Source organism: Microcoleus sp. Z1_B2 (genome assembly GCF_036700325.1).
Lineage (GTDB): Bacteria > Cyanobacteriota > Cyanobacteriia > Cyanobacteriales > Microcoleaceae > Microcoleus.
In genome coordinates, this window is the sequence record NZ_JAUBOQ010000036.1 from 1 (window position 1) to 57,671 (window position 57,671).

The following is a 57,671-nucleotide window of genomic DNA, read 5'->3' on the forward strand; positions in this document are numbered from 1 at the left end:
AAAATTGGGACGTATTCTCCGCTTATAAAGCCAGTTTAGGCTTTGTTTGGGCTTAAAATTTGTTTAAGTCCCGTTAAGTTGGTAATAACCAGGGATTTTTCCTATAAACCTATTTTATTAGATTCGTCAACTTATTGGTATAAATTAACAAGTGTTTGCAAAACACCTAAAATCATAGGAACATTATCTAGACAATAAACATCAACATCAATAATTAAATTCTTTCCTTCTAATTTAAGAAACCGCCAGACAACGCCAGTAGTTACGCAGCCATATATTGCAGGTATGGAATTGTGTTCGCGTTCGTTAAATAGCTGAGCAGCTACCATTTGTGCTGCACACTGTGGCAGACAAGATTCTATTTCTCCGCCTTTGGTTTCTCTCAATACAAAAACCGGAACTTTTATTTCAAAATCAAACGGCACGGAAGACAATATAAAGTCGCATTCCCCATTCAATCCCAGCTCAGGATCTACATCAAATGACCAACCAGAAAAAAGAGAAAATTGTCTGTTGTTCCTTTCTCTAAATTCTAACAGAATAGGAGAAATAATCCGTTCCGAACGTTCTTTTACAGTTGTAACAGCAGTGTTAGAACTAATTTCGATTGCTCTCCAAAGCCATTCGGAGGGTTCTATTGGAACCACCTTGGCACTCAAAAGAGGACTGAGTGATAGCTCCAATCCAAAGCGCTCTTCTAATTGTTGGAAAGTAAAGGATTTGTAAGACATATTTCTCTAATCAGTCGGTGAAAATAAAGATTACTTCGAGATAGAAAGCGAGTCGATAAATTCTAAACTCGCTTGTATAGCAACCCTTGCAGGATTTTGTCAACCTCTCTTTTCTTCCTTCCTCTCTATTACCTCGAACTTCGACATCGATCCGTTAGTTAAATCCGTCGAGCGAATCCGTTGCCGAACTTCCCTCTTCCTGCTAAACATTTAACCACTCAAGGAGTACCCTGGGCGCCGGCAACAAAATCATTAACAAAAGCCCGATCGCCATTAGCCCCAAAAAATCCCGCCGATCGTCCAATTCACTGACATCATTCAACGCCGGTTCGTCGTTTAGCGGCGTGAAAAACAAAATAATCGCCCACAGCAGCAAACCCTGTTCCAAAAAAGAAAGCAGCAGCATACAAAGTCTAGCAACTTGCCCGATCGCCATACTCGCTCGCTGGCCGAACATCGCGTGTACAATGTGCCCGCCGTCGAGTTGTCCCACCGGCATCAAATTAAACGCCGTCACGATCAAACCCAAATAACCCGCCACCGCTACCGGATGCAAATCGATCGCAGTTTCCGCATTGAAAGCACCACCCAAGGTTAACTTGCTCAACAAAGTCATCAGCAGCGAAAAACTGGGTTTGAAAGAGTCAAAATTTAACATTCCCGACTTGTCTGACAGCGGTACAATAGTCGAATGATTCAAACCCCAAATTAATAATGGCACTGTCGCCACTAAACCCGCCAGGGGGCCGGCAATGCTAACATCAAATAAAGCTCGGCGGTTGGGAATGGGACTCCGTATTTGAATGAAGGCGCCAAAAGTTCCCAAGAAAAAAGGAATCGGAATAAAATAAGGCAAAGTCGTGCGAATTTTGTAAAATCGGGCCGCTAAATAGTGGCCGGATTCGTGAATTCCCAAAAATGTAATTAGAGCCAGCGAGTAAGCCAAACCCTGCAGCAACATTGATGGGTTAGACTGCAAAGCTTGTTCACTAACTCCGGCAAGTCGCGTCCCGACAAGTGTAGTCGTAAACACCGTGATCAGCAGCAAAGCTAATGCAAAAAATGGCCTGGTTACAGATTCGGTTTTGACAGGAGTTTCGCCTGATTGGTGGCTGGGATTGGGAACTATAGCAAAAAAAGGTTGACCGCTCAAGCTGTTTTGAAATACTACTAAAAAGCGATCGCCAAACAGCCTCTCCACATTCTCCCGAATTGCCTCATAAGCCGCCTCCGGGTTCGTCCGCAACTGTCCGCGACAAATTACAGCCTGGGGCCGAAATTCCAAATCTCGCAAAAAGTAAATTGACCAAGGAAAACAATCGCGCAAACTCGCTTCTTCTGCTGCATCGATCGGCCGCACGGGCGGTTTTGGCTTTGCAGGTTCAGTCTCCGAGTCTGCTACCTGCTGTGCAGTTTCGGCGGTAATTTTCTTGCGCCCCAACTGTACCAAAAACCAATACAAAAAAGGGCAAACCAGAAAAGGTATAATTACCAACTCCGGCGGTACAGTTTTGCTCGTGCCGTAAACTAACATCCAACCACCCCAAATCAGCGCGGGCGCCATCATTACCAGCCACAGCAGCCATATCGGAGTCTTGGTGATGCGGCTGGTGCCGTTTTGCAACAAGTAGTAGGATATCAGCCCCAATACGAACAACCATAGTAAAAAGAACATAATATTTATCCCATTCCCTTCTGAAATACTTCCTTGAAACAACAGAGTTCAGTCTCCAAACAACCCAGGCCCGTGCTCGACAATATCCTGGCTTTCCCCCCTAACCGGGATACCCTGGGTGCAACAGCCTATTTCATTGTAGAAAACCAAACTAACATCCTGGTGGATTGTCCCGCTTGGGATGAGATTAACCAAACATTTTTGCGGGAACACGGCGGCGTGCGACTGCTGTTTCTCACCCACCGTGGCGCTATCGCCAAGGCGCGGGAGATTCAGGAAGCCACGGGGTGCGAGATCCTGATTCAAGAGCAGGAAGCTTATTTACTGCCGGGTTTGAAGGTGACGGTTTTTGAGCGAGAATTTGTTGTGAGCGATCGAATCAAAGCATTTTGGACTCCTGGCCATTCTCCTGGTTCCTCTTGCCTTTATCATAGTGGCAGCGGTGGAGTGCTGTTTTCGGGTAGGCACTTGCTCCCCAACCGAGAAGCCGCCCCAGTACCGCTGTTGACGGCAAAAACTTTTCACTGGCCTAGGCAAATTAACAGCGTGAAGTCAATTATCGATCGATTTTCGCCGGAAACTTTACAATATATTTGCCCCGGTGCAAATACTGGTTTTTTGCGGGGAAAAGGATCGATCGATCGAGCTTTTGAGAAATTAGCCAATCTGGATTTAGCTGTTTGTTTGCAGTCAAAACCTGAACCCTAAATGTATGCTACAACATCAAAAAATGATCTGACGCGCTAATTAAGCTGTCGCGCATTTAAATTGTATATTCAGGGCGGGCGGGACGCCCACCCACAAGATTTTTTTTTGACAGACAATTTAAATGCCGCAACAGCTTATAGCGGTAAGGTGCGCCCTTCGCACCCTACATTATTTTTCAGTCTCTTAGAGATGAAGTTCGTTGGTGAAGTAGCGGTTGAAACCGCCGATTCTTACCGTGGAAAAAACTGTGGAAAAAACCGAAAAACAAAAAATGCTCGCCGGTGAATTGTATTTAGCTGCTGATGAGCAATTAATTTTAGAGCGCCAGCGAGCCCGCCGCCTCGCCAGAACTTACAATTCTACCGGCGAAGACGAACCAGACAAACGGTTAGAAATTCTCGCAGAATGGTTCGGTGCAGTTGGCCCAAAAGTTGAAATCGAGCCACCTTTCTACTGCGACTACGGCAGTAATATTTATGCGGGAAACGGATTGTACATGAATTTTGGTTGCGTGATTCTCGACTGCAATCGAGTTAACATTGGCGAGAATTTGCTGTGCGGGCCAAATGTACAAATTTACACCGCTTTTCACCCCACAGACCCGGAAATTAGACTTTCTGGCCGGGAAATCGCCGCTGAAATTAATATTGGCAATAATGTTTGGATTGGCGGCGGCAGTATTATTTGTCCAGGAGTCACTATTGGCGACAATAGCACGATCGGCGCAGGCAGTGTTGTTGTCAAAAATATTCCCGCAAACGTCGTGGCGGCGGGGAATCCTTGCCGAATCATCCGGCATCTACCTTGATGTGGTACGATCGACACAATCGTGCGATCGGCTCCTTGGAGCTTAACCAAAAATTTTAGCTATTAGAACCGCCGGTTTGAGATTTTTAACGTAAAATCCCCGAAAAAAATCGTGGAATAAATCTCAAATCTCAAATCTAAAATCGCTTAATTTCTCGTTCCCGGTTTCCACACTACCAAGCTTTTCTTATGACGACTGCAACAGTTTATCCCAACGCTCCCGATCTCTGCACCGACGACTACATAGCAGTCGGTGTAGCTACCTGCTTCATCAAAGAAGAAGGCGAAGTTTTTGAAGTGCAAGTAATAGAAGCTATTCCCTCAGCAGCTTTAGAAGCAATTTTGAAGGGAATTCCCACATCCTATTTAATGATTTGCGGGACGACTTTGGGAGCAGTGCTCGACGGCGAAACACCCAAAATGTTGCCAGAATTCCCGACATCATCTCAGTTTAGTGAAGAATTTGGCTTTCGGGCGATCGCTGCTGCCCGCACTTACAAAATCCGCCCCCAAGCTCAACTTCACATTCCCTTGGGAACAGTTCGCAACGACTTTACTTATTCCTTAGAACGCAAAAGGGTGCTCAACTCCGAGCGCGTCATTCGCACTGAAGATAATGTGAAACAGCACGAACACACTCACAAGGTTCTTTAAACAAATCCCGCAACTGGGGCAATTTAACAGTGCCTCAGCCAGCGGATGCACCGCAAAAAGTTTTGATTTTTGAGATGTAAATAAAATATTTAACAAGTTTTTCCTTCATTAATAATGAACGAAAAATTTTCAATATTTCGTTATCAAGCAATAGTGCTGACAGTTTTTGATGACAACCGTAGAATAAGGGTTTTAAGGCGATTCAGCAATCGAACTATCAACTGAAAATCTAGGGTTTCAGACTACGAAGTAAAAACAGTCAGGACTTTTGATTAAGACACACACCAAGCATCTCAACCTAAAAAGTCTACTTCTCACATCACCTAAATAACATCAATTATTAACGCCTGTCAAAAAGAATTAAGTAGTTGATGATTTTTTTTATTTTGTCAAAGAAGTGGTATAATATTATTCCTGTTTAACAAAGTGATATCAAATCGAGTAGCATCAGAATTAATATTACCCACCGCTTTCGACACGGCAGTGCCGTGTCCTTACAATTAATCTGGGTAGGGAAACGGCACGGCCGTGTCCTTTATATCATAAGGAGTGTAACCGCAAACGATAGGAGCCGCTCGGCGGGAAAAAATTAAAAAATCCCCGCAATTATTGAATGCTAGTAGTTTAAGACTACTGGCAGGCGGGCGAGTAGATCGTAGGTGAGCTAAAGATTTCAATCTCACAAATTGGTCAAACCATGCGAAGCTTTGCGAGAGTAAAGTGGTGGAAATTAACTAGACTATTGCCAGCGGGATTAAAGGGCGAATACCTTCTTGGGTACCAAACTGCGCTCTTAATTTTGGGCGTAACAATTCTGGCAGCTAGCATCACTGGTTGTATGAGCTATCAAAGCGTTAGTCGCTTGATTATCACAAATTTAGAGCGAAATGCTTTGTTAGAAGTTAGGGAGCGGGCCAACAAGATCGATCGCTGGCTCGGCACTAGAAAGGCTGAGATCGAAGTCCTCGCCAATACTGCTCCCGTTCGTTCGATGAATTGGTCAGTGGCAGAGCCTTATTTAAAATCGGAAGTAAATCGACTACAAAAATTCCAATACTTCACATTAATTGATCCTGACGGTTCTTATTTCACCACAAAAGTCGGCAGAGCGTTGATTAATGTCAGCGACCGCGCACACTTCAAAAAGGCAATGGCTGGGGAAGTCTATGTTTCCGATCCTACCATTTCTCGCACGCTCAAAGGACAAAGTATTGTTCCCATTTCGGCTCCTGTGTGGTCAAATTCAGCAAATTCTATTGATAAAACAACCGAAAAGCCGATCGGCGTAATGAACGGCGTCATTAGCATGGCTCGAATTGCCCAAGTAGTAAGAAAGCTGGAATATGGCCCCGGAACTTACGCTTTTGTTCTCAATTCTCAAGGAGTGCCGATTGTGCATCCCGACGCTCGATTAATCGGAAATATCGACAATTCGGCTCCCAGTCTTTTAGAGTCTGCAGATGCTAATTTGGCAAATGTAGCGCGGGAGATGGTTTATCAAAAAACTGGCATTGTGCTGACTCAAATTAACGACGCCAGAGTTTATGTTGCCTATCTTCCTTTAGAACAAGCTGAATGGTCGATCGCCCTCGTAATTCCCCGCGACAATCTCGAAAAAGAACTCCTTCCTTTCAAGATACTAGCAGTAGCCGCCGGCGTACTTGCAGCAGCAGCTATTTTCTGTGCAATTGTGGCGCTCAAGCTGTTTGCCCTAAATGGCATTCGCAGTCGCACAGAAGCCCTTCTCCACCGCTTGACTGGCCGCATTCGCGCTTGCTTGGGCCTCGATCGCATCCTCCAAACTACAGTAGACGAACTCGGTACTTTACTGAAGCTCGATCGAGCAATTTTCGCCTGGTACGATCCCCGACAAGATACTTTAGAATTTAGCTGGGAATATTGCCGGGAAGGTTTGCCGGGGCGCTTGGGAATCTTTGGTGTTCCAGGAGGGCCCTCTGGAGATTTAGCTGCACGGCTTCACCGCTGCGAAACGATACTGCTACATAAAACCGCCGCCCCTGATGCCACAGCGTCTGAGGAACACGCCCATATCGAACTTACAAATAGTCACTACGCAGCAGTACCCGTACTAACCGAGAATCATCGGCTTGGATATCTGTTCGCCTGTGCAAACCGCCGATTTGCGAGTCCCGACGAGGTGCAAGTTTTGGAAGCAATTGCCGACTCGCTGGCGATCGCAATTTCCCAATCCCAACTCCACGGGCAAATTCAAGAAGAACTCAAACTTTTGGAAGAAGTATTAGCCAAACTCAGAATCACCGAAGAGCATTTAGTACAAAGCGAAAAAATTACAATGGTGGGTCAACTAGCCGCCGAAGTTGCCCAGGAAATCAATAACCCGATTAACTTTATTTACGGTCGCCTGATACACCTCAACGATTATATCAAAGATTTGCTTAGTATAATTCGCCTCTATCGCGAACAATATCCCGAACCTGTGCCGCGAATTGCCAAAAAAATAGAGCGTTGCGACCTAGATTTTATCAGCAAAGAGTTGCCACAAATCCTCAATTTTTTGAAAATAGGAGCCGATGGCATTCGCCAGATAGTCCTAGCTTTGCGAAAATTTTCACTTCCTGACGAAGCCAACAAAGAACACGCCAACGTTAATGAGAGCATCGACAATATTTTGCTGTTGCTGGCTCACAGACTGGAGCAAAAAATATTAGTAGTCAAGGAATACCACAACCTGCCGCCAATTTTGTGTTATCCCGCTCAACTGAGCCAGGTATTCGCGAGTCTGATCTGCCATGCTATAGATGCAGTTAAAAGTATTGAAAACTCGGCTCAAATTATTACTATCAAAACCGATATTTTCGAGGATGATACAGGTAGGTTTATTGTTGTATCGATCGCCCACAATGGTTCAACAATTCCGCCGGAAATTCAACAAATAATATTTGAGGAGTTTGGCCCTACTAAATCCTTTAAAAAATTTACAGGATTGGATCTGTCGGTGTGCTATAAAATTATTGTAGAATTGCACGGTGGCAGGCTGAAAGTTGAATCTCCGGTGCAACCTCAAATTAAATCTCAAACTGGGGGCGGTGCTGAGTTTATGGTAAAATTGCCGATCGTTTGATATCGCATTTTGCCGCCAGGAAAACCCGTCGCAAATCTTGCTAGTAAGCGGCGCGAAAAGCTTAATTTGGCTTCATAGGATCGTCAATTAAATAATTTCCCTTTTTTCTTGTAGGATGGGCGTCCCGCCCGCCCAGAAAGGACGGGCGGGACGCCCATCCCACAACAGTCATGAAAAGTGGATTTTATTTAATTCTCATCCCATAGTCAAGACTTTAGTCGTCATAAAACGGAGGGCTGAAGTCCTCAGTATAGAGCTAACTATCATTTGTTAAGAAAAATTGATAGCCTAGGATTAGGGAAATAATAAAGGTGCAACCACAGCAAACAACCAGCCTCCCATTACCAAGACTTCCGCAACAATTAATAAATTATTTCTGTTCATTTTCACATTAAGCATTTTCACATTAAGAGCGATCGACAAAAGAGCGAATTTTCTTCCACCAAGCAGCCGGCGAATCTTCCGGGCGATATGCGGCATCAAACATGGACAAAATTAGCGGCAAACCCCCCACCTTCGCACTCATCAACAAGTGCATTGCCAGACAAAATACCAATACCACCCAACCAGAAGCGTGTAAATAATACCAAACCTGCGTCAATTCCCCAGCCGGCAGCCATTCTTCCTTAACCATACTGCCAGAAGCGATCGCCCAAGTCAGTGCTAGCAACATCAATGTATTCACAATCCGGTGCAAACTGTACCACCAAATCGGTTTTCCCAACTGCGTTAGTTTCCCAAAAGAATCCGGCTGCACCAAGCGTTTTTGGCCTGCGTGGAAACTGTACAATGCAAAAGCCGGCATTATTCCTAACAGCAACATCTTGCCAAAAGTGCCGTGAATCCCGATAATATCTGCAATCTGAGGCACGGGGACTTTGCCAAACCGCCCATCGTAGGTGTTGTAAACCAGAAATGCGCTCAAAATTGCTAAAAGGGCGATCGCAGCGTTAACCCCGTGCAGTAACCTGAGCAGCAATGGCTGGTAGGGTCTAGATTGCGGCATAGTCAATTCTGCTACTTGATAAATAATCTTTTACAGAATATAGCTAAGCGCTGATTTTTTCAACCCTCGCCAATTGTGAAATAAATGTGAGTCAAAAATGAATAGATTATGATAAAAACGCAATTATATCAAAACTTAGTGTAAAATAAAACAGTCAAGAGGAAGACTTTATTTATAACACCTAACATTTTACAAAAATGGATGCAGCCACTACCATTTTACTTTCCTTTGGACTAGCAGCAGATGCTTTTGCTGTCGCTGTTTCGAGCGGTTTAGCAATCAAGCACATGAAGGTAAATAAAGCTTTAAAAATTGCCTTATTCTTCGGATTTTTTCAAGCTTTAATGCCCGTAATAGGATGGTTAATCGGTCTTAGTTTTAGTTTTTTGATAAGACCGATCGACCATTGGATAGCTTTTGGGCTTTTGAGTTTCATTGGCGGGAGAATGATTTACGAATCGCTGCAAGGCGAAGAATGCGAGAAAAAGTTCAATCCCTTAGATACGGGGACTTTGATAACACTGTCGGTGGCGACGAGTATCGATGCCCTCGCAGTTGGCCTCGGATTTGCTGTGCTAAAAACTTCGATCGGCCCTGTCGTTAGTGCGATCGGATTTATTACTTTCTTTGTCGTATTTGCTGGCGTGTTTATCGGACACAAGTGCGGCAACTTGTTTGCTAATAAAATTGAGATATTGGGCGGAGCAATTTTGATTTTCATTGGCAGCAGAATCTTGTTTATGCACTTGACAGAAGTGCCATTAGTTATCGGCAATTAGTCATTAGTCAGTAGTTATTAGTCGAAGAGTGACATCAAAGTCTCTGTGGGCTGCAATTTCCAATTCCCAATTCCCAAAAAATGCTATAACAGCAATATTGTGTTAAAGGATAAAAATTTCGTGCTGAAACTTTACGGCCCAGGTCGCAGCAGGGCCTCAATTGTCAAGTGGTATCTAGAAGAAATAGCGGTTCCCTACGAATTTGTCACCCTGGATATGCAAGCAGGGGAACACTTGCAGCCAGAGTATCTCGAAATTAACCCGATCGGCAAAGTACCCGCGATCGCCGACGGAGATTTTAAACTTTGGGAATCCGGCGCAATTCTGCTGTATTTAGCTCAAAAACATGGTAAAATGCCAGACACTTTGGAGCAGCAAGCTCAAATCGTGCAGTGGGTAACGTTTGCTAACGCTACGTTGGGGCCGGGAATATTTACAGAAGCAACTCGCGATCGCGAAACTCCCAAGTTGTTAAAACCGTTAAATGAAATCTTCGAGAAACAGCCGTTTTTAATGGGTGATGAATTCGGCGTCGCCGACGCAGCAGTCGGGTCAATGTTGGCCTACATTCCGATGATGCTAAAACTCGACCTCAGTGCTTATCCGGCCGTTGTAGATTACATCAAGCGGATCACAGAAAGACCGGCATTCAAAAGTGCGATCGGCGGTAGCTGAAGGAAGGCACTACACGGATTAATTATTCATCTCTCTCTTCTCTTCCTCTGCGGTCTCTGCGGTCTCTGCGGTTAAATCATTCCGAAACAACCGTAAACGAGATCAGCCCAAAAACTCAACACGTAAAATCAGGGGCAATTCCAGAATTGCCCCTGCTTTTATTAAAATCAAACTTATCTAAATCCGACAGCCGCCTGCCAAACAAAAGCCAGCAGCAAGAAAAATACGGGAATGACTGGCAAAACATTAACCAAAGGCTCAAAAATCGAATAAGCTTCGGGCAGTTTTGCTAAGAGTAATGCAGCTTCCATGAATCAACCTACCTATCCAACAGAATTTTCTTGACACTCCTCAGCCTAAAGGCGTGAGGATTTTTAAGACTTTTGAGTCGTGAACAAACCTGACGGTCAACTGAGTACAGTTAGACCGGAGGCTTCTTTTTCCTTTTTTTCAAAGGCTTTTTATAGTGAGGTAGTTCCACCCCCACTTGCTAATATAGTATCAGAGTATTTCCAGATCATCTTGGGGTGTACAAGAATAATTGTCGGTTTCCGTACCTACACCCAACACGCCTTTCATCACGCGGGCGTAATTTATTCGGGGTACTTCGCGCAGCGCTCTGATTAATCCCCTCTAAATATACCGAGGGACTTCCCGGCTGGTAGTTAATATCCCTATTGCTAGGGTTCCCAGGCTGACCACGTATGCACGTTACGTGCGTAGTCATGTCTCCTCAAGAATGTTTTGGGCGTAGACTTTCCCCCAGTCCGGGGGTAGGTTTTTAAATCTTGTCTGATCTCGATAGCATACCACACAAAGCGCGTGGATATGTTTACCCAAATACCTAGGATTTCTGACTTCGCACGGTGTGGAAAAAGCCGTCCTACAACGACTGGGTTTTAAACCCAATTTTCAGATAATTGTCGCATATCTTCACCCAAGGCAATCACGATCGATCGACTGTCGGTGCAAGCCAGTAGGCAAACTCTTCAGTAAATCGATCTGCCAAAATCGCCTCCCGCATCCTCCCAGTAAAGCGAATCAACTCCGTCACATTGTGAATCGCCAGCAAAGTATAGCCCAGCACTTCGTTAGCCCGCGCCAAATGAGCCAAATAAGCCCGACTGAATTTTTGGCAGGTATAACAAGGACAAGACTCATCCAGCGGAGCAAAATCCTCCCGGAACCGAGCATTTTTCAAATTCCAGCGTTCCCCACGAACAAAAGCCGTCCCGTGGCGGGCCAGCCGAGTCGGAATCACGCAGTCAAACATATCTACGCCACTCGCCACCGCCAGCGCCATTTCCCGATAAGTCCCAATCCCCATCAAATAACGCGGTTTATTTGCCGGCAACAGAGGCGCAGTCACCTTCACAATCTCTGCGATCAAATCCCCCGATTCCCCCACACTAACCCCGCCGATGGCATAGCCTGGTAAATCCAAATCTACCAACTGGTTCGCCGCGCGCGATCGCAAATCGGGGAAAACGCCCCCCTGGACGATGCCAAACAAAGCTTGATCCGGGCGCGAGTGAGCTTGAATGCAGCGTTGCAGCCAGCGGTAAGTACGATTTGTGGCAGCCTCCACCTCGTCCCGCGTAGCGGGGTAAGGGGGACACTCGTCAAATGCCATAATCACATCGGCGCCCAACTCATTCTGAATTTCGATCGATCGTTCCGGCGTCAAATTAATCATGCGGCCATCGCGGGGAGAGCGAAAAGTCACCCCATTCTCAGAAATAGTCCGCATTTGGCTCAAGCTAAACACCTGAAAGCCGCCCGAATCCGTCAGCATCGGGCCCGGCCAAGCCATAAATTTATGCAATCCACCTGCGCCTGCGACAATTGCTTCCCCCGGCTGCAAATGCAAGTGATAAGTATTTGCCAAAACCATTTGAGAACCCGCCGCCTCAAGATGTGCCGGCGTCAAAGTTTTGACATTAGCTAGCGTCCCCACTGGCATAAATTTAGGTGTTTCCACCACACCGTGGGGAGTGGCAAAAACCCCTGCACGCGCTTGGGTATGGCTGCAATTAGCCTGACATTTAAAAGAAAATTTCGCCTTGTCCTCAGTCATTAGTCCTCGATGCTCGTTAACCGCTACTCGGCCGTCCGTGTTATTTGAGATGTTGCACCATTCTCAATTACTTGTTTAGGAACAGGCTTTTCGGCCTGTTCCACAAGAAAATTCACTCTTTGTGGAACAGGCCGAAAAGCCTGTTAACCGAGAATGGTGCAAGATGTGAGTGTTATCTAATCTATTGTTGATGACATCGCGACAAAAAACTCATGACCGAGAATTTCTAGATGGTACCCGCCACGTGATTTATCTCGCGCAAATCAATCCAAAACCGACAATCGAAAATCCTTGCGTCCCCCGAATTTATCTCGCGCAAGTCAATCCAAAATCGACAATCGAAAATCTAAAATCGAATGACCCCGCCCAAAAACGGAGACAACTTTCCGACAATCGTCGTGGAGGGCAAAAAATTTTAGACCTTAGTTCTATCTCCCAGATTCACGGCGCTGCGAGTAAATCTAAAATCTAAAATCTAAAATCTAAAATCTAAAATCGACTGACTGACCATTAAAAGGGGGAATCATCTTCGTCCAATTGCAGATCCCAGTTGCCTGAGAGTACCTGATCGACAACCGCATCCAAAGCCGCAGCATTTAAATTCCGGGCGAATTGCTCTTGCAAAGGATTGGAGAGGGGAATTAACCGCAACAGCCGTCCGTCTTGAACCAGGTCAAAATAAGCACCATCTTCAGGAGACTGTTTCAGTTCCAGGTAATCAAAACTATACACGTTCAAATAAAGCGCATGGTTGGCAATCAGGGTAGAACGCTGGGGGTTGGCGAAGACTTCGAGTACATAACCTTCCCCTTCGCTATAAATCTGGCCATCTTGTATGTGAAGGTAGCGGACACGTCCTAAATCAAACAGCAATCTTTTGATATCGCGTTTGTTGACGACGATCCCTGTATCGATGATGCAAGGAGCAACTACCCTGTTATTCAATTGATCGTGACTCATGGAGTAAAAGCCTCTGTTGTAGTATTTTCCCGTCTTGAAAATCAGGGAGTTAGCTAGAATTCTTGGTACGGGAAACGCGGATCTTGAGTTTAGTCTTTTTAGATAGGGAGCTTGGGGATCGCTGCCGACAGAGGTTTTCCTGGGAAAAGAGCCGGCGACAGGAGGAATGCTCGATCCAAAAAACTAGGGTGTTACAGTCCAATTCTGGCACACGCTAATCGATTGACAACTGCATACCTGATGAAAAATTTTCTATCTTATGGTGCATGATAAATGGGTTCGCTCTACGATCGACTTTTTCCGGAATCAAGGCGCTGCCATCGCAGCCGCAGTCGCTTTTTATACTTGTTTGCCGGTACCGGTGTCCTGGACTTTGGAGTTTCGGGGCATTGCCCGCTTGGCACCGGCGATCGGGCTTTTGATTGGGGGGATGCTGGGACTGGGGGATGTTGGGTTGCAGTTGTTGGGAATGCCTGCTCTGACTCGATCGGCCTTGGTGGTAGTTTTGGGCATCGCCGTGACTGGCGGGCTGCACCTAGACGGGGCAATGGACGCGGCGGACGGACTGGCTGTACCCGACCCCGTGCGTCGGCTGGAAGTCATGCGGGACAGCGTTACAGGAGCCTTTGGGGCGATGGCTGCGATCGCGATCGTGCTGCTGAAAACTGCCGCTCTCTCGGACTTGAATAGCTATCGGTGGCTGGCTTTGATGGGTGTCGCGGGTTGGGGGAGGTGGGGCCAACTGGTGGCGATCGCCCGCTATCCCTATCTCCGGGCCGAGGGTAAGGGAGCTTTTCACAAGGAATCGATTTATTCTCCTTTTGATTTTATACCGGGAGTGCTGTTGCTGCTGAGTTTGAGCGTGGTGCAAGTTGTCTTGGATGGCGATCGGTGGCTGTTGGCGGTGGGGATGGCTTTGGGGGGAAGTGCGATCGGAATTTTTGCCGGAGCCTGGTTTAACTACCGTTTGGGCGGCCACACGGGCGATACTTACGGTGCTGTAGTCGAGTGGACGGAGGCTTTGTTGCTGTGTCTGTTGGCAGCATTGGAAGGGTGAAGATAATTCGGCGATTGAAATCGCTACTACAAAAACGAAGTCTACCTCCGCAGACAAGCGAGGTGGAAATCGGAACTCGACTTTGATATTTTCTATCCTGTCTGCCTTCAAATGCCACACTAGATTAGATACAGCAAACCTCAAACTTTAAAGAAAGCTATGGGATACTTTATTGCTGCGATCGTCCTGGGAATGTTAATTTGGGCCGGTATCGATATCGTGCATACCATCAGCAACTGGGAACTCAATCGCTCCGAAATCAACCAAAAAATTCAAGCTGAAATGGTCAAAGAGACATATTCCTGTCTATTTTGGGATTCTGAATAAGCACAGAAAGTATAAATAATCGTTCTGACGCACCATTTATTGGCTGGTGCGTCAGCTTGGAAATTGTTAGTTTTTGGCAAAAATAATGCGAACTGACGCACCCTACAAAATGAATGGAAAATCCCATGCAAATTTTCCATTCATTCTCAATTTTTACGCTTTCGGCTCGACCCAAACAGTCATCCCCTCAACCCTCAAACCTTTGCCGCGAGTGCCGCAATATTGACCGTTAGCAGTAACAGGAGTATCGCCCACATTCTGAATGTGAGCCGTATAAAATACGTCATACTTATCAGCTTGCGGCCCTGTCAGGCGGGCGGCAAATCCCTCAATGCGCTTCGCTTTGCCCCGGAATCCAGCTAACTCTCCTTCCGAGAACCAAGCAGTATCGCCAACTCCTTCAACGTGAGCCATGTACTGCAAATTTAAATCGGCAACGGGAGGCTCTATTTTAATTTGAAATCCTTCGACGCGGCGGCCTTGAGCTTTAGTACCCGCATATTCTCGATCGCTAAAAGTTCGATCGCCAATTCCTTGAATATGCGCCAACACTTTTAAACCCACAGGTGCAGCTTTTTGGGCACTGGCAGACGGCGCAATCCAAACTTTGATACCCTCTATTCTCAAAGCTTTACCGCGAGTACCGCAATATTCGCCATTGGAGGACACGTCGGTGTCGCCGATATTCTGAATGTGAGCGCTATAAAATACGTCGTATTTATCAGCTTGCGGCCCGCTCAACCGCACCGCAAATCCCTCAATTCGTTTCGCTTGACCCCGAAAACCCGCCAATTCTCCCTGGCTGAGCCAAGGAGTATCCCCCACACCTTCGACGTGAGCCATGTACTCGACATTTAAGCCGGGAATTGGCGGATCGATATTAATTTGAAATCCTTCGACGCGCCGCCCTTGACCCTTAGAACCCGCGTATTCTTGAGAACCGAAAGTTCGATCGCCAATTCCCTGAATGTGCACCAAAACTTTGATTCCCAAACCGCCCTCTACTGCCACCGGTTGTTGAATGTCCCGAGGTGCCCCAAAAACAATGTTCCCGGAACCGGTTGTCTGAAGAGACTTAGGTACTTCCACGCTGGGAACAATAATTACCTCGTGCATGGGGACAGAAGGCGCGGGGGATTCCAAAATCTGGATCTGTGGCGCAACTGTAACTTGTTTCGGTGCCACATTTCCTGACGGGATGACAATCACTTCTGGCAAAGGTTCGGCGCTGATTTTTTGTTCTGGCGCTGGTTTAAATGCGGGTTCGACTTTTGCAGGTGCTGCTTTTACCATCTCAGCAATGGTTAATTTGCCTCTGGAAATGGCTACGGCTATTTGTTTGCCAAAAGCGGCGCTGACTGTTTCTTCGAGAATTACCCACTGTTCGTCGTCTAATTTGTCTTGCTGTTCCACCAGGGCGAGGACTGCTGAAACTGGGTGTTTGCCGCTGACTAAGGATTCTGCGTCGGAATGCAGTTGAGTTGGGGTGGATTCGGAAATCGCGCGCTGCAGTTCGCGGGCTCTGGCATGAACTGATTGTAAGGGCGCGAAGTCGCTTTGTTCGCGGTGGGCGATCGCCAATACTCGATCGATCACTTTCAATGCTGCATCGCGAATTTCTGCTTTACCTTCAGAAGCGGAGGCAGTCTCGACTAAGTTTTGAATGTCTTTGAGGGAAGTAATTTCCCCCGGTGCGATACCGGATTTGTTGAGATCGAGAGCTTGTTTTTGGACTGCGGCAAAGTTGCGACTGTAGGCGGCAACTTCTTGCAGCAAGCTGTCGGAGGGAGGAAGGCCGGAGTCTTGCAGTTGTTTTGCTGCCATTGATAGGCGATCGGCCAAATTAGCATAAGTTTCCGATAGTCGGGCTATTTGTTGTAGCAAATCTTTATGTGGTGCTTCCATATGTCTTGCAGTAAATATTTAACTTGCTGATTATAGACGTTGAGCGTCTTCTGAAGGTAGAAGGCAGTAGTCAATGGATTTTAGATTTTAGATTTGAGATTTTAGATTGAAGCCTTGACCGCACGGATAAATTCGGGGGTTCCTTTATCGGATACAGGTTTTTTATTTCTGGACGGATGAACCCGGGGGCTTGTATCCTAGACGCTTTCGGTCATTAGGATCGTCAATTAAATAATTTCCCTTTTTTCTTGTGGGACGGGCTCTTAGGCCCATCCCACAACAGTCATGAAAAGTGGATTTTATTTAATTCTCACCCTTAGTCATTAGTCCCAGGGAAGAAGAAAAATGCTCCCCCTCTCCGACTCCTCCACTCGGATACTCTCCGACTCCCCCATCCAGACACCCGGACACTCTCCGACTCCCCACTCTCCGACTCCTCCTCTGGTATCCCCCGCGTGATCTCCGTCACAACAGTGCAAATACTTAGTCACACTCTGCGACTCCGGCTGTCACGAGTGGCCCGTCACAATGTCACACCTATTGAGCAATAGCCGTCACTGCTGATTCTGTGAAAACATTCGATACTTAGGCTTGAACCAATAAAATCCCGAAGTGTTATGGTACTAATTCGCGACCTCGCCCAGCAAGCTCTGGCTCTGGGCTATCTAACCCTTGAAGCCGAAAATCAACTGCGGCGGATGTTAACTACCACCCATTATGACTTGGAAGACTTAAATGCTTTTATGGCTTTGCAACTAGCAGCTATGTCTGGAGGAGTGAAACAAGAGTCTCGCGAGCTAAAAAAGTTTGAAATCTTTGGCGAGACGGCTTCCGAAACTTCCTGTTAGTAATTAGTTGGCTTTTGATTAGTTAAAATTTAGTAAGGGACATTTTTACCGTGCAGGTTCGTGAAGTTGTAAAACAAGCTATTGCCGCTGGATATCTGAGTTTGGAAGCAGAAAATGAAATGCAGAAGATTTTTTCCTCAGCCAAGTGTGATTTGGAAGATTTGAATGCTTTTATGAGCTTGCAGTTAGCTGCGATGGCGGGTCGGGTGAGGCAAGAGTCTTTGGAAGTGATTAAAATGCCAAATTTCCATGATAGGAATTAATTTGTTATTCAATCATCTGGGGATATAAATATTAAGCTTTATTTAAAATAAAGGGTGAAAGCATATAATTATTGGCTGATTTATATACTAATTAATTTAAAAAATATTGGTATTTTGCTTCAAGGGGTGTTAAGCAAATTCACTAAAATTGAAATAAATATTAAAATGAAGATTTAAGTGGATAGTGAGGACTTCACTCATCAAAGGTCAGGCTGGATGACCGGATGACCAGACCTGTCAAGGCGTAGTCACAGTGTTTGGTTCGTAAAATTTGAGCATTATTATTGAGATGTTGTTTAAGCTGTTCTACCTTGAAATTGTCTGTTAAAAAACAATCAAAGTTTTGTGGGGAGTAGGGGTTGGGCGTCCTGGCTGCCCTGAATATACAATTTAAATGCGCGACAGCTTATGGTTAATTATCTATCAAATCGAGAATATTTCTCGCTCGCCCCAAGCAGAGATTTCCAGCGTTTTAGCCACTTTTTAGCCGTTGCATAATTGCGGGATGATTTTGATTGTTTTTTTGTGGAATGGGCTCTCGTAAGCTGTTGCGGCATTTAAATTGTATGTCAAAAAAAATCAAAGTCTTGTGAGGTGGGCGTCCCGCCCGCCCTGAATATACAATTTAAATGCGCGACAGCTTAGCCCGAAAGCGTGTATTTTCACCGCAGGCGGAACCCCCCACAATATATTAGTGTCAACTTAAGCTTTTAGTCCGCCAGTCCTCCCGCTTACCCGTCAGTCCGCCAGGGAATGAATTCCCTGTCGAGAGAGCAAAAGTCCTCTCAAAGAGGACTGAAGAACTCATTAGTCCTCATAGCGAGGACTTTCGCTTTGATGGAGACTCTTGTTGAAACCCGTGCTGGAATAAGGGTTTAACGTTAAGTTAACACCAATGCCCACAATAATCATCCTCAAATTGTGTAACGCTCCTTTTTCACCTTATTGACAGATATGGCTGGGATAATGGCAAACAATTTACGATCAATGATTAACTGGGGTTGGTATGAAACAGCTAATATTATTTTCCCTCCATCGACCGTAATAAAGTTAGTTCGTAGTGAGTAATTTAACCGTCATAAAACTAGCTCGTACTTCCGTCGTCACTCCAAACGTTATAACGGTTATAATACCCGATTTTCTATCATCACTGAGACTATTTCCTACGACTTCGACGCTCTAACTCTTTAATTCCTCTCAGAACAAAGAGCGACATTAAAGCGCCAATTAAGGCCAGTTGCCACAACCCGCATCCTGCAGCCGTTCCTAAAGCTGCTGACACCCAAATAGCGGCGGCAGATGTGAGCCCGTGAACTTCAACTTTGCCTATTTCATGTCGATTTTGCCGCAGGATTTCTCCGCCTCCCAAAAACCCAATCCCGGCAGCAACGCCTTGAATTACGCGCGCTACAGCATCTCCTCCGTTTTCATTTTTCCCCATTGCCAGCGGCATTAAAACAAACAGCGCACAACCCATACTAACTAGCATATGAGTTCTCAATCCCGCTGGTTTATTTCTGAGTTGGCGCTCCCATCCAATAATTCCGCCAACAAACATGGCTAGGCACAACCTTAAAAGTATGCCTAGCCAATTATCGGGAGACCACAAGTTAGCGATCGACAATGTTTTACTGCAAATAATTGATTCGGAAGATACCAATATTAGCGGAGCACGATGTCCGATCGCAATCTCACTGCCAAATCTTGTTCCGGGCGAATCACCAGCACGTCAACGCTGCGCCGCCCCAACAATACTCCAGCTAAAGCGCCGATCCCAACGCCTCCCAATACTTCTTCAGTCGCGATCGCTTTGTCGCCGGTAATGCCTGCGAGTGCAGCCGCAGCAGCAGCACCCAAGGCTGCACCTTGCGCTACTGAACCTGTGCCAGCACCTTTTTGGACTCTTTCGGTTCGGGTAATAATTCCCGAATAGCCATCAATCCGATAGCGTTGGCGGCGGCTGATAATTAACTCTCTGGCAACAAATTGAGTACCGATTTGATTGCCTCTTCTGACAGGTTGCAGTGCCCCGACTATCTGGCTGCCTCCGGGGATTAACACTCTGCCTTGAGGTGTGCGGATGTCTTGCGCTACTGTTAAAGTTAAAGGTGAAGTTTCTTCGCGGGTGACAACTATTTTGTCTTTTTCATACCTAACTGGAATTACACTGCCCGACGGAATTCGGATGCTATCAAATTGGGAAATTCTTTGTTGGGCTTCTGCGGGAGTAGCTACCACCAGCGGCGCGCTGGTTCCCACTGTAATGCCCAGTGCGAGGATTGCTGCTGTTGCTGAACGCCATTTTTGAGAAGTAATCATATAAATTGTCTCCTTGCTTCGGTTTTTGTTTACTTAGGAACGCACTACTGCTAAATTTGTTTCTGGTTTCGCATTCATCTGATGTTTTGATTATGGCAGGCTGGAATTCTACCAGTTGGGAAGATAAGGTTGATAATCAAGAAGTTGAAAATTTGGAAAAATCGAGAAAATCCCCAATACAGGGGCGATCGGGAAGATAAGGAAGATAGTCAACAGCCAGTCGATTTTAGATTTTAGATTTTAGATTTTAGATTTTAGACTTGACTCCACAGATGAATCTGGAAGCTGGAAAGTAGGTGTAAAATATTTCGCTTGTCAACAGTCAACAGTCAACAATTAATTGTTGAGAGCGTTTAAGGCTAGCAATCCAGCACCGAAAGCTGGTTCGTATCGGGGCGAAATTACCTTAGCTTTTGGGGCGATCGCACTTATGGCTGCTTCAAACCGACCTCGGCAATTTGCCTCTCCACCCCACACACCTCCTACGATCACAATTTCAAATTCTTCTGTTTGGTTAAATAGCGCTGAAATGGCTATTTTGGTTGAATAGGTTAATTCTGCTACAGCATTATTGATAATGCAGTCAGCGACGCGATCGCCCTCTGCTGCGGCTTGTTGGACAATCGGCGCTAAAGCAGCAATTTCTTTGACTCCCCAACCGCGCCCGTAAACGACTTCTACCAATTCTTCTAGGTTATTGAGGCCTAAATGCGTTTGAAATTTTTCCGCAAGCACGGTAAAATCTTCGCGTCCGTCATAGAACTTCAAAGCAGCTTGCAAACCCTGAAGGGCAATGTTATATCCGCTGCCTTCATCGCCTAAAATATATCCCCAACCGCCGACTCGTTTAGTTTTTCCTTGACGGTTTTGCCCGAAAACAATCGAACCTGTTCCTGAAATAACGGCGATACCTACTGGATAACCTGTACCGCCAGCAAGTGCGATCGCGCAGTCGCTGCTAATTACTATATTCCTGGGCAGGAACGATCGGGTTACTGGTAAAGTATTCGTCAACTGCAAGTTCTGCACTACAAATTGCACTATTTCACGATCTTTTGGACGCCCGACGCCTGCTAGTCCCAGACCAATTGCTTCTATGTTGAGATTGCTATTCGTCTCGATTTTAGCGGACAGAACTGCTCGTTCGATCGCCAATTGGATGGATTCTTTGGCTGTCTCAATTCCCAGGGTTTGATAATTGGACGGCCCTGCTTCACCCCGTCCTAAAACAAGGTGGTTGTCATCCATTAAAAGGCAGATTGTTTTAGTGCCGCCGCCGTCGATGCCGAATACGTAGCTCATGAATAATTTAGAGAATAATAGAGCAACCCAGATTAACAGATATCTCTCTATTCTACGCTTTGTACAATCAGATTAAACTGAGATGTTGTACCATTGTCAATAAGCCTTTTATGAACAGGCTTTCCGGCCTGTTCCACAAGAAAATTAATCTCCTGTGGAACAGACCGGAAAGCCTGTTCTTCAGAATGGTGCAAGATGTGAGATTAAATCGACAGAGCAATGCTAATAATAATTAAACCTAATAATGCTAACCAAACCAGATGGCGCTGACACCAATTTTTGATTGATTGCAGCCCGTCGCCGCTGCTGTAAGGAATCGTCTGTGGCACAAGTGGCTCAGCTCGATCGTGATAAAGCGTGCATTCTTTGGCAAAAGGACGCTGCGGGTAGTTGCAAGTATCGTCTTCGTGATAAATACAGGTAGCGCACAGAAATTCTTCGGGTTTCGATCGATAAAGAGGGATACCCGGATGACCGAAAGCTTTGAGGGGGATTTTGCAGTGTGGACAGGCGAGCGCTTGGGCGTCTACAGGTTGGTGACAGCGGGGGCAATCAGGCATAGACAGCAGGGTGATGGGGTAATGTGGTGGGTAGGCTCATTAGCGGGTTTTCCGAACGCCGAGAATGGGCGATCGGCTCGCCATCAGGCGGCTGGATGCTCCAAAATAGAAAGGTAGGTGTGCGCTGATGTAACTTTAAGTTTACAGATGGTTTCGCAGCGACTGCAGGCGACCTGAGCCGATCGGGTATCAAAGGGCAAACATTAGGAAAAATCTATGGATAACAATAGCAACTTACTCAAACAACTGGTAATGCTGGGCATTGGTACTACCTCTCTGGTGGCAGAGAAATTGCAGGAAGTCAGCGAGCAATGGGTCAAAGATGGCAAAATCAATCCTGAGCAAGCCAAAACCTTTGTCGATGACATGACGGAGCACATCAAGTCTGAACAGGGGAATTGGGAGACGCAGTTGCAGCGGCAACTACGGAATATGCTGCAAGATATGGGAGTCCCCCGACAGTCCGAAATGGATGAGTTGCGGGGAAGGCTCGATCGTTTGGAACGTCAGATGCGGGATTTAGAAAACCGTAACTGGCGCTGAGTTCGCTCCTCTTCTGCAAGCTTCGCTAACGCCCGCGAGAAGTTGGCTGCTATCTTGTGATAAGATTGTCACCCGAAGGCAGAAGGCTAAAAAAGGCACTTATGTAGAAGCCATTTATGTAGAATAACAAACATTTTGACTTCATACTTTTGCCTTTAAAATTATCTGATACCTGCCGTTTTTTGGTGGAAAAGTTCAGATAAAATTTGGTAGTTCTTGTTGTACTAGATGTCTTAGATATCTGAGATATCGCGGTTAAAAGTATTAGGAGGATTAATTTTGCGAGGAGTTCTAGTCAGCTTGGGAGTAATGCTGGTTTGCTTTTTGTTTTTGATAGTCGCTCAAATGGGCGGTTCTGGGTCCCAAGCAGTTGCAGCCGAATTGAACAATCTTTTACCCGAGACTGCTATTGAGAAGTTGTCAGCGCAGTCTTTGAATGAAAATAGCTTGCTAGTAGCTGATGCTACTTTACCGAAGGTACCAGCTACTATCGCTGGCAATAACATGACTGATAATACTGAGAAAACTGTTAATACTGAGAAAACTGTCACCACAGATTCAGGTCTGAAATATGTTGAATTGACAGAGGGTAAGGGGGCGACTCCAAAAACCGGGCAGACGGTTGTCGTACACTACACTGGAACTTTGGAGGATGGCACGAAGTTTGACAGTTCGCGCGATCGCAATTCACCTTTTCAGTTCAAAATTGGCGTGGGTCAAGTAATTAAGGGTTGGGATGAAGGTGTCGGTACGATGAAAGTTGGAGACCGGCGCAAGTTGATTATTCCCCCTGAACTCGGTTACGGCGCTCGCGGTGCGGGCGGGGTGATTCCTCCTAATGCTACGCTGATTTTTGATGTGGAATTGTTGAGAATCGGTGGCTAGGTAGCTCAATCTAATTCAACGTAAAACTTTTACGGTGTTTAGAAACCCGGTTTTTTTTGAGAAACCGGGTTTCTGTGTATGTTCTGGTTGATTTACGATCGCTTCGGAGATGCCAGATTGCGAAAGCAGGTATATTGGGCGTCAAATAATAGTTTGATGATTCCTGTGGGCCCGTTTCTGTGTTTGGTAATAATTACTTCTGCTATTCCGCGATCGGGCGAGTCAGGGTTATAGTATTCATCGCGGTAGAGCATAATTACTAAATCCGCGTCTTGCTCGATCGATCCGCTTTCGCGTAAATCAGACATCATAGGCCGCTTGTTTGTCCTCGCTTCCACACCCCGACTCAACTGAGATAAGGCAATAATCGGCACGTTGAGTTCGCGGGCTAAACCTTTAAGACTTCTGGTAATTCGAGATAGTTCTTGCACACGGTTGTCGCTAGTACCTTCCATTAATTGCAGGTAATCTAGCAAGACTAATCCTAGGCTTCCGCCTTGTTCTGCTTGGAGGCGGCGGACTTTCGATCGTATTTCTGTGACGGTAATATTGGGAGTATCGTCAATAAATAGTGGTAGTTCTGATAAATTGCCAATGGCTGTACTGATTGGTTCCCATTCGTTTTGACTGATTCTACCCGATCGCAACCTGTTGCTTTCTATTTTGGCTTCACTCGACAGGATACGCTGCACTAGCTGTTCTTTCGACATTTCTAAGCTGAAAACGGCAACCGGCAATTTTTGCTGTCCGGCGGCGATGTGATGGGCGATGTTGGTACAGAAAGCTGTATTGTGAACGCAGATATCGTTAGCCACAAAATTGTGTGTCTCCGGGATAGTTAAGTCGTAAACTTGCTTGTTTCCCATCGGTTCGATAGAAACTATTTCATCCCAGTAAACCTCGCTATCTGCCAGTTTTTTCAGCCATAAATTATCTAAAGCCGTTGCTAAAACTAAAAATCTTTCTCTGGACAGCGCACGTTTACCAACGTGGATATTTGAGTGACCTTTGATGTCTGCGCGTTTTGCTAAGGATGCCCAAGATTCGTTGCCTTTTGCTAATGCTAGGTATTCCCACGCCTCTACAGGAATCAAATCGCGGTTATTGTGAGATTCTTTATTTTCTAATGCTTCTTTTACTTTGAATAAGGCTACCTCTTTGCCAAAAATGCCAATTTCTGATATGAATGTTTTGATTGATTTTGCATCAGTAATATCGATTTGCCAAGCTGGTCTACGAGTATTTTTGTATTTGACAGAACGCTTTTTGAGGGCTGCAATGATGCCAAATCTCAGCAGTAGATGCTGTACGTGTCTGGCTAGTCCTTCGCTGACAGAACAGTAGCCTAGTTGAGATTGACCGCTGGTAAGTAGGGTTGCCCAGCCGTCAGTTGAAAAGAGGCGGTTGAGGAAAAGGGCAACTTGCGATCGCCGCAATCTAAACACTATGTCCGGTACGGTTTTCTCATGAGCATTTTTTCCCATCAGACCTAACTTTTCTAACCAATTTCTCAGGGGATTTTTATGACTTGTATTAATAACATCCATTCCCTCATCGGCAAGGTGTTCTGGATCTACTCTTAAAACTCTGCAAATGCCACTAAATAATTCTTGATTGGGAAATGCTATTCCTTCCACCCAAGACCGGACTAATCGCGGTGGAACTTTCAATTCTAGCGCTAATTTTTTAGAGTCAAAATTTCGTTTTAAAAGGATTAGTTCTAAATTATAACCAAAGTTTTTTATACTATCTGTGTAACTTTCTCGATCGCCCATGACATAATATTCTGGTGCGCGTCTCCCTTTATCGTTAAATCGCAGCTTAAGACCTCCGAAGCTAGTAGCAGCTTCAGCAAAATCTTGTAGTATAGCAGTATTTCCATTGGTGAAGTGTGGCGCGCTGCGTGTCAAACACCCATCGCCAATTAGATAAGCCAATAATTTAACTTCACAGTCTCGGATGGTTTCTTTACCAAAAACATTCATCCTGCGGGGAACAGCAATCTTATCGCCTACTTGTATTTCCCTCAACTGCCGCCAGCCCTTAATTGTTAAAAATGGGTGTGTAATTGTAGTTTCTATAAATCGTCCCAGTCTTGTTGTAACCCGAAATACAGGCTTAATTCCATCATCTATAAAAGCTGATGGTCTAGTTAGGTGAAATTGCCAATCTTCTCCTAATGTTAGTAATTCAGCTTGACGTTTTTGATAGATTTGTTCTATACTAGAAACAGTTCCATCACTTTCTACTATTACGGTAGAGGCTGCTTGGCACTTGCCCATCGCCGGCCTGGCTGCAACGATGATTAAATCCGATCGCTGAAAGCCTCCTGTCATAGCATCTAAGTCATAAAAACCGCACGGAATACCGGGAAGTGTGAGGCCTTCATTGCGATTTTCTAGGTCTTGAAATGTTTGGTTTAGTGTTTCGCCGATCGACACTAAATCCTGTTGCGGGCGTTCTTGAGTTATGCTGAAAATTTCTTGTTCGGCGCGGTCTAAGACTGTTTCTAGCGGTACTGCTGTCTCGTAACCTAATTGTACTATGTTGTTGCCAGCTTCGATTAATTTGCGGCGCTGATATTTGTCTTCAACTAAAACTGCATATTGGTCGATGTTGACTGCGGAAACTGTGCGATCGACTAATTGTGCTAATTTAGTTAGTCCTCCTACTTGCTCTAACTGGTTGCGGTCGGTTAGCGCAGTTGTTACCGTCATTAAATCGGTAGGTTGGCCCTGTAAAAATAGCCCTAATGCCGATCGATAAATGACTTGATGAGCGGTGATGGCAAAAAACTCCGGGCGCAGCAGTTCGGCAATTCGGGAAATAGCTTCGGGGTCAATTAAAATCCCGCCCAAAATTGCTTCTTCTGCCTCTATATTTGTCGGCATCAAATCGCTCATTAGTCAATAGTCCTCAGTCAGTCGATTTTAGATTTTAGATTTTAGATTTTAGATTTTCTGTTTTAGGTTTTAGGTTTTAGATTTTCGGCTTTAGGTTTTAGGTTGTAGATTTTCGATTTTAGGTTTTAGGTTGTAGATTTTCGATTTTCGATTTTCGATTTTAGATTTACTCTACAGATGAATCTGGGAGCTTGAACAATATCCTAAAATTGTAGGTTCGACCATCAGGAGCGTCGGGGCTTGTGTCCGTTTTTCCGGCGGGGTCATTAGTTATTATCAGTGTAAGGTTTTGTAGGAGTGCGATCTGTCGCGAGCTCGCGTTTATACCAGACTCACGCTCTCTCGATCTCGCACTCCTGAAAAAATGCTTCTTACTCTCTGCAGAGATGCTCCGGTTCTCAATCTGCAAGTTAGCGTTACTGAGTCCTTACTTAGCAGTGCTTAGTTGTTAGCTAATGACTAATGACTAACAACTAATGACTGATAACTCTTAATTACATCGGAACAACTTGAATATCAACTTCGGCAGTAACTTCTGCATGTAGTTTGATTTCAGCTTTGTATGTACCAGTTTGGCGAATTTCGGGCAGAGTGATGCCGCGCCGATCGACTTCTTGACTGGTAGAGTTGAAAATCAGTTCTGCTACTTCTTGGTTGGTAACAGTACCAAAAATCGCGTCAGCTTCGCCAACTTGCTTGGAAATGATGAAAGGCCCAGCCGATTCGAGGGCGGTTTTGCGGACTTCAGCTTGCTGCTTGAGCTCTAGCTGGCGCAGTCTTTCTTCTTCACGGCGGCGCTCTGCTTGCTTGAGAATGCCTGGAGTGGCTTTAAATCCCATGCCTTGGGGTACTAGGTAGTTGCGGGCGTAGCCTGGGGCTACTTCTACTACGTCGCCAGCTTTGCCGAGTTTGCTGACATCTTTATTTAAAACTAATTGAACGCGCTTGGCCATGATCGTGGGTTGTGGGGTTTTAACTGCAACTTTTTATAATAGCGAAGTTTTAGGGGCGATCGCAAGGGAGTTCGGCAACGGATTATGTAGCGGATGTAAGGGATTTAACGGATTTAATGGATGGATGTTGAGATTCGAGGTTCGAGATTCGACGTTCGAGGGAAGAAACAGGGATAATATTTTTAAGGGGCAAATTCAGTTTGAAATTACGCAAAACGCGGGTGCTGTAATGAGCTAAATCAACTACAGTGCCATGTCTTACCGATCGCTCAGGCTTTATTTTCAAGGCGCTCACGGGCGATCGATCGCGCTACAGTAGCAACTAACTGGGTCGAATTGATCGGCTTGGCTAAGTGTTTGTCAAATCCGGCTTGCAAAATTTGGCGCTCGTTGGCTTCTCCAGCATAGGCCGTTAAGGCGATCGCCAACAACTGCCGATACTCAGGCGCAAGCTGAGTGCGGATGCGATGGATCAACATATATCCGTCCATCTGGGGCATTCCGATGTCGCTGACGAGCAAATCCGGTGCAGTTTGTTCGATCGACTCTAGCGCCTCAGCAGCAGATGACAGGGAAATCACCTCTGCACCCGCTTCCTCAAGCACGAAAGCCACAAAATCTCGCGAGTCGAGTTCATCATCTACCACCAAAATTCTCAATCCAGCTAGGGGCAAGGATGAGAGAGCGGGACAAGCAGACCAATTGAGGGCTTCATCCTCCTGCCTTCTAGAATCATCATTTAATAGCGGTAATCTCACCGTAAACGTCGCTCCTTGACCTTCTCCTGCGCTTTCTGCAAACACCGTTCCGCCGTGAAGTTCGATCAGTTGGCGAACGATCGCCAATCCCAGTCCCAAGCCGCCAAATTTGCGAGTTGTTGCGCCATCTTCTTGTCGGAAATGGTCAAAAACATAAGGCAAGAAATCGGGAAGAATACCTTTACCCGTGTCCGTAACTTTAATTTGAGCTTGGTGTTCGATTTGCCCTAATCGAACTTCTACTCGACCGCCTTCTGGCGTGAATTTCACAGCATTTGATAACAAATTCCACACAATTTGTTGCAAGCGACTTGTATCACCGAGAACTTGCCCGACATCGGGATTTAAGATTGTTTGGATTTGAATTTTTTTAGCTTCCGCTGCTAATTGCACGGTTTCCACAGCAGATGGAATAATGGTTGCCAGATTCATTGGAGCAACATTCAATCTGAGTTTTCCTTGCAGAATCCGAGATACGTCAAGCAAGTCTTCGATTAATTGAGATTGCAGTCTGGCGTTGCGCTCAATAGTCTCAAAAGCTTTGGCACTTTGACTGGCGTTCAGCTTGCCGCCGACGAGCAGTTGCGACCAGCCTAAAATCGGATTCAGGGGCGATCGCAACTCGTGAGAAAGCACAGCCAGAAACTCATCTTTAATGCGGTTAGCTCGCTCGGCTTCCGTGCGGGCAGTTTGTTCTAATTGGAGAACTATATCACGGTCGGTTTCCACTTGTTTGCGTTCTGTAATGTCGATTACAGAGCCGATATAACCCTCAAATTGTCCGCTTTCGGAAAATCTGGGAGCCGCCGCATCGATCGCCCAAGAATATCCGCCATCCTTGCGCCCGACGCGATATTCAACGCTGTACCGTTCCTGGCGTTCCTTGGCGGTAAAAAATGCGTTCTTGACCTGTTCGCGGTCTTCTGGATGCAGCGCGTTTATCCAACCCAATCCTAAACCTGTTTCCTCAGTTTGACCTGTGAATTCATACCAGGTTTCGCTCAAGAAAGTGCAATAGCCTGTGGAGTCTGTTACCCATACCATAAAAGGAGCATTGTTAGCCATAGTGCGGAATCGTTCTTCGCTTTCTTGCAGCGCTGCTTCTGCTTGTTTGCGTTCTGTGATATCCCGACAGACAATCACTCCGCCTTTGATTTCGTTGCTAATATCAACTACCGGATAACCGCTGATACTGATCCAGCGACCTTCGGTATCTTGGCGACGGACAAATACCTCTACATCATTGACATATTCACCTTTTATTGCTCTGGCTAGAGGTAGTTCAGCGGCGGGGAAAAGGGTTTTTTGGTCTGCCAAAAATAGTCCGTAGGTGTTCGACCATTCCTCACAAGATTTTTCATTCGATAGCTGACCGAATACCCCCACTGCGGCTTGGTTAAACAACACAAACTCCCCTTGTTGGTTTGCCAAAATTAAACCATCGCCAATGCTGTCAATGATGACTTGCAGTAACTTAGTTTGTTCTTCCCGGGCGACTTCGGCTCGTTTGCGATTTGTGATTTCGCTGGAGATGCCAATCAGGCCGATGACTTCTCCCGCCTGATTGCGGTAGGGAGCTTTCATTACCAGAAATGTGCGAATGCCATCGTGAGATTCTTCGAGGACTTCTGTTTGTCCCGACTCCATAATCCGCCGATCGTTTTCCGTGACTGCGACTGCAAGTTCTGTTACTGGGTATAAATCGATATCGCGACCACCAATTACTTCAGAAGCAGATTTGCCCATTATTTCCAGCGTGGCTGGATTGGCATAAATAATCCGTCCTTCTCGATCTTTGACAAAAATGGGCGTGGGTGCTGACTCGTTAATTACGTTCAAAATCGCATTTTTTTGTCGCAGTTCTTCTTCCGTGCGTTTGCGATCGCTAATATCGCTCCAATAAGCCGTAAGTCCTTCGGCCGCAGGATAGGCGCTCACTTCTATATACATTTGGAGCGAGGGCGAGAACTCTTCAAACTTGACAGAAACTTGTTCGGAAACAACTCGATGAAATTCTTGATATGCCCTTGAATTGGATTCTTTCTCGGCGGGGAATACCTCCCAGATCGATCGACCTAGCAAGTCGTTTCTCGATCGAGAAAGCAGTTTTTCTGCTGTGGCATTAACGTAGGTAAAGCGCCATTGTGAATCGATCGCGATAAAGGCATCGGTAATACTTTCTATAATATTGCTGACTTGTTGGTTGGCCCCAGAGAGCGCGAGTTCAGCGTTTTTGCGTTCGGTGATGATTTCGCAAAAAATCATGATGCCGCCAATCTCATTAGTGTTGGTTCGCCAAGGGTGAATTTCCCAGCGCACCCAGTCGATCGAGCCATCAGGGCGGGGAAACTGCTCTTCAGGGCAGGTTTCGACTGCTCCCGCCAGACAGCGCTGGTGGATTTGTTTGAAATGATCGGGCAAATTGGGAAAGATGTCGTAGTGCGATCGGCCCACAATGTTTTGAGTGCCGAGCCCGTAACTTGCCAGCCAGCGGTCGCTCACCAGCATATACCGCATCTGGCAGTCAAACATCGCCACCCCCGCAGGCGAATGTTTGACGAACAGTCGCAGTTGCTCGGACTGTTGCTGCAGCAGATTCTCCGATTGTTTGCGATCGCTGATGTCTTTGAAAAGTATGGCAACTTTGCGGCTGTCCGGCTCAGGAGTGCGGAACGCCGAAACCTCAAACCAGCGGTTCATGGCTTCCGAGCCGTGTTCAAAGCGCAATGGTTCCCCCGTGAGCGCGACTTTGCCGTACATCTCAAACCAATAATTTTCGTGATTTGGAAGGAGCTGTCGCACCGTTTTACCTGTAGCTTGTTCGAGTCCGGTTTGTTTCACAAAAGCAGGATTGACTTCCAAAAAGCGGTAATCGATCGGCTTTTCGTTGGCGTCAAACAGCATTTCGATGACGCAAAAACCTTCGTCTAGGGACTCAAACAAAGTGCGATAGCGTTCCTCGGAACGACCCAAAGCAGCAAGAGCTTGTTTGCGATCGCTAATATCCATAAACGCCGCCACACAGCCGCGAACTGCGCCCTCTTCGTCAAATAACGGCACCGCATTCACCAACCAATCAAAGGCTACCCCGTCCTCGCGCACCATTTGAATTTCCACATCTCGCACTTGGACGCCGGAAGCCGCAGCTAGTTGCATTGGGAGTTGTTCTCCTGGAATTTCTTCTCCGTTGCGGAATCGTCTAAAGGGAAGGGTTGCGGCTTGCTCTCCGGTTCCAGAAACATTGGTATCCGGCGGCACTTTCAACATCGACTGGGCAAATCGGTTAGCGCGAATTACTTTACACTGTGGGTCGCGGGCGATCGTAATGCCAACGGGTACAGCATCAAGTATCGATTCCAGTTCATTGACTCGTCGCTCTAGTTCTTGGTTGAGCCGTTCAATTTCTTTTTTGGTAGCTTTGCGATCGGTAATTTCTAGCACCGTCACATTCACTCCCAGGACGCGATCGTCCTCGGCCCTGAGTGGATAGACACTCAACAGCCAATCGCGATCGACTCCCGGCTGTGCTGAGTTCGTCCTGCTAAGTTCGAGCTGTTGAAGTGGAACTTTAGTTTCAATAACTTGTCGGTAAAGTGGCTCTAAATCATCTGCCATTTCTGGCAAGATTTCGCGCAATGTTTTGCCGATGTGGGCGGCGGCTGGAACTCCGTTTATTTCTGCTAGCCGATCGTTGATGCGGACAAACCGCAACTCGGTATCGAGGAAGCAAAGTCCGATCGGCGCACTAGCATAAATCGCCTCGATTTCTGTTAGTTGTTGCTGCGAAGTTTGTGCTTGTTTAATTGAATCAGCCCGATCCGCTTTCTGCTCGGTGACATCTTGAAAATAAACGGCAAGTCCCGATGGGATGAGATAAGCTCGTACCGCATACCAAGCATTGAGTGGCGGATCAAAAAATTCAAAACTCACCGTAATTTGTTCCCGAACAGGCAAGATGCCTGTTCCACAAGAAGAAAATTCATCTTTTGTGAAACGGGCATCTTGCCCGTTCTTGAGAATGGTGCAAGATGCGATCTCAAACAAACTGCCCACTGATTCGGGAAACTCTTCCCAAATGCTGTTGCCAATCAAATCTTTCGAGGGTCGATTCAGCCACCGCGCCGCTTGCGAATTGAGGTAGGTAAATCGCCAGTCTCGATCCAAAGCAAAGAACCCGTCGGAAATACTTTCGAGGGTGTCTGACAGTTGGGCCGCGGGCGCGTTACAGACTGGTTCATGCTGAGGTTGAGCGATAGGAGTGAAGGTTGTTACTACCGCATAGGGAGTCGATCGATCTCCCTGAAATAAAGGTTGAGAATTGAGCGTCAACCAAATCAATTCTCCCTGTGGCCGATAAAAGCCCATGATGACATTTAAACATGGTTGCCCGGTTTGCAGCGCCACCATCGCCGGATGCGTCTCGCCGGGAAAATCCGAGCCATCTTCACGCAGAGTCTGCCAGCGACTGTTGATTGAAGTGCATAAGAGCATCTGTTCTGCTGTCATCCCCAACAGCTCCTGGGCGTGACAATTGCACCCCTGAATGCTACCATCTGCCAATTGCAGAACCATCCCTACATCAGTTGGCAAAGGCGCGGCTGGGTAGAACGCTTTGTTAGAATCCGTTGAAACAGAGGGGTCGATTTTTGCTTGGGGTTCAGTATTGCGTGGGTTTTGCATCGGTTTCTAACAACGATCATTTTACTTTTGGAAAAGCAAATCGCGCTCAATAATAGGGAAATAACCAGAGGAACTTTTGACTTGAGCAGGGTGACACTTCAAACCTAAGATGGATGTCGATCGTTCTGCGGTAATAATATCGATATCTAGACAATTTATTTTATCGTAGAGTCCCACGTCTGAACCATTTGCGGGATTCGGCAGAGGCGACGGGGAATTTTCTGGCTGTTTCAAATGCCAGGTTAGTCCGTCTCATCAGTTTTCCGTGTTGCTGCATATTACCCATTGCTGTTGCTGGTTTTCGCGCGAACAGATGGCACTTGCACACAGATAAATAAGTAGATTAAGCTGGAAAATAAATAAGCCCTCTCTTGCAGCGAGTGAAACGAAGCAATCGCTCTGGTTACGCCCGCGTTACCTTCTGTTACATTGTGGTAAACTTTATTTGCGCCTACCTACTTAAAAACCCGGTTTCTTTGCGTAAACCAGATGGTAAATTTAGGCAAGGTTCTGTTCGTCTCAACGGTAAACGGGCGATCGTATTTACCCAATACAGGGCAGCCTGCTTCCTCCCGTGCCGACGTTTGTGTCAAGTTTGACCGCGCGCCTTTTACCTTTGTTAATTTCACAAACTTAATCCTATGCACATATTCACCGCCGGCGATCGCAACTATATTCTGGGGTTGGCAGCACTTCTTAAGTCTATAGATTTGAATGTTAGTAAATCGGGACAGGAGCAGGTAAAAATTACCATTGTATCTACCGGCATAGCTCCACAGCAAAAGGAACAGTTACAGAATTGCTGCAAATACCAGATTGAATGGCAAGAATTGCAATCTAGTTACGACCAACTTCTTTCTCTGTCAGGTTCTAAACTTGCTTACGTTAAATTGCAGCCTGAAAAATATACCAAGGAAACAGAAAGGCTGATTTGGCTCGACAGCGACACGATCGTTCTGGGAAGTTTAGATCCACTGTGGAACCTCGATCTTCAAACAATGCCGATAGCAGCCGCACCCAATGTCTGGGGAAATACGAACAATTCTCAAGATCGAAACCCTTATTTCAATACGGGTGTTTTAGTTTACAACATGAAGCTTTGGGAGGAAGAGCAACTGTCCGAAAAGTTGATGGAAAACGCTCGATTAAACCTTTGGGGGGATCACGATCAGGGTGCATTAAATTCTGTTTTAGCGGGAAGGTGGAAGCAATTAGACCAAATCTGGAACAACCACAAGACTGATGATATGTCAAGTAAAGTGATGCACTTTATGTCAAGACCGAAACCGTGGGAAAGCTCAACCCCCAATCAATTATGGCTCGATATGTTGTCTCAGACACCGTTTAAGGACGAAGTGGAAAAAATTCCCAAGAATTTTAATTGGTTGTCGAGATTTAAGATAAAATACAGAGCATTTGGCCAGTGGTTGAGGGAACCGACAACCAAGTTTAAGAGTTACCTGAAGAAACAAAAACGTTAAGGTCAATCAATTTTAGATTTTAGATTTTAGATTTTAGAATTGAAGCATTGACTTGCGCGAGATGAATCACGTGGCGGGTATCCTGGATGCGAGGGGGTCAAAATTGGTCTTTCATGCCGCGCAATCGAGCGAAGGTTTGCACTGGATCGGAGGTGTTGGTGGCTGATTGGAGGTTGGGAAAATCCCAGCGCAAAAATGGGTTTGTGCTTTTTTCGATGCCGATCGATGATGGTATTGTAGGTTGCGATCGACTGCGCGCTTCCTTGACTTCGGCGAAGCGCTGCTGTAAATCGGGATTGTCGCCATCCACACTCAAGGCAAATTGCAGGTTGTTCAGCGTGTATTCGTGGGCGCACCAGACTCTCGTACTATCGGGCAAGTTTCGCAGTTGCGCCAGAGAGGCTAACATTTGGGCGGGAGTGCCTTCTTTGAGCCTGCCGCAGCCGCCGGCAAATAAGGTGTCGCCGCAAAACAATTCGCCGGTTTCGCTGGGGTTGCTGGGGGGGAAATAGTAGGCGATGTGAGCTTTTGTGTGGCCGGGTAGGAAGAAGACTTCGGCGGTTCTGTTGGCGAAAGAAACTCGATCGCCCGCTTGTAAAAACACTTGCTGTCCGGGTATTCTGCCTCTATCTTCTGCGCCACCATAAACTTTAATTTGGGGAAAGCGATCGATCAGTTCCTGATTGCCGCCTACGTGGTCGCTGTGGTGGTGGGTAATGAAAATTGCGGTTAATTCGGCTCCGAGCGATCGCAGTTGCTCTAATACTGGCTGCGATCGTGCTGGATCGACGACTGCTGCGGTGTGGCGATCGGGGTCGTGCAGTAAAAAAATGTAATTGTCGGACAGTACCGGAAGCCGATAAACCTGCATAGAAAAGTGCCTCTCTCGGAAAAATATTATATAATTAAGTTACTCTGAACGCTATCCGAAGGCTGATTGCAGATTTATTAAGTCCGCATATCTATCTTGGGATGTAAAACTTGGGATGTAAAACTTGGGATGTAAAACTCGGATACGTTATTTCTGCTGTGCCAGCAAATTGATTTGCGGTCGAGTACGCACCATTTTTGAGTCAATAACTACAATCGGCTTTAACTATTTTGGCATAAAAGCGATCGAATAAATGCGAACATCTCACAACAAATCAAACTTAACAATTTCTCAAAAAGTCGATCGGATTGTAGCGTCTGGTAAGATAACTCGCAGGGAACACTTAGTTTTGACTTCGGCTATCCTGTCAGATGATAAAATTTCAGAAGAGGATCGACATCAAATCAATCGGATATTTGATTATATCCAAATTGGTCGCCTCAAGTTTATCGATTGAAAACAAAGACTTGCACAGTCAGCATCTATCTGGAGTATAAAAAGCGTTTTTTAGGAGTGCGATCGTCCCGTCGGGCACAGCAAAGCCTATATATTTCGCTTGAATTCTCCGGCTCACGCGGAGTGTGAAGGCGTCAGTTGTGGCAGTCTCAAATTAACAAGGCTCTTAGCAATCCCAGCTACAAAAACAGGCAGAATAAAATGAGTGCAGACAAACCAACTATTTTGGTGACGGGCGGAGCTGGATATATTGGCTCTCACGCAGTATTAGCGCTGAAAAACGCCGGTTATGGTGTGGTGATTTTGGATAATTTAGTTTACGGTCACAGAGATTTAGTAGATCGGGCTTTGCAGGTGGAGTTGGTAGTTGGCGACACGAACGATCGCACTCTTCTCGATAACTTGTTTGCTACGCACAAGATTGATGCGGTAATGCACTTTTCGGCTTACGCTTACGTGGGCGAATCTGTTACCGACCCAGCTAAATATTATCGCAACAATGTCATCGGCACTATTACGCTTTTGGAAGCAATGATCGCTGCTGACGTGAAGAAATTTGTGTTTTCTTCTACTTGCGCGACTTACGGTGTACCGCAGAAAATCCCGCTCACAGAAGACCACCCGCAAAACCCGATCAATCCCTACGGTGCTACTAAGTTAATGGTAGAACGGATTTTGTCGGATTTTGACGCTGCGTATGATTTCAAGTCTGTTTGTTTCCGCTATTTTAACGCGGCTGGGGCTGACCCGAACGGGTTGTTAGGAGAGGATCACAATCCAGAAACTCACCTGATCCCGCTGGTGTTGTTCGCGGCTTTGGGTAAACGAGATTCGATCGCGATTTTTGGCACGGATTACGATACTCCTGACGGTACTTGCATTCGGGATTACATTCACGTTAACGATTTGGCATCTGCTCACATTTTGGGATTAGAATATTTGCTAAATGGTGGCAAATCAGATTTTTTTAATTTGGGCAATGGGGGCGGGTTTTCGGTGAAAGAGGTGATAGAAACGGCTCGCCAAGTGACTGGAAAAGAGATTAAGGCTGTTGAGTGCGATCGGCGTCCAGGAGACCCGCCTGCTTTAGTTGGCAGCAGCAAAAAGGCGATCGAAATCTTGGGTTGGTCTCCAGAATATCCCGACATTAAGGATATTATCTCCCATGCTTGGCAGTGGCATCAAAAGCGTCACACTTAGCATAAAGTCAAATAAAAAAAGTGCAAAAATTGAGTCTAAAATAATGTTAAACAGTCACAAAGATTTTTGTTTTTGCACCTTAGCTTTTGGGAAAAAGTATTGCGAATTAGCCAAACAACTAGCAGCAGACTTAGAAACTCATTCTCTAGGGACGATGCTAGTTGTTTGTACTGACTACCCAAATGACTTTCAGAATTTGACGAATGTTTTCGCTTTTAAAAAAAGTCGCGAAGGTGTAGATTATTGTTATAATGATAAACGATTTGCACTAAAAAAAGCCTTAGAATTATTCCGAGTGGCAATCTTTGTGGATGCAGATACAAGAATCATAGGAAAAGTGCCGGAGAGAGAATGGATGTCAGGAATTACTTGTAAAGGGTTTATTCCCATTCTAGAACATCCACCTAATCAATCTTTGCCAGGTAGAAAAGAGGCAATTGATAAATTAGCAAAAAAGCTAGAAATACCATTGGAACCTGTAAGTTTTGTTCAAGAAAATTTGTTCGTAATTGCGAGAGACAATGGGAAAGAAATTCAGTTTATTCAAGAATGGGGAAAGATTGGAAGATTTTTTGAAGTGCAAAAAGTCAAAACAAAAGACGGTAATCCCATTGGGTTAGCAACTGCTAAAGTTGGGTGGAATATTCGTAATGACGGGTGGCAGGAACTCGCTCAAAGTATGGAGCATTCTTTTGCTCATTGGGACTGGCAAAAAAATCAAGTAAGAACCTTTTGGGATAAAGTTTGGGATAAATTGCAGTTTGAGCATTGGCAATATCTCTATAGGTTATTAAAAACACAGTTAATTGCCTTATTAAATTTCAATTTTTACTATCGCTAGAGAAAAGAGATGTATAGAGGATTTATCACCATTTTAATTGGATTGTACTCATTTCAAGACTGCATACATTTTCTAGCTTCAGTCAGGAAGTTTCACCGCGAACCAATTATTATTTTAATAGATAGAGTCCCTCTAATTTTATATCCTTTACTTCAGGTGTTTGGAAATGTCATATTGAAACCTGCACCGTCTCACGAAAATCCTGTTTTAGCGTCGCGGCTAGCTAAGCTGGCTTTGTATCAACAATCTCCTTTTGAGAAAACTATTTATCTGGACTGCGATATTTGTTTGCTATCGCCAATATATGAAGTTTTTGACTATCTTGATGAAGTAGATTTGCTGATAACAGAAGATGTGCAGCCTGCGATTGCTAAAGCTGCAAATTTATTAAGAGTCAAGCAGGATATTCTGTCAACTTTGCAGTCTGTCGGGTTGCCGCTAAATGAAAATAGCGTTCAATACAATGGCGGATTTATCGGTTTTACGAAAAGCAGTAAAACTCAGGAATTGTTTATAAACTTTAAGAAATATTTCGAGATGGTAGTGGCGCATCAAAATGTGCTACTGTTGAAAGACCAGGGAGCTTTTGCGGCGGCTGTTGAATCAGTGAAACCGAAAATGACAACTTTGTCCCCGGTTTACAACTACTTGGATAAGTGGAAAGATGTTTATACGATCGACAAACCGATTAAAGTAATGCACTGCACTTATCCTTACCGCCCTCAGTACGCGAAGAACGTGACGCGATCGCTCTTTACTAGAATAGTCGATCGCACGGCTAAAATATTTTTACCAAATCAACTTAACAATCCCTGGCGTTTAAAATAATTAAAGTTTGTTGGCAAACTGCATCAAAAGCAACAAAGTTTTGCCCAAACACAAAAAAATTAGCCTCAACATATCCGAAAATTTACCTAGAAGAATTATTGCTGGCTTGAATAACAGTCTTGGGTTCATTATTGTGTTTTTTTACCAAAAGACGCGTTGCTGCCCTTTCCCGTGGTTAAAAACCTGGTTGCTTTGGTCGGGAGTGCGTGAGTCCCCATCGCCTTGACAAAAGCTCGGTTAAGCAGGAAAATTAAACAAATGTTTTAAACAAAATACTCAGTGAAAGTTTCATTAGTAGTGAGCGATTTGTCAGGAGGAGGTGCAATTCGTGCTTTTTTATTAGCTCAAGTCTTGATAGAGCTTAAATGTGATGTAGAAGTTGTTGGATTTCAGTTTGGCAAGGAATTGTACGCTACTCCTCCCAGAGACATCCCGGTATGTGCGATACCGGGGAAAAATTATCCGGGGTTTTTAATGGATGCTCAAAAACTTTGGAAAAAAATAGATGGGGATATTATTTATGCAGTTAAACCTAAACCTACAAGCTTTGGATTATCACTGCTAAAAAAACTGGCGACTCGCCACTCTATAATTTTAGATATAGACGACTGGGAACTGAGCTGGTACGGGGGAGATGAATGGCAATACCGTCCCTCTTTCAAACAACTTTATCGAGATATTTTTAAACATAACGGTCAATTGAGAGAACCAGATCATCCCCTCTATCTCAAGTGGATGGAAGGTCTCATTCACCGTGCGGATGCAGTCACCGTTGATACTGAGTTTTTACAACAGCGTTTTGGTGGTGTATATTTGCCTAATGGTAAGGATACTGCAATGTTCGACCCTGCTAAATACAATCCTGAATTGAGCAGACAGCGTTACGGCTTGTCCGGGTATAGAATCTTAATGTTTCCCGGTGCGCCGCGACCTCACAAAGGTGTTGAGGATGTTTTGATGGCCCTCGAACAGTTAAATGAACCCGATTTAAAATTAGCGATCGTCGGCGGGAGTCCTTATGATGATTATGATGATAAACTTGTGAAACAATGGGGACGTTGGATTATTAAACTGCCAAGGTTTCCAGTGGAGACGATGCCGTCGGTTGTAGCGGCGGCTCATGTTGTCGTTGTTCCTCAGCGAGAAACTCTCACAGCCGTGGCTCAGTTTCCGCTCAAGCTGACAGATGGTATGGCAATGGCTAAGCCTGTTTTATCTACGCGAGTGGGGGATATTCCATCAATTTTAGGAGGAACGGGTTATTTAGTCGATCCGAGTTCTCTCGCTCAAATTTCACAAAAAATTCAATGGATATTTCAAAATTTGACAGCGGCTAATTTACAAGGAATGAAAGCTAGGGAAAGATGTGTGAAAAAATATAGTATTCAAGCAATGAAACCGATACTTTCAGAGATAATCGCAGGTATGTAAATGTTATTTTAAAACGACTCAATGGAGGAAGAAAAGCTGGCTGTTATTAAAGAATATTTTAAGATGCCGTACTGTTTAGCTGGGAATGCTTCATGTCTGCCAATAAGCTACTCCTAAAATTTGCCAGACGATATCCCGGCAGGATTCTCTTAACTGTGATGCTGGGCTTTTCTGGCGCTTTATTCAACGGTATCAGCACTACTCTGATTGTACCAGTGCTTTTAAGTTTTTTAGAGGAAACTATCGAGCTGCGGGGTGCTCCACCTCTAATTAAAACTTTGATGTATCCCTTTGAGGGAATGCCCGGAAATCAGCGTTTAATGTTGATGACCGGGGCGGTTGTGCTGGCAATTTTTTTAAAAAATGTTGCGAGTTATATCAATACTTTAGTAGCTACTTCTCTGACGCGCTCTCTGACTTTTGATTTGCGAGAAGCAGGTTTGCGGTTGTTGTTAGAAGTAGATTTAGATTTTTACTCTAAAACAAAAGTCGGGGATTTAATTAATAGATTGGGCGGAGAGATTGGTCGGACTGCTAGTGCAGTTGGTACGGCCATCGGAATGTTTACTACGTCAATCACGGTTTTGGTGTTTCTGGGCCTGCTACTTTCTATCTCGTGGAAACTGACGGTGACAGCTACAGTTTTGCTGGCGTTAGTTGCTTGGGCAAATCAATATATTATTAACCGTTCCAAGCATTTTGGCCACCTGCTTTCTGAAATGTCGAAAGATTATTCGGTTAGGGTGCTGGAAACCATTACGGGGATTCGGCTCGTCAAGTCAACTGGGAACGAGGAAAGGGAGTATCAGCGGATCAAGTATTTAATTCAAAGGCGAGAACAAGCGGATTTTCAGGCTCAGGTAAATTATGCGGCGATCGCCCCAATTAACGAAGTTGTTAATTTGATAGTTATAATTCTGATTGTATTTATAGGCCGCACCATATTTGCGAATGAGATAGAGTCTATTGCTACAATTTTATTAACCTACTTATTGGTACTTTTTAGGTTAATTCCTTTAATTTCACAGTTGAATAGCGGGCGCAGTCAATTTGCTAATACGTCGGCTAGTGTAGAGGTGGTTAATGATTTTTTGAGCTGCGAGGACAAGCCATTTATGCTGAACGGTTCTGTGCCTTACACTCATTTGCGATCGGGAATTCATTTTAATAAAATATCTTTTAGTTATCCCAATCACAAGAATTTAGTTCTGCAAGGAATTGATTTATTTCTACCTCACGGCACTACTTTAGCTTTGGTAGGAACTTCGGGTTCTGGCAAATCAACTTTGGCAGATTTACTGCCGAGATTTTACGATCCAACTGAAGGTCATATCTCGATCGATGGTAGAGATTTGCGCGAATTTGAGCTGAAAAGTCTCAGACAAGCGATGGGTATTGTTAGCCAAGATACGTTTTTGTTTAATGCTTCAGTGCGCGAAAATATTGCTTACGCTAGGCCTCAAGCGACTGAGGAAGAAATTGTGGAAGCGGCGAAGGGAGCTAATGCTTACGAGTTTATCCAACTGTTGCCGGAGGGGTTGGATACTCAAATTGGCGATCGGGGCGTGATTTTATCGGGAGGGCAGCGTCAGAGAATTTCAATTGCTAGAGCCCTGCTGCAAAACCCGGAAATCTTAATTTTAGATGAGGCAACGAGTTCGCTGGATACGGTTTCGGAAAGGTACGTACAAGCGGCGATCGAGAAATTGAGTTGCGATCGCACCACCTTAGTCATCGCCCACCGCCTCTCCACAGTCCAAAAAGCCAACAAAATCGCCGTGATCGATCGCGGGCAAGTAGTAGAAATGGGTTCCCACGAAGAATTGCTAGCAAAAGGAGGATACTACACTCGCTTGTATTCAGTGCAATTTGCCGAAGAAACCGCTCGCGATGAAGCTCTAATTAGAGGTTCTTACGAAATTCGCACCCGCCTGACTCCCATGATAGCTTACCTCAAATTGCTAGTAGATGAAATGGTAGACTCTCCCGAAGAAAGAGACGAATTAATCAGAGAATCATTTCATTCTGCTGCTAATATTTTCACTACTTTAGAATTTATAGAAAATACTATTAAGCGTCAGGCAGTTAAAAAGTAGTCATTAGTCAACAGTCTGCACAGTCAACAATTACCAATTACCAATTACCAATTACCAATTATATCATGTCCGGTCAATTAACCATGATTCCTGTAGGGGCGGGTTCACCAAGATATTGAATAAAAACGGGAAAATCTGTAAACCCGCCCCGGCCTTTAATCGCGGTCAATCGATCGGACATGATATTACCATTTACTAACTACCAATTACCATGTCTAAATATTATGTATTTTTTACCAGAAATATCTTGCCGCAACCCAATGTAGCAAGCTTAGTTCAAGTTGCACACTCTGCCAATGCCGCAGCAAATCTCGGTTTACCAGCAGTTTTGGTATATCTCCGCAAAGGCTGGAGTGCTTTGAATCCAGTTGATTGGCTTTTTCCTTTTCAACCCAGGAAACCCGATGACAAACTTGCCAAAATTTACAATATTCAAGATAAATTAAAAGTAGCAGATTTACCGATGCCGTGGCCGATCGACCTTTGCGACAGCAAGTGGACGAGTTCCAGTACAATAGTATCAAAATACTACTTACCGATTCACCTGCTTAAATCCACTAAAATTGTCCACACCCGCGACTGGAACTTTGTCAAAGCAGCAATTAAAAACGGAATTCCCGCTATCTATGAACAGCATCACCATGAAAACAAGCAATTTGAATCAGAAATTATCCGCAATCCTCTGTTTCAGATTTCCGTAACTGTTGCCCATACTGTCCGAGACAGCATGATTAAGAATGGAATGCCGCCGGAAAAAGTAATTACACTGCACAATGGTTTTAACCATTTGTTTCTCGCGAGACAAACAGAAGCAGCCCAGAATTGGCGACAGCAATTATTAGAAGATGACAGACGGCATTTAGCAGTTTATGCAGGGGGACTTTACCCGTTTAAAGGTGTCGATATGTTGGTGGATGTGGCTAAGGAATTGCCGCTGGTTCAATTTGCGATCGCCGGCGGTGATTCATCCCAAGTAACAGCCTACCAGCAATTAGCCAAATCCAAGCAAGTTAACAACATTAAATTTCTCGGCTACCTCCCTCAAAATCAACTAGCTAGCTTGCTGCAAGCAGCCGATGTTTTGACTCACCCGCACTGTTTGACAGAAGCCGCGACATTCACATCTCCTTTAAAATTCTTTGATTACATGGCATCGGGAACCCCGATTGTAGCGACGGAGATTGCGTCTTTAATGGAATTTAAATCGGGAAATATAGCAGCAACTTGGTGCGAACCGGATAACCCGCACCATTTCGCGCAAAGCATTCGAGATTGTTTAACAAAATATCCGAGGAAAAGCGAAGGTTATGCAGAAACATTGAATTTTGTCAAGCAATTTTCCTGGGAAAATAGGATACAGAAAATTATGGGTTATGTGGATGAGTCATTGGTAGGGTGCGTCAGTCCGCAGGCGACAGACAATTGATAAAATTATCAAAACTGACGCACCATTAACTGTGCGGTGCGTCAGCTTTTAAATTATCAATTATTGCGAAAATCACCCAAGCTGACGCACCCTACATACTACTAATTATGAACCCAAAAATTATCGGCACAATCACCACCTACCCAGGGATGAGTCAAAGCGACTGGCTGTGGCAACAAACCCCCCACAACTTCGGCAAATGGGGAAATATTCAAATGCTCGCCCACCACCCAGAACCAGACTTTTTACTCATGTATCAATTCGACTTTCCCCGATCGCCAAAACAGCAATCCTGGCTCGACAAAATCCGCCGTCCAAGCCCCAAAAATCCCGAAAACGACATTCGAGAAAAATTGCGCGGTGTCCCCAAGGAACGCATAATTTACCTAATCCGCGAGCCACCATTACCAGAAGTTATTGAAATTACCAAAGCCAACTACGAACAAGCCAAACTTTATTGCGGTTACGTTTCCGGGCCAGACGATTTCGCACCAAAACCCGATTATATGCCCGCGATTTGGTATCACTCTAACTCGTTTCGAGAACTAGATGAAATGCCGGCGCCGCCGAAAACTAAATCCTGTTCTTGGATTACTTCAGGTGTTAGCCGCACCGCCAATCACCGCCACAGATTAGACTTTATCAAATTGCTGCAAGCACAAGAATTAGACTTTGACCTTTACGGGCGAAACTTGCCAACTTGGGCGCGCGGAAACGGCACTATGAACAATAAATGGCACGCCGTCGCACCATACTATTACAACTTAGCTATTGAAAATTATGCCGAAAACGATTGGTATGTCAGCGAGAAGCTTTGGGATGCTTTGTTAGCTTGGTGTTTGCCAATTTATTACGGCGGTTCGGCGGCCGATAAGTTGTTGCCGGCGGGGAGTTTTCTGCGGCTGCCGAGTTTGGATGAGAAAGGAGTAGAATTTATTAAAGAGGTTGTAGCTACGCCGGATTATTGGCATGAAGCGAGGGAAAAAATTGCTGAAGCCAGACAAATCATTCTCCACGAATTAAACTTGCTCAATTGGCTGTCTAACTTTGCATCTTAGGAAATAGCGCCATGACAGAAAACCAAAATCAACCCAGAGAATACGATGCCGTACTCGGCGGTCAAAATCCTCCCCCCATAGGTGCTGCTGTTTTAGGTGGGATTCCCGGCGTTAAGAGTCGTTTGGCTTCACCGATTCTTGAGGTAAAAATTGCTGCACTATCTGAAGCGCTCAAATATGGAGATGCAGGTTTAGATTTAATAATTGGGGCACTGCAAGATGGATCAATGGCGGTGAAGTTTGCCGCCTATTCGCTGCTGAGAAATAGAGATGAGGAGAAGATTCAACAACATTTACGTAGCTCTTTTGAATTTGATGTTATCGCAGTCGATGCTACAGGAAAGGAAAACAGCCGTAGTCAGTTCTTTGCTCGCTTCTTCCCTGAAGACTTAGGGAACTCAGTTGTGCTCGAAATGGTATCGATTCCCGACGGGGTATTTATGATGGGTTCGCCAGAAACAGAAGAAGGTAGAAAAGAGAGGGAAAGTCCGCAGCATCAAGTAAAAGTACCCGCTTTTTTTGCTGGTAAGTATCCCATCACCGAAGCACAGTGGCGAGCAGTGATGGAAAAAAATCCATCGGTTGTCAAAGGTGAAAAACGTCCTGTAATAGGTGTGTCGTGGCAAGATGCCGTCAAATTCTGCGACAAACTCTCAGAAAAAACCGGGAAAAAATATCGCCTCCTGAGTGAAGCAGAATGGGAATACGCCTGTCGTGGGGGTACAACAGGGCCATTTCATTTTGGGGAAACCATTACCATAGAATTAGTCAACCATGACAAATACCCTGCCTACGCAAACGCTCCCCCCACAGACTCTTATCATCGCAGCCGAGAAACAACGGATGTCGGGAGTTTTACCCCCAATGCCTTTGGACTGTACGATATGCACGGCAATGTTTGGGAGTGGTGCAGCGATACCTGGCACGAAAACTATAACGGTGCACCAACTGACGGAAGTTCTTGGGAAACTGGCGCAAATGATAAACGTATGCAGCGTGGCGGTTCCTGGGAATATTCTGCGGTATATTGCCGCAGTGCCACTCGTCTTAGATATTCGGCTAGCTTCCGGGCTATAGACGTTGGTTTTCGCGTGGCTTGTGTTTTAGCGTAGTCTCTCGTTTTCGGTTTGTAGTATCCGGCGATGATTTTTATGTCTTGTCATTTTTGCCCGATGCCGATAGACTTTTATTTGAAAGCTTTAAATCGTGATTAATCGAGCGGACACGATATAATTGAGCAACTATATATGAATGGAATTTGCACGCTAGCCAACGATACAGTTTACGACCAACTAATTGCCTTGCTCAACAGTATTGAAGTTATCTTAGGCTCAACTATTCCCGTCTGTATTTATCCTTTCGACGACCAAATAGAGCAAATCAAAGCAGAAATTGTCAACCGTCCCAACGTCTTTATTTATGAAGATAGCGCATCAATCCAGCGATGGGATAAATTCATGCAAGCAGCCGCACCAGAGCGTTTGAATCGCAAAAAATTCCGGCTTTACGGCGCACATCGGCGCTTTTGCGCTTTCGACGGCCCGTTTGAAAATTTTATCTATATGGATGCGGATACTTTGGTGATGAATTCCCTTGATGCGGTTTTTCAGAAGTTAGAGGAATCGGATTTTGTGGTTTATGATTTTCAATTTCGAGCTCCAACTAAAGTATACAATATTAAGTCGCCGAAACTGCTCGAAGTTTTTGAGCAAAATCGGATAGACTCGGAAATATTTTGTTCGGGATTTTACGCCAGCAAGCAAGGATTGTTTGAGCAAGATACTAGGGAATGGCTGTTAGCTCAACTGCAATCGGGCGAGGCGGAAATTCTCTATAAAGGTGCGGGAGAACAGCCGTTGCTCAATTATATGGTGATGAAAACGGGGATGAATAGCTATAATTTTGCTTATAGCCTCCCGGATGGCGAAAAAACTGGGTGCAGTGTCACTTCTAAACATTTTGAAGAGCAAGATCAGATTTTGTACGACAAGGGAAACCGACTTACTTACATTCATTATATTGGTGTGCCGCCGGATTTAATTCGGAGAGTTTGTGCGGGGGAAAATATTGAGTTTCCCTATCGCGATTTGTTCCTGCATTACCGCTATCTCCGCGAACCGTCAAAGCGTCCGATTTTTGCCCAAGCGCCCAAGTCTTATACTGAGGTTTCTGGGGCGAATTTGTTAACCAGGGTATTGAGAAGGTTGAGGATAAATGTATGAATCGCGGTATTTATATTGTTGCGAATGATAAGGTGATCGAAAGTGCGATCGCCCTTCTAAACAGCATACGTCTGTACAATTGTCAAGTACCTGTTTTTCTGATTCCCTTCGACGACAATTATCAGCAAGTCGCAGCCGCACTCAGCAGTCTCCACGGTGTGCAATTGTTCCCAAATCTGGAGTTTGTGGAACAGTTTACCAGAGAAATTGGCCAAATGTTCGATCGCAACTTTTTAGCCCTCCCCAACAAAATGCGAAAACTCGCCGCCTGGTTTGGCCCCCTTGACGAATTTCTGTACATCGATACCGATATCATCGTCTTTGAAGATATCGCAGCCAACTTAAACAAACTATCAGAAGTAGACTTTTTTTGCTGCGACTATCACCACCTCAGCGAAAAACTGCGAAATGTATTTTCACCCGCTGTAAAAGAACAAAATATCTTTACAGACTCACAGCTTCAAGATGTATTCAACAGCGGCTTTTGGGCTTCGAGAAAAGGAACGATTACAGAATCGCAAATGTATGAAATTTTGCAAGAATGTTCGCAGCATCGAGAATATTTTGACTTTACTCAAAATGTCACCGATCAACCTATACTAAATTATATCATTCTTAAACTGATTCCCAAACGCTGCAACCTGGTTAAAGATTCAGCAACCGAACCTGGAAGCTGGGCTGGTTCTAAACATTTTCAAGAAATAGATTATGTTCTTTATGACAAAGGCAAAAGGTTAAAATATATTCACTGGGCTGGAATACCGATTAAATCGGGTAGTCCTTATTGGCAACTTTGGAAACATTATCGTTATCTCAATGAGGAAAAACCAAATTTAGTGCAAAAAATATTTCTGGCTTTCAGTAGGTGAGGATAAACTCATATGTTGTATCATTATCAACAAGCTTGGAAGAACAGGCAAGATGCCTGTTCCACAATTCCTAAATTTGGTGGTGTTTTTGACACCAAACAAGCTTGGAAGAACAGGCAAGATGCCTGTTCCACAATTCCTAAATTTGGTGGTGTTTTTGACACCAAACAAGCTTGGAAGAACAGGCAAGATGCCTGTTCCACAATTCCTAAATTTGGTGGTGTTTTTGATGCCAAACAAGGTTTGAATAACAGGCAAGATGCTTGTTCCACAATTCCTAAATTTGGTGGTGTTTTTGATGCCAAACAAGGTTTGAATGAGTATAATTCTTCAATCTAAAATCTAAAATCTAAAATCTAAAATCCGATGACTGATGGCATTTATATTCTGGCAAACGATGTTGTTTTCGACCACTTAGTCGCTTTATTGAACAGTCTCGAAGTCAACGGGGCAAAAAATATTCCTGTTTGCATCATTCCCTATGATGACAGAATGAAAAAAGTGCAAGTAGAAATTGCAACTCGTCCTCATGTCACCCTGTTTGAAAATACCGATTCCATCATTTTATGGGAAGACTTTGCGACTCAAGTTTGGAAAACTCATGCAAAAGCTCAAAAAGTATGGAAATCTCAAGGTTGGGAACCAGTTCAATGTTTGGAAATGCACCGAAAATTATGTTGTTTCGACGGCCCTTTTGATAAATTTATCTATTTTGATGCAGACACTCTGTTAATGGGTTCTCTAGATTATATTTATCAAAAACTTGATGATTTTGATTGGGTAGCAAACGATTTTCAATACAAATCCGACCTCAATTATATATTTGATTTGTCCTCCCCCAAATTACCTCAAATTTTAAATATTGACGGACTGCAATCTCATACTTTTTGTGCGGGTTGGTTTGCGTCAAAAGCGGGGGTTTTAAATCGAAATAATTGCTCTCAATTTTTAGAAAAATTAACATCAGGAGAGGCGGAAATTATGTCTTTGCGGGGGGCTGACCAATCTTTACTTAACTATTTAGTCGCCCGCAGCAAAATATCTTTTTACAACTTTGCATATGCTGAACCCGAACAGGTAACGGGAAATCATTGGTCTTCTCAATTTGATGTGATAGATGATGTTTTATATGATAAAGGACGGCGGCTTACTTATTTGCATTACATGAGTATTTCGGCTGCAAAGTTTACTCGCTTGTGTGCTGGTGAAGATGTGGAGATTCCTTACCGAGATGTATTTCTGCATTACCGCTATTTGAATTCGTCGGAAACACAGCCAAAACTCGTGCCTCCAAATGTGTTGGTTCGCTTGGGGAGAAATCTCAAAAGTTGGGGAATGAGAAAACTTAATAATGTTCAATTTAAGTTGCGGAATTTTGGGGATAAATAGTATCTAACTGTACAAAGACTGAATCCACTCCCATTCGCGCCTCAATCCTTCTTCTAGAGAAACCTGCGGCTGATAACCTAAGATTTTCTTGGCTTTAGACACATCTGCGCTAGTGTGCCGCGCGTCTCCCCTCGCAGCTTCGGTAAAATCTATGCGAATAGGTCGATCGACAATCCTTTGTATTGTATCAATAACTTCCTTCAAAACCACCCGACTTCCCCCACCAATATTAAAAACTTCCCCCGCAGCTTCAGGAACCTCAGCCGCCGCTAAATTCGCCGCAACGCAATCGCTGATAAACGTAAAATCCCGCGTTTGCAATCCGTCGCCGAAAATAGAAATCGCCTCATCAAACAAAATCGACTTAAAAAACTTGTGAAAAGCCATATCGGGGCGCTGTCTCGGCCCGTAAACAGTAAAATAGCGCAGGGAAGTAGTCGGAAGACCAAAATTTTTGTAATAAAGCCCACACAAACGTTCACCGGCTAACTTCGTAATTCCGTAGGGAGAAACCGGCTGCGGACAAGCGTTTTCATTCGTGGGAAAAGATTCAGCATTGCCGTAAATTGAAGAAGAAGAAGCATAGACAAACTTTTGCAATCTTGGCGCATCTTTTGCCGCTTCTAACAATACTTGAGTGCTGTTAATATTGCGTTCCGTATAGCTGCGAAAACCGTCGCCCCAGCTAGCACGAACTCCTGCTTGCGCCGCCTGATGAAATATCACCTTAGCATCAGATAAAAGACCACGCCAATTTAGAGACAAAATATCGCCTTCCACCAATTCAAAACCCGGATACTTTTCAAAGCGAGCAATATTCTTGCGCTTGAGATCCGGATCGTAATAATCGTTGAACTCATCAACACCAATTACCGTCTCCCCTCGATTTAAAAGAGTTTCTACTAAGTTAGAGCCAATAAATCCCGCCGCACCTGTAACAATTAAAATACTCATTCGATTTTAGATTTTAGATTTTAGATTTTAAAAATTTTACACAAATTATTGCCTAACTTGTCATCTTCTTCTTTGTCTTCCTCTGCGTTCTCTGCGTTCTCTGCGGTTCAAAAAGCATCAAATAGGATAATCCTAGATAACTATCAACCCCCTTCCTTCTGATAAAAAGAGGTTGATAGTTAACTTTCATTGTTCAAAAGAATCTAAATCCAGCGCTTGGGAACCTCCGCGTTCTAACTCGATCAAAAGCTTACCTAGCTGAGTCCAAACTAGCCAGCCAGTGAGTACCGTCAGTGGCAAAGCTAGGGCATAACAAAGTAGTTTGGGGAAGCCAAAAATCTCCATCCCCGAAGCTAAAAATACACAAATACCGCCCGCCATTCCCAGAAAAGGTATGACCAATTGCAGCCTTGGCAGGTTAGCCAAGGTGCGAGTAGAACGATTTTTAGACCATTGTTGTACGGATTGTTTGAGAGTTGCTTCAAATGCTACGCCGGAAGCCATACCTGCTAGTAATCCAGCCGACATTAAAAAATAGGGAGGTTCTGGAAAATAATACACGAATAATTCCTTAATTTGGGTAATTGGAAATTGGGAATGGGGAATTGGGAATTGGGAATTGGGAATTGGGAATTGGGAATTGGGAATTGGCAAGAGTAGAATTATTTTTCTTCCTTCTTCCCTCTTCCTTCTTCCCTCTTCCTTCTTCCTGACATCCGTTACATCCGTCGAGCGAATCCGTTGCCGAACTTCCTTCTAATTAAAATCGAGTTAGCGCGGCTGCCCCTGCTGTGGAAAACTCCGTCAAAGCGCCTAGAGCAACGTTGAACAGGCGACTGGGCTGCAAATCTTCCTTGACTAAGTTCCACAGGCTGCGAACTTCTTCGGTGTGGATTCGATCGTCCTCAATCAAAGCTAACATTAGCTGGCGTCTCAAAAACGAGCCTTCCTCGGACAGCAAAAATTGCAAGCCTAGTTGGGCGGTGGGGAGCAAGTCGAAACTGCGATCCGATCGGGCGATCGCGATCATGTCCTCTAACCTGTTCCACTGGAATTTGCCATCTTTGAATAATACCTCAATCAGACGCCGCCGCAGAGCCGGAGATTCTCCGTTCAACAAACGTCGCGCTACATAAGGATACGCCACCTCGACTATCTTGAAATTCGGATTCAGCGTCAGGGCCAAACCTTCTTCTGTCACCAGAGAGCGAATAATTAAGGCAAATTTCGCCGGCACCCGGAAAGGATAATCGTACATCAACTCCGAAAACTGGTCTGTAATCGTCTTGAAGTTAAAATCTGACACCTTTTCGCCGACGATATCACCCAGTACAGATTCCAACGCCGGGACGATCGGCATAATATCTGTATCTGGAGTCAAAAAGCCAAGTTTGACAAAATCCTTCGCTAATTGTAAGTAATCTTTGTTGATCAAATGAACGACAGAATCAACCAAAGTTTCTTTAGTTGTTTCTTCCATCTGATCCATCATCCCAAAATCAATGTAAGCCATGCGGCCGTCCGCTAAGGCAAACAGATTTCCCGGATGGGGGTCAGCGTGAAAAAATCCGTGTTCCAGCAACTGCCGCAAACCGCTGCGGACTCCGACTTCAATTAAACTATCGGTATCCAAACCTGCGGCTTTAACACTTTCCATATCTGTCAGCTTGATGCCGTCAATCCATTCAAGAGTCAGAACGCAATTTGAAGTATAGCGCCAGTAAATGCTCGGAACTTTTACTGTCGGGTCGTCGGCAAAATTTGTCGCAAATTTCTCGGCGTTGCGGCCTTCATTGATATAATCAATTTCCTCGAACAATTTGATACCGAATTCATCGACGATCAAACAAAGGTCGTGACCGAGATTCAGCGGCAGCAACGGGCCCAACCATCCAGCGGCCCAGCGCATTAAGTAAAGGTCAAGGCTCAATACGGGCAGCAAATTCGGTCGCTGAACCTTGACTGCTACTGCTTCCCCGGTGAGGAGGCGAGCTCGGTAGACTTGACCGAGACTTGCTGCGGCGACAGGTTCGGGGGAGATTTCGCTGTAAGTTTCGCTAATTTTGCGATCGAGTTCCGCTTCAATAATCTCGAAAGCGCGCACCGAGTCAAACGGCGGCAATTGATCCTGAAGTTTGATCAATTCTTCGAGAAAGTCTTTGCGGATCAAATCCGGTCTGGTAGAAAGGGCTTGGCCGACTTTAATGAAAGTGGGGCCCAAGCGAGTAAGTATTTGTCGTAGGTGGGTGGCCCGTTCCGGCTGGTGTGCTGCGACTTCATGCTGCCAACTGTCCCACAGCATCCCCAGAACGAAGCCTGCAAAAGACCAAATAACGGTAATTGCGCGCCAAATTGCTTTCCAAGGACGTTTGCGGTAATACTGAGCGATCGCTTGTGGATCGTAGCGTCTAGCCTGAGTGAATTGATACTGAGGCACTCGTTTATTTTCCTCTTATCTTCTGAAAATTACAGGTTAAATTGAGAATTGGGCATCGGCCATCGGGCATCGGGCATCAGGCATCAGGCATCGGGCATCGGGCATCGGGCATCGGGCATCGGGCATCGGGCATCGGGTATCGGGGATTAGAAGTCGAAAGTTCCAACATTCTTTATTCTTTATTCTTCCTTCTTCCTTCTTCCCTCTTCCTTCTTCCCTCTTCCTGAAATCCGTTACATCCGTCGAGCGAATCCGTTGCCGAACTTCCTTCTTCATCATTGACCGATCGCACTGCAAGTTTTAGGCGAGCGGAAAATGCACCCGTTCGAGGCGGATTGCTAGCCTAAATTTGTTTCTTTTCATTAAATATAGTACATAAAAGTACAAGTGATCGGTCAAAATACTTAACAGCTCTCCCTGACCCAGCCCAACAACGGATACCGTGCTACGTACTTAAGTCGTGGAGAGATAAAAATTTTAGACCCTAGTTCAAGATCCCAGATTTATCTGTGGGGTAAATCTAAAATCTAAAATCTAAAATCTAAAATCGACTGACCGCTGCACATTCTCACACCACTGCAACCCTGCAATTCTTTTCTCCTCCTGCATTTCCCTCGCTGATGCCATCGCGCCAAAGCTACCGGATGCGATCGGCCTTTGCCAAGCAATCTTTCAGCCCATAAATCGTCCGCTCTTGTTGATCCCTCGACAGTTCCGGGAACATCGGCAAAGACAAGACTTCGCGACAAACTTGCTCAGCCTTTGACAACTGACCTGCTTGATAACCCAAAGATTTGTAAACAGGTTGCAGGTGCAAAGGTAACGGATAGTAAACCATCGAACCGATGCCAGCTTCCTGCAACTGAGCCCGCATCCAATCTCGAAAATTGCCAGAGGGATTTTGGGCGTCTTCTGGAGTTGTCAGCCGGATCGTGTATTGATTCCAAACTCCTTTTGCTTCGGGCAATTCTTTGGGGATGGCAACTCCGGGCACGCGGGAGAGAAATTCGCTGTAAAGTGCCGCTTTCTCCTGTCGCTGCGCGTTCCAACTGTCGAGATATCGCAATTTAATGCTGAGAATCACCGCTTGCAGGGCATCTAAACGGCTGTTGTAGCCGATTTCTTCGTAGAAATACCTAGAAGACTGTCCGTGTTCTTTGAGCACTCGCATCGAAGCTGCGAGGGCTGGATCGTTTGTCGTCACCGCGCCACCGTCACCGCAAGCGCCTAAGTTTTTGGTCGGATAAAAACTGAAGCAGCCGACATGGCCAATGCTGCCGACTTTTCGAGACTGCCACTGGGCCCCGACAGACTGGGCGCAATCTTCAATTACGGCTAAATTGTGCCGAGTCGCAATTTCCATCAGCCGAGTCATGTCTACCGGTTGGCCGAAGATGTGGACGGGCATAATTGCCTTGGTTTTGTCGGTAATTGCCGCTTCGAGGAGCTCGACATCCAGATTAAAAGTCTCGCTGTCAATATCGACAAATACTGGAGTGGCGCCGACGGCGCTAATTGTCTCAGCCGAAGCAAAAAAGGTAAAAGGAGTGGTAATCACTTCATCGCCAGGGCCAATTTTGAGAGCTCGCAAGGCCAAAATCAAGGCATCGGTGCCGGAGTTGCAGCCAACGCACTCGGAAACGCCGATGTAGTCGGCGAACTCTCGTTCAAAACTCTTGACGGCCGGGCCGCCTACGTAGCCGCCAGAGGCAAGCACTTTTTGCACCGCAGCGGTTATTTCGTCGCCAAGGAGCGCGTATTGGCGGGTTAAGTCGAGGGGGGGAACATTATTCACTTTTGACACCACAAATTTCAAGCATTATCAAAGCAAATTCTTGCAGCAAAACTGTTTCTCAGAAACCTTTATTCAAATATCTTATATTTGGACAGGCAAACAATCACATTATCGAAAGGGTGGGCCGGTGTTAATTCTGCTAGATTTTACTGATTTGGGTTGGGCTTTGGGGATGGTGGCGATCGCGATCGGGCTTTCGGCGTGGCAGCAATTGGGATTGGAGGGGGCGATCGCGATCGCCGCGGGGCGCACCCTGATCCAGCTAATCTTAGTCGGGTACGTGCTCGAAGTTATATTTGACCCGGAGGGGAAAAATCCTTGGCTGGTTTTAGCAGTTTTAGCAATCATGCTGACAACTGCTAGCATGGTTGCCAGCAACCGCATCAGCAAAAAAATCAAGAACTTACTGCCCTTAGTTTGGGGTTCAATTTTGATAAGTACGGCCTTGACTCTTGCCTATACAAACTTGCTAATTTTGCAACCTGACCCTTGGTACGAACCGCAATACCTGATTCCCTTAGCGGGTATGATTTTGGGCAATGCCATGAACTCCGGGGCGATCGCGGGCGAAAGACTTGTCAGTACAGTTAATAGCAGCCAGTTAGAAATAGAAACCCATTTAAGTTTAGGTTCGACGCCGCAGCAAGCAGTAAAGCAGTACCGCAAAGATGCGATAAAAGCTGGATTAATCCCGCTTTTAAATACAATGACGGTGGTAGGAATCGTAACTTTACCGGGAATGATGACAGGTCAAATGCTGAGCGGTGTCAGTCCTCTCGATGCAGCATCTTACCAGATTTTGATTATGTTTGTGTTAGCGCTGGCAACTGTAATCGCAACTCTGCTGTTGACTGAGGGATTGTCCCGGAAGTTTTTTAATCAAGATGCACAATTGATCAAATGGTAATTGGGAATTGGGCATTGGGCATTGGGAACACCAGATAGAATATAAATTAACCCGAATTATCGTAGGGGCGGGTTCACCAACATCTCCGATAAAAATGATAAATCTCATAAACCCGCCCCGCCCAAATGACTGATAACTGACAACTCATATAATCTGTACATAAATATCTAGTCGGGGCGGGTTTAGGGAATCTAGGACTGACATTAAAGATTGTCGGTGAACCCGCCCCTACAATAATTATGATTGATTTATAGGACAAGATATCGGGATAATTTACCATGATTAAAACTCCAAATCAACCAGTAACTTTTGAAGAATTTGCGGAATGGAAACCCGAAAACCGACGTTACGAACTGCACAAGGGAGGGATTATTGAAATAGCCCAGCCACCGGGAAAACATGAAGAAGTTATCGGTTTCTTAGCCTCGAAATTAACTCTTGAATTTGTCAGGCTAAACCTGCCGTACTTCATCCCCAAACAAGCATTAGTTAAGCCGCCGGAAAACGAATCAGCCTATTCGCCCGATATTCCGATCTTAAATCGCCCCAACTTAGCATCAGAACCTTTATGGCAAAAATTCTCTACTGTGACTCAAGGAGCATCAATTCCGCTGGTTATTGAAGTAGTTAGTACCAACTGGCAAAATGACTACATCAAAAAAGTAGGCGAATACGAACTAATCGGGATTCCTGAATACTGGATTGTGGATTATCTCGGTTTGGGCGGCCGCAGGTTTATCGGGAATCCCAAGCAACCAACGATATCGGTTTATCAGTTGGTTGATGGCGAGTATGAGGTGAGTTTGTTTCGGGGAAATGATAAAATTGAGTCGTCAACTTTTCCAGAGTTGAATTTGACGGCACAACAAGTTTTTCAAGCTGGATTGATTGCGGAGTAACTCAATACCCTTGCCAAAATCTATTTGTTGGGTTAGCCGCGGTTAAATATTTACCTATTGGTGGCTTAATTGAATTGCCGCGGTCAACCAACCCTACAATATGTTCAAATCCCGGCTACTTCGGTTCGTGGCTCCCAATCCGCTTGCCTTCGCCATCGTACACCTGCATCGGGATTTTGGCGTTTTCGGCGATCGCCTCCAAAGCTTTTTGCAACGTTTGAACGTGGTTTTCTACAGCTTGGCGAGTCTTCACAGCATTGTTGTTGTTTGCTTGAATGAAAGTTTGTTGGAGTTTCTGCACGTAACCTGGAGTCATCTGCACCGCAATCAAATCTTTGCTAACAGTATAGTCGCAAATCTTGGGGTTGCCTTTGCAAGTTCTATCTAAATCAGTACGGGCTTTTTGCATGTTCCTTTCTTCCTGCAACTTTACTTCTGCTTGCTGCAATGAAGTTGTGTAGGAAGCGATCAGCGGTTGGGCTTTCTGAGAATAGGCAGTTGCCGCCGGCACTTGCTCCGCGTAACTCAAAGCTCTTCGCCAGGATTCTGATGCTTTAAACCAGGCGTTTTTGCCCTCAAAAATTTGAGCTTCCGCTGCTAAAGTCACAGCTTGAGTATAGGCATTTTCCGAAATTCCTTCGACATTTTTGCGCTCGCGAGCTTCGGAAAGTTTGGTTTCGTATTTGGGAACTAACAGTTTAGCTTGTTGGTAAGATGTCGTGTTCGTGGGAATTTCTGATAGGATTACGAGGGCTTCTTCCCAACCTGATTGCACTTGATCCCAAGTCTCGGCTGTCTGAGCTACGGCTTCGCGAGCTTCTGCTATTTGGGCTGTATTTTTGGCGGCGAGCAGCGTTTTTTCCGCTGTTTTCTCTGTGCTTAACTGCCGATTTCCAGTTGCTACATTCTTCCGGTACTCCTGCTTTTTTTTCTGAGCAAACGGATAAACTGGACTGTCTGCGGGGATTTCTCCGAGTTCGGCGATCGCACTTTGCCACAGAGCTTGCGCTTCCTGCCCCTTCTCGGCAGAATAAGGCGGATTTTGGGTTTTCTGGGCTGCTGACTGTGCGAGCCGCGCTGCATCGATCGCAGAGTTTAAATTCTGATTTTGCGAACGATAGCTTTCCAAGGCGCTTTGAGCTTCACCGCGATGAATTGACCAGGAGGGAATCGGTTCCAAAAGGGCGATCGCCTGTTTTAACTGTTTCTGCGCTTCTTGGGGGCTGTTGGCAACTTTTGAGGTTTTCAGCGTCTTCGTCGAATTCTCGCTCAACTGTTTGGCCTTAGCTAAAGCACTACATTCTCCGATGACGCAGGGGCGGCTCAGCATATAATAACCGCCTGCCAAAACTAGCGCCGCGACACTGATGATTCCTACTGCAGCCAGCATCGCAAACGGTGACTGCTTGGGTTTTTGGGCAACTGTTACCGCTTCCATATCCAGCGGATTGAAGGGATTGTCTGCAATATCTGCCGGGATTGCTTGCACGCTGAAGGCGATCGGATCGGAATTGCTGGAACTCTCAGAAAAATTGGGGAAATATTCTTCATCCCACGCATCTTTCTCATCTGTTTCTAACGGTATCTCCTCCTCTACATCCGCCGTCTGTACCACATTTTCTGTTAAGACTATCCCCGTTTCTTCAGCAGGGGGATTCTCGGTTTTTTTGAACAACAGCACTGTTTTTGGTTTTGACAAAACAGGGTTGTGCATGGTAAAAGAATGGAAAGCATAAGGCTGTTTTTGCCCGGTAATTTTTAGGCAAAGTCCAATCTGTTGAATAGATTCTGGTTTTATTTCGAGAATTGCTGCTTCTAGCACCGCAAAAGTCGGTTTGGCTTTGAGAACTAAACTGCGCGGGTGTTCTCCCACAACCGTTAAAGATTCATCTCGAAAATCGCAACTAATATAAAGCGGTAAGTTTTTAAATCCGGCTGCTTGCAAGTGTTGCTGCAATTTTACTTCTAGAAGTTGGGCGTTGCTTTGGATCGTTGCTGCTGTCATATTTTCTCCTCTGTCTTATCTCACAAGT

48 protein-coding genes are annotated in these 57,671 nt (G+C 45.2%); 28 read left to right on the top strand and 20 right to left on the bottom strand.

The features are described 5' to 3' along the window. Positions 1–131 precede the first annotated feature (131 nt). Together QT984_RS20390 and QT984_RS20395 are read right to left on the bottom strand one after the other, a co-directional pair. Positions 132–731: a hypothetical protein gene (locus QT984_RS20390; protein ID WP_333053861.1), complete on the bottom strand. Its 600-nt coding sequence runs from the start codon at positions 729–731 to the stop codon at positions 132–134. A gap of 202 nt (positions 732–933) precedes the next feature. Continuing rightward, positions 934–2,406, bottom strand: coding sequence for a site-2 protease family protein (locus QT984_RS20395; RefSeq protein WP_333053858.1), 1,473 nt, complete (start codon positions 2,404–2,406; stop codon positions 934–936). A gap of 33 nt (positions 2,407–2,439) precedes the next feature. On the opposite strand from QT984_RS20395, the gene QT984_RS20400 reads away from it, so the two are divergent. The 4 genes from QT984_RS20400 (at position 2,440) to QT984_RS20415 (ending at position 7,678) form a co-directional block, all read left to right on the top strand. After that, entirely contained in the window at positions 2,440–3,114 is a 675-nt protein-coding gene (locus QT984_RS20400; protein WP_333053856.1) for an MBL fold metallo-hydrolase, read from the top strand. 247 nt (positions 3,115–3,361) lie between these two features. Then, on the top strand, positions 3,362–3,922 hold the full coding sequence (locus QT984_RS20405) for a sugar O-acetyltransferase (protein ID WP_333053855.1): 561 nt from the start codon (positions 3,362–3,364) through the stop codon (positions 3,920–3,922). 188 nt (positions 3,923–4,110) lie between these two features. Beyond that, entirely contained in the window at positions 4,111–4,575 is a 465-nt protein-coding gene (locus tag QT984_RS20410) for a hypothetical protein (protein WP_333053853.1), read from the top strand. A gap of 838 nt (positions 4,576–5,413) precedes the next feature. After that, positions 5,414–7,678 (top strand): cache domain-containing protein, encoded by a 2,265-nt coding sequence (locus tag QT984_RS20415; RefSeq protein WP_333053852.1) that lies wholly within the window; start codon positions 5,414–5,416, stop codon positions 7,676–7,678. Between the two features lie 406 nt (positions 7,679–8,084). Here the strand turns inward: QT984_RS20415 and QT984_RS20420 are convergent, their stop codons facing one another. Continuing rightward, positions 8,085–8,684, bottom strand: a complete 600-nt coding sequence (locus tag QT984_RS20420) for a cytochrome b/b6 domain-containing protein (RefSeq protein ID WP_333233041.1) — start codon at positions 8,682–8,684, stop codon at positions 8,085–8,087. A 197-nt stretch (positions 8,685–8,881) separates the two neighbouring features. Here QT984_RS20420 and QT984_RS20425 point away from each other — a divergent pair, with 197 nt between their 5' ends. Both QT984_RS20425 and QT984_RS20430 read left to right on the top strand, forming a co-directional pair. Further along, positions 8,882–9,463 carry a manganese efflux pump MntP family protein gene (locus tag QT984_RS20425; protein ID WP_333374790.1) on the top strand — a complete coding sequence of 194 codons (582 nt, stop codon included), beginning with the start codon at positions 8,882–8,884 and terminating at the stop codon, positions 9,461–9,463. Between the two features lie 120 nt (positions 9,464–9,583). Next, on the top strand, positions 9,584–10,138 hold the full coding sequence (locus QT984_RS20430) for a glutathione S-transferase family protein (protein ID WP_333240148.1): 555 nt from the start codon (positions 9,584–9,586) through the stop codon (positions 10,136–10,138). A gap of 173 nt (positions 10,139–10,311) precedes the next feature. On the opposite strand, the gene QT984_RS20435 is transcribed toward QT984_RS20430, so the two are convergent. From QT984_RS20435 to QT984_RS20445, 3 genes are all read right to left on the bottom strand, one after another. After that, positions 10,312–10,449 (bottom strand): photosystem II reaction center protein K, encoded by a 138-nt coding sequence (locus tag QT984_RS20435; protein ID WP_006634808.1) that lies wholly within the window; start codon positions 10,447–10,449, stop codon positions 10,312–10,314. Between the two features lie 635 nt (positions 10,450–11,084). Beyond that, positions 11,085–12,215 carry a tRNA guanosine(34) transglycosylase Tgt gene (gene tgt / locus QT984_RS20440; protein ID WP_333233043.1) on the bottom strand — a complete coding sequence of 377 codons (1,131 nt, stop codon included), beginning with the start codon at positions 12,213–12,215 and terminating at the stop codon, positions 11,085–11,087. A gap of 510 nt (positions 12,216–12,725) precedes the next feature. Further along, the gene (locus QT984_RS20445) at positions 12,726–13,175 is read right to left on the bottom strand and encodes a hypothetical protein (RefSeq protein ID WP_333053847.1); all 450 of its coding nucleotides are present in this window, start codon (positions 13,173–13,175) and stop codon (positions 12,726–12,728) included. Positions 13,176–13,434: 259 nt separating this feature from the next. Here QT984_RS20445 and cobS point away from each other — a divergent pair, with 259 nt between their 5' ends. Both cobS and QT984_RS20455 read left to right on the top strand, forming a co-directional pair. Next, positions 13,435–14,232, top strand: coding sequence for an adenosylcobinamide-GDP ribazoletransferase (gene cobS / locus QT984_RS20450; protein WP_333053846.1), 798 nt, complete (start codon positions 13,435–13,437; stop codon positions 14,230–14,232). A gap of 159 nt (positions 14,233–14,391) precedes the next feature. Then, positions 14,392–14,559, top strand: a complete 168-nt coding sequence (locus QT984_RS20455; RefSeq protein WP_333053844.1) for a hypothetical protein — start codon at positions 14,392–14,394, stop codon at positions 14,557–14,559. Between the two features lie 153 nt (positions 14,560–14,712). Here QT984_RS20455 and QT984_RS20460 read toward each other — a convergent pair whose 3' ends face one another. Further along, complete coding sequence (locus QT984_RS20460; RefSeq protein ID WP_333053843.1) at positions 14,713–16,464, bottom strand: hypothetical protein; 1,752 nt, start codon at positions 16,462–16,464, stop codon at positions 14,713–14,715. A 617-nt stretch (positions 16,465–17,081) separates the two neighbouring features. Between QT984_RS20460 and QT984_RS20465 the strand changes: the two genes are divergently transcribed. Next, positions 17,082–17,312: a hypothetical protein gene (locus tag QT984_RS20465; RefSeq protein WP_333053842.1), complete on the top strand. Its 231-nt coding sequence runs from the start codon at positions 17,082–17,084 to the stop codon at positions 17,310–17,312. 50 nt (positions 17,313–17,362) lie between these two features. After that, positions 17,363–17,575, top strand: coding sequence for a hypothetical protein (locus tag QT984_RS20470; protein ID WP_333053841.1), 213 nt, complete (start codon positions 17,363–17,365; stop codon positions 17,573–17,575). A gap of 1,156 nt (positions 17,576–18,731) precedes the next feature. Here QT984_RS20470 and QT984_RS20475 read toward each other — a convergent pair. The 4 genes from QT984_RS20475 to QT984_RS20490 form a co-directional block, all read right to left on the bottom strand. Next, positions 18,732–19,235, bottom strand: coding sequence for an MgtC/SapB family protein (locus tag QT984_RS20475; protein WP_333240567.1), 504 nt, complete (start codon positions 19,233–19,235; stop codon positions 18,732–18,734). Positions 19,236–19,237: 2 nt separating this feature from the next. Continuing rightward, the gene (locus QT984_RS20480) at positions 19,238–19,894 is read right to left on the bottom strand and encodes a hypothetical protein (protein ID WP_333053838.1); all 657 of its coding nucleotides are present in this window, start codon (positions 19,892–19,894) and stop codon (positions 19,238–19,240) included. Between the two features lie 336 nt (positions 19,895–20,230). After that, positions 20,231–21,196, bottom strand: coding sequence for a BadF/BadG/BcrA/BcrD ATPase family protein (locus tag QT984_RS20485; RefSeq protein WP_333053837.1), 966 nt, complete (start codon positions 21,194–21,196; stop codon positions 20,231–20,233). Positions 21,197–21,399: 203 nt separating this feature from the next. Next, complete coding sequence (locus tag QT984_RS20490) at positions 21,400–21,756, bottom strand: zinc ribbon domain-containing protein (protein ID WP_333053836.1); 357 nt, start codon at positions 21,754–21,756, stop codon at positions 21,400–21,402. Positions 21,757–21,972: 216 nt separating this feature from the next. Between QT984_RS20490 and QT984_RS20495 the strand changes: the two genes are divergently transcribed. Next, entirely contained in the window at positions 21,973–22,299 is a 327-nt protein-coding gene (locus QT984_RS20495) for a phasin family protein (RefSeq protein ID WP_333053835.1), read from the top strand. 279 nt (positions 22,300–22,578) lie between these two features. Then, complete coding sequence (locus QT984_RS20500; protein ID WP_333053834.1) at positions 22,579–23,184, top strand: FKBP-type peptidyl-prolyl cis-trans isomerase; 606 nt, start codon at positions 22,579–22,581, stop codon at positions 23,182–23,184. Positions 23,185–23,276: 92 nt separating this feature from the next. Here the strand turns inward: QT984_RS20500 and dnaB are convergent, their stop codons facing one another. The 3 genes from dnaB to QT984_RS20515 form a co-directional block, all read right to left on the bottom strand. Next, on the bottom strand, positions 23,277–26,087 hold the full coding sequence (dnaB, locus tag QT984_RS20505; RefSeq protein ID WP_333053832.1) for a replicative DNA helicase: 2,811 nt from the start codon (positions 26,085–26,087) through the stop codon (positions 23,277–23,279). Between the two features lie 494 nt (positions 26,088–26,581). Next, entirely contained in the window at positions 26,582–27,040 is a 459-nt protein-coding gene (rplI, locus tag QT984_RS20510; protein ID WP_333053831.1) for a 50S ribosomal protein L9, read from the bottom strand. Between the two features lie 269 nt (positions 27,041–27,309). Further along, positions 27,310–32,478, bottom strand: coding sequence for a PAS domain S-box protein (locus QT984_RS20515; protein WP_333374794.1), 5,169 nt, complete (start codon positions 32,476–32,478; stop codon positions 27,310–27,312). 641 nt (positions 32,479–33,119) lie between these two features. Between QT984_RS20515 and QT984_RS20520 the strand changes: the two genes are divergently transcribed. Further along, positions 33,120–33,959, top strand: coding sequence for a glycosyltransferase (locus QT984_RS20520; RefSeq protein ID WP_333053829.1), 840 nt, complete (start codon positions 33,120–33,122; stop codon positions 33,957–33,959). 97 nt (positions 33,960–34,056) lie between these two features. Here QT984_RS20520 and gloB read toward each other — a convergent pair whose 3' ends face one another. After that, complete coding sequence (gloB, locus tag QT984_RS20525) at positions 34,057–34,830, bottom strand: hydroxyacylglutathione hydrolase (protein WP_333313287.1); 774 nt, start codon at positions 34,828–34,830, stop codon at positions 34,057–34,059. A gap of 253 nt (positions 34,831–35,083) precedes the next feature. Here gloB and QT984_RS20530 point away from each other — a divergent pair, with 253 nt between their 5' ends. The 13 genes from QT984_RS20530 to QT984_RS20590 all read left to right on the top strand — a co-directional run bounded on the left by QT984_RS20530 (position 35,084) and on the right by QT984_RS20590 (position 48,646). Continuing rightward, positions 35,084–35,287 carry a hypothetical protein gene (locus QT984_RS20530; protein WP_190659093.1) on the top strand — a complete coding sequence of 68 codons (204 nt, stop codon included), beginning with the start codon at positions 35,084–35,086 and terminating at the stop codon, positions 35,285–35,287. A 200-nt stretch (positions 35,288–35,487) separates the two neighbouring features. Next, positions 35,488–36,486, top strand: a complete 999-nt coding sequence (gene galE / locus QT984_RS20535; protein WP_333053827.1) for a UDP-glucose 4-epimerase GalE — start codon at positions 35,488–35,490, stop codon at positions 36,484–36,486. Next, complete coding sequence (locus QT984_RS20540) at positions 36,452–37,327, top strand: hypothetical protein (RefSeq protein ID WP_333313290.1); 876 nt, start codon at positions 36,452–36,454, stop codon at positions 37,325–37,327. Before galE ends, QT984_RS20540 begins: the two co-directional genes overlap by 35 nt. Positions 37,328–37,336: 9 nt before the next feature. Continuing rightward, entirely contained in the window at positions 37,337–38,155 is an 819-nt protein-coding gene (locus QT984_RS20545; RefSeq protein WP_333053825.1) for a hypothetical protein, read from the top strand. 279 nt (positions 38,156–38,434) lie between these two features. Then, positions 38,435–39,586, top strand: coding sequence for a glycosyltransferase family 4 protein (locus QT984_RS20550; RefSeq protein ID WP_333053824.1), 1,152 nt, complete (start codon positions 38,435–38,437; stop codon positions 39,584–39,586). A gap of 92 nt (positions 39,587–39,678) precedes the next feature. Continuing rightward, positions 39,679–41,682, top strand: coding sequence for an ABC transporter ATP-binding protein (locus QT984_RS20555; protein WP_333053823.1), 2,004 nt, complete (start codon positions 39,679–39,681; stop codon positions 41,680–41,682). 211 nt (positions 41,683–41,893) lie between these two features. Beyond that, on the top strand, positions 41,894–43,108 hold the full coding sequence (locus tag QT984_RS20560; RefSeq protein ID WP_333374796.1) for a glycosyltransferase family 4 protein: 1,215 nt from the start codon (positions 41,894–41,896) through the stop codon (positions 43,106–43,108). 107 nt (positions 43,109–43,215) lie between these two features. Next, positions 43,216–44,166, top strand: coding sequence for a glycosyltransferase family 10 domain-containing protein (locus QT984_RS20565; protein WP_333053821.1), 951 nt, complete (start codon positions 43,216–43,218; stop codon positions 44,164–44,166). An 11-nt stretch (positions 44,167–44,177) separates the two neighbouring features. Then, a complete protein-coding gene (locus QT984_RS20570; RefSeq protein WP_333053820.1) occupies positions 44,178–45,278 on the top strand; it encodes a formylglycine-generating enzyme family protein in 1,101 nt (366 codons plus the stop codon). A gap of 135 nt (positions 45,279–45,413) precedes the next feature. Beyond that, complete coding sequence (locus tag QT984_RS20575; RefSeq protein WP_333053819.1) at positions 45,414–46,388, top strand: Npun_R2821/Npun_R2822 family protein; 975 nt, start codon at positions 45,414–45,416, stop codon at positions 46,386–46,388. Further along, entirely contained in the window at positions 46,385–47,257 is an 873-nt protein-coding gene (locus QT984_RS20580; RefSeq protein WP_333053818.1) for an Npun_R2821/Npun_R2822 family protein, read from the top strand. Before QT984_RS20575 ends, QT984_RS20580 begins: the two co-directional genes overlap by 4 nt. 12 nt (positions 47,258–47,269) lie before the next feature. After that, positions 47,270–47,596 (top strand): hypothetical protein, encoded by a 327-nt coding sequence (locus tag QT984_RS20585; protein ID WP_333374798.1) that lies wholly within the window; start codon positions 47,270–47,272, stop codon positions 47,594–47,596. 27 nt (positions 47,597–47,623) lie between these two features. Continuing rightward, positions 47,624–48,646, top strand: coding sequence for an Npun_R2821/Npun_R2822 family protein (locus QT984_RS20590; protein ID WP_333053815.1), 1,023 nt, complete (start codon positions 47,624–47,626; stop codon positions 48,644–48,646). Between the two features lie 3 nt (positions 48,647–48,649). On the opposite strand, the gene QT984_RS20595 is transcribed toward QT984_RS20590, so the two are convergent. The 4 genes from QT984_RS20595 to QT984_RS20610 form a co-directional block, all read right to left on the bottom strand. Beyond that, on the bottom strand, positions 48,650–49,600 hold the full coding sequence (locus QT984_RS20595; RefSeq protein WP_333053814.1) for an NAD-dependent epimerase/dehydratase family protein: 951 nt from the start codon (positions 49,598–49,600) through the stop codon (positions 48,650–48,652). 186 nt (positions 49,601–49,786) lie between these two features. Next, positions 49,787–50,254 carry a hypothetical protein gene (locus tag QT984_RS20600; RefSeq protein ID WP_333374800.1) on the bottom strand — a complete coding sequence of 156 codons (468 nt, stop codon included), beginning with the start codon at positions 50,252–50,254 and terminating at the stop codon, positions 49,787–49,789. A gap of 106 nt (positions 50,255–50,360) precedes the next feature. After that, on the bottom strand, positions 50,361–52,037 hold the full coding sequence (locus tag QT984_RS20605) for an AarF/ABC1/UbiB kinase family protein (protein ID WP_333210330.1): 1,677 nt from the start codon (positions 52,035–52,037) through the stop codon (positions 50,361–50,363). Positions 52,038–52,674: 637 nt separating this feature from the next. Continuing rightward, complete coding sequence (locus tag QT984_RS20610; protein ID WP_333053812.1) at positions 52,675–53,832, bottom strand: DegT/DnrJ/EryC1/StrS family aminotransferase; 1,158 nt, start codon at positions 53,830–53,832, stop codon at positions 52,675–52,677. A 127-nt stretch (positions 53,833–53,959) separates the two neighbouring features. Between QT984_RS20610 and QT984_RS20615 the strand changes: the two genes are divergently transcribed. Then, positions 53,960–54,739 carry an ABC transporter permease gene (locus QT984_RS20615; RefSeq protein WP_333053811.1) on the top strand — a complete coding sequence of 260 codons (780 nt, stop codon included), beginning with the start codon at positions 53,960–53,962 and terminating at the stop codon, positions 54,737–54,739. A gap of 278 nt (positions 54,740–55,017) precedes the next feature. After that, positions 55,018–55,638 (top strand): Uma2 family endonuclease, encoded by a 621-nt coding sequence (locus tag QT984_RS20620; protein ID WP_333210332.1) that lies wholly within the window; start codon positions 55,018–55,020, stop codon positions 55,636–55,638. Between the two features lie 115 nt (positions 55,639–55,753). Here the strand turns inward: QT984_RS20620 and QT984_RS20625 are convergent, their stop codons facing one another. Continuing rightward, positions 55,754–57,643, bottom strand: a complete 1,890-nt coding sequence (locus tag QT984_RS20625) for a hypothetical protein (RefSeq protein WP_333053809.1) — start codon at positions 57,641–57,643, stop codon at positions 55,754–55,756. Positions 57,644–57,671: the final 28 nt, after the last annotated feature.

Excerpts from the sequence above, each read along its gene's own strand:
- QT984_RS20390 (WP_333053861.1), bottom strand. The coding sequence starts at position 731 with ATGTCTTACAAATCCTTTACTTTCCAACAATTAGAAGAGCGCTTTGGA.
- QT984_RS20395 (WP_333053858.1), bottom strand. The coding sequence starts at position 2,406 with ATGTTCTTTTTACTATGGTTGTTCGTATTGGGGCTGATATCCTACTAC.
- QT984_RS20410 (WP_333053853.1), top strand. The coding sequence starts at position 4,111 with ATGACGACTGCAACAGTTTATCCCAACGCTCCCGATCTCTGCACCGAC.
- QT984_RS20415 (WP_333053852.1), top strand. The coding sequence starts at position 5,414 with ATGAGCTATCAAAGCGTTAGTCGCTTGATTATCACAAATTTAGAGCGA.
- QT984_RS20420 (WP_333233041.1), bottom strand. The coding sequence starts at position 8,684 with ATGCCGCAATCTAGACCCTACCAGCCATTGCTGCTCAGGTTACTGCAC.
- QT984_RS20425 (WP_333374790.1), top strand. The coding sequence starts at position 8,882 with ATGGATGCAGCCACTACCATTTTACTTTCCTTTGGACTAGCAGCAGAT.
- QT984_RS20435 (WP_006634808.1), bottom strand. The coding sequence starts at position 10,449 with ATGGAAGCTGCATTACTCTTAGCAAAACTGCCCGAAGCTTATTCGATT.
- tgt (WP_333233043.1), bottom strand. The coding sequence starts at position 12,215 with ATGACTGAGGACAAGGCGAAATTTTCTTTTAAATGTCAGGCTAATTGC.
- QT984_RS20445 (WP_333053847.1), bottom strand. The coding sequence starts at position 13,175 with ATGAGTCACGATCAATTGAATAACAGGGTAGTTGCTCCTTGCATCATC.
- cobS (WP_333053846.1), top strand. The coding sequence starts at position 13,435 with ATGGTGCATGATAAATGGGTTCGCTCTACGATCGACTTTTTCCGGAAT.
- QT984_RS20455 (WP_333053844.1), top strand. The coding sequence starts at position 14,392 with ATGGGATACTTTATTGCTGCGATCGTCCTGGGAATGTTAATTTGGGCC.
- QT984_RS20460 (WP_333053843.1), bottom strand. The coding sequence starts at position 16,464 with ATGGAAGCACCACATAAAGATTTGCTACAACAAATAGCCCGACTATCG.
- QT984_RS20465 (WP_333053842.1), top strand. The coding sequence starts at position 17,082 with ATGGTACTAATTCGCGACCTCGCCCAGCAAGCTCTGGCTCTGGGCTAT.
- QT984_RS20480 (WP_333053838.1), bottom strand. The coding sequence starts at position 19,894 with ATGATTACTTCTCAAAAATGGCGTTCAGCAACAGCAGCAATCCTCGCA.
- QT984_RS20485 (WP_333053837.1), bottom strand. The coding sequence starts at position 21,196 with ATGAGCTACGTATTCGGCATCGACGGCGGCGGCACTAAAACAATCTGC.
- QT984_RS20490 (WP_333053836.1), bottom strand. The coding sequence starts at position 21,756 with ATGCCTGATTGCCCCCGCTGTCACCAACCTGTAGACGCCCAAGCGCTC.
- QT984_RS20495 (WP_333053835.1), top strand. The coding sequence starts at position 21,973 with ATGGATAACAATAGCAACTTACTCAAACAACTGGTAATGCTGGGCATT.
- dnaB (WP_333053832.1), bottom strand. The coding sequence starts at position 26,087 with ATGAGCGATTTGATGCCGACAAATATAGAGGCAGAAGAAGCAATTTTG.
- rplI (WP_333053831.1), bottom strand. The coding sequence starts at position 27,040 with ATGGCCAAGCGCGTTCAATTAGTTTTAAATAAAGATGTCAGCAAACTC.
- QT984_RS20515 (WP_333374794.1), bottom strand. The coding sequence starts at position 32,478 with ATGCAAAACCCACGCAATACTGAACCCCAAGCAAAAATCGACCCCTCT.
- QT984_RS20520 (WP_333053829.1), top strand. The coding sequence starts at position 33,120 with ATGCACATATTCACCGCCGGCGATCGCAACTATATTCTGGGGTTGGCA.
- gloB (WP_333313287.1), bottom strand. The coding sequence starts at position 34,830 with ATGCAGGTTTATCGGCTTCCGGTACTGTCCGACAATTACATTTTTTTA.
- QT984_RS20530 (WP_190659093.1), top strand. The coding sequence starts at position 35,084 with ATGCGAACATCTCACAACAAATCAAACTTAACAATTTCTCAAAAAGTC.
- galE (WP_333053827.1), top strand. The coding sequence starts at position 35,488 with ATGAGTGCAGACAAACCAACTATTTTGGTGACGGGCGGAGCTGGATAT.
- QT984_RS20540 (WP_333313290.1), top strand. The coding sequence starts at position 36,452 with ATGCTTGGCAGTGGCATCAAAAGCGTCACACTTAGCATAAAGTCAAAT.
- QT984_RS20545 (WP_333053825.1), top strand. The coding sequence starts at position 37,337 with ATGTATAGAGGATTTATCACCATTTTAATTGGATTGTACTCATTTCAA.
- QT984_RS20555 (WP_333053823.1), top strand. The coding sequence starts at position 39,679 with ATGTCTGCCAATAAGCTACTCCTAAAATTTGCCAGACGATATCCCGGC.
- QT984_RS20560 (WP_333374796.1), top strand. The coding sequence starts at position 41,894 with ATGTCTAAATATTATGTATTTTTTACCAGAAATATCTTGCCGCAACCC.
- QT984_RS20565 (WP_333053821.1), top strand. The coding sequence starts at position 43,216 with ATGAACCCAAAAATTATCGGCACAATCACCACCTACCCAGGGATGAGT.
- QT984_RS20570 (WP_333053820.1), top strand. The coding sequence starts at position 44,178 with ATGACAGAAAACCAAAATCAACCCAGAGAATACGATGCCGTACTCGGC.
- QT984_RS20575 (WP_333053819.1), top strand. The coding sequence starts at position 45,414 with ATGAATGGAATTTGCACGCTAGCCAACGATACAGTTTACGACCAACTA.
- QT984_RS20580 (WP_333053818.1), top strand. The coding sequence starts at position 46,385 with ATGAATCGCGGTATTTATATTGTTGCGAATGATAAGGTGATCGAAAGT.
- QT984_RS20585 (WP_333374798.1), top strand. The coding sequence starts at position 47,270 with ATGTTGTATCATTATCAACAAGCTTGGAAGAACAGGCAAGATGCCTGT.
- QT984_RS20590 (WP_333053815.1), top strand. The coding sequence starts at position 47,624 with ATGACTGATGGCATTTATATTCTGGCAAACGATGTTGTTTTCGACCAC.
- QT984_RS20595 (WP_333053814.1), bottom strand. The coding sequence starts at position 49,600 with ATGAGTATTTTAATTGTTACAGGTGCGGCGGGATTTATTGGCTCTAAC.
- QT984_RS20620 (WP_333210332.1), top strand. The coding sequence starts at position 55,018 with ATGATTAAAACTCCAAATCAACCAGTAACTTTTGAAGAATTTGCGGAA.
- QT984_RS20625 (WP_333053809.1), bottom strand. The coding sequence starts at position 57,643 with ATGACAGCAGCAACGATCCAAAGCAACGCCCAACTTCTAGAAGTAAAA.